Below are 57,671 nucleotides of genomic sequence, written 5' to 3' on the forward strand. Positions count from 1 at the left end.
TCGTGTGGATTGTGGGCGATTCTGAAACGAAACCACATGCAAAACGTGCTCTATGGACACACATTATTCCAAGTATCGCAACATTTATTGGATTAGTTATTTTAGGAATTATGGGCATCGGATCTGATCAACCAGACGTAACACTTGGAATTGGAGCAATCATCGTCTTATGTATTTGCGGGATCATTAGCTTATACTACTTTATTTGGAATATCGTGAAAGGTATTAAGGTACTGAAAGCTTAGTTTTAAACAAACGTTTGATTAAAAAGGAACTGTCCAAAAATTGATGTCGCATGATCGTAAATGAAATTTTATCGGCGATTCGACAAGGAATATCGACTTAACTACAAAATACGACAAGAATAACCTACCTATTAATAACAAAAAAACCGTCCCAAAATACCTTTTGGGACGGTTTTTTTATCTTCTGCGTTTCTTCTTTTTTCTCATCATTTTCTTTCGGCGCGTATTCGCTTTATCCGCTATAATGTGGAGCGTACTCGCCACAACAATCCCCATTACAAACGTTACAATTTCAACCTCGTGTTCCTTCGCAATTTCTATTAAATTTCCACCGAATGCGATTATATTTAATAGGAATAAAAACGGAGAAAACACGATTAACATGTATGCAATACGAATAATATCACCAATTATAATCGTATGTGTGAAGAAGGAACGATGGGGCATTACGCTCCTATATGGATACCAAAAAATGCGGAGGAATCCCCATTTATTATACGCATTACTGTACGTATCTAAATCCGGTGTTAGAAATGAAGTACCTACTAAAAAGCCAATTGCAAAAGTTAATAAAAAATCAAAACTTGTTAATCCATACGAAAAGAGCATAAACAAAACAACCGGAAGGGATATTAAGTTTATTTTCGTATGCGTTCTTCCTGATGGCATAATGCACTTCCTCGCTTACGTTCGCCCTGTCATCCTATGACAGTTCTCACCTATTGATCTAATTTTTGATCGATAAATGATGTGTCTATATCCGAACCAAACCATTCTGCCAACTTCACTCGTGCCTTATCTTTCACATCTTCATTTACGTATATCGATGCTTGTAATAGTGCGGCCATTAACGCACCTAAATCATCCGTATAACCGACTCCAGCAATGAAATCTGGGATTGCATCAATCGGTGCAATGAAATAAGCAAGTGCTCCGATGACAATAATTTTCACTCGTTTTGGAACATCCGGTCTTTGCAAAACGTAAAACAACAATAAACTCGCATAGATTACCGACTGCCCTGCCTGCTTCGCAACATGTTTTATTTTCTTCCAAAACGCTTCAACTGAAAATTTTTGTTTCATTCAAAAGCCTCCCTATTTTCAAAAGAAATAAGCTACAATATGTTATGTTATCAGTAAAAGTTCATCAAAATTACACATAATCTATCAATGAAATTTCATTGTAACAAACAAAACCAAAAAGAACAAGTGTTCGTTAATTTTTTCATATTTTCCTTCATATAATAGTTTTCTAGACAACCACTTAAAGATTTCTATTCCATATTTCTCAACCAAAAAACTTTCAATTCCGCTTAACATTCTTTTCTATTTTTGTTATATTTTCTAGTTGACGGGCATATAAACGAATGTTAAAGTTTTCTCTGGTAGTGACAAATCACATACAAAAAATGTAAAATGTTATAGTGTTTCTCAGAAATGAATTTTGTTGTATAATACAGAAATGACGTTATGCTTATGAGCAGCACAAGAAACCAAAAAGGGTATGCATAGTTAAAGTCGTATATGGGTGAATATAGAAACTCTAATTATGGCCAATAAAACTATGTATTTTTTATTTTAACATTTTTCGCTCCAAAATCGACCAAGCCTGATAGAGAAAGGGTGGAAATGAATGAAAGAAACTATGAAATCACAATTTCAAAATGTGCGTTTTACTTTATTCGTAGCTTTGGCCGTATGGCTAAAATCCTACATCATTACACGCACTAGCTTCGATTTAAAACTTGAATCTTTCATGCAAGAATTCATTTTATTCATTAGTCCATTAGCAGCATCATTACTGTTTGTGGGTCTTGCATTATTTGCAAAAGGGAAAAAACGTAACTATATAGCACTAGGAATTAACTTTATCTTAACGTTCATTCTTGTTGGTAACGTAATGTTCTACGGATTCTACAATGACTTCGTTACTTTACCAGTACTAGGACAAACGTCTAATTTCGGAAGTTTAGGCTCTAGTGTGAAAGAATTATTTAACTACAAAATCATCCTTGCATTTGCGGATATTATCGTATTCTTCGTTCTATTGAAGAAGAAGAAAGATTTTGCACCGACAGAACGTGTAGCGCGTCCGATGCGTTCCCTATACTTCGTGTCAACGGTTGCCATTTTCTGCGTAAACCTAGGGTTTGCAGAAGCTGAACGTCCAGAACTATTAACACGTTCATTCGACCGCGTTATGCTTGTTAAAAACTTAGGATTATATGTACACCAAGCATACGATCTTGGCTTACAAGCAAAATCAAGTTCACAAAAAGCGTTTGCTGATGGTAGTAAATTACAAGAAACAGAAAACTACGTGAAAACAACACAAAGTAAACCAGATCCAAATATGTTTGGTACTGCAAAAGGGAAAAACGTAATTATTGTCTCTCTTGAATCATTACAAACATTCTTAATTGGTGCGCAAGTTAACGGACAAGAAGTTACACCATTCCTAAACCAATTTGCGAAAGAAAGTTATTACTTCGATAACTTCTTCCATCAAACTGGGCAAGGTAAAACGTCTGATGCTGAATTCTTAGTAGATACTTCAATGTATCCACTAGACCGTGGTGCCGTATTCTTCACACACGGTAACAACGAATATACAGCAACTCCAGAAATTTTGCGTCAGCAAGGATATCACACATCAGTATTCCACGCGAATAACGCAACGTTCTGGAACCGTAACATTATGTATCCGGCACTTGGTTATGATCGTTACTACAACGAGCTTGACTACAAAATTACGCCAGAAACAAAATTAAATTGGGGATTAAAAGATATCGAATACTTCGATCAATCTATCGATATGTTAAAACAAGTGAAGCAACCGTTCTATACTCGCTTCCTTACTTTAACAAACCATTACCCATTCACTTATGATGACAGTACGAAATTAATCGATGAATACAATTCTGGTGATGGCGTATTTGACCGTTACATGGTAACTGCTCGCTATTTAGACGAAGCAATGAAACACTTTATTGAGCGTCTAAAAGCAGAGGGTATTTACGACAACTCAGTTATCGTATTCTACGGTGATCACTATGGTATTTCTGAAAACCATAACCGTGCAATGGCACAGTTCTTAGGAAAAGAAGAAATCACTACATTTGACCATATGAACTTACAAAAAACACCGATGTTTATTCACGTTCCAGGTCAAAAAGAAGGTAAAACAATTTCAAAACCAACTGGTGAAATTGACATTAAGCCAACAATTCTAAACTTACTTGGTGTAGATTCTACGAATCAAATTCAATTCGGTCATGATGTATTCTCACCAGAAAATAAAGGATTCGTTGTTCTTCGTGACGGTAGCTTCGTTACAGATAAGTACATGTACACGAACAGTACATTCTACGACCGTACTACTGGCGAAGTTGTGCAATTACCGAAAGAAGAATCTCAACCACTAATTGATCGTGCCCAAAATGAATTGAACATGTCTGACAAAATCATTGAAGGTGACTTACTTCGCTTCTCTGAAAGTAACAAGATCAAAACTGGTGAAGTAAAGACAGCTATTAAAGAAGAAAAGAAGAGCGCTGAGTAATCTCAGCCTCTTTTTTTATTTTCTGCTATCCTTCCTCTCCTATTCATTAACTTTAAAATTACATAACCTTCACCTAATATTTACACCACATTAACGAAACATCTTTATAATAAAATATGTAAACAAGGTTCCACATATTTCTTATCTCTCATCTTCAATAGGATCCCTTAGAGAAATGTGTGCATCATTTGTTTTCAACTTTCTTATAATTGTCTTTCCAAATGTTTCATTTGCATAAATGAAACATTTAAAGACGATGTCCCTATGAATGATAGCTACCCTCCTTGTGCAGCATTCCATACGAATGTTGCTTTTTTTTTTCAAAAAGCAGGATTCTTATTTCTCATTTCCGAATTTGTATATACAAAATGCTATAAAGTGAAACTTTAATCAGTGGGTGTTTTGTTCATCCCCCACTGATTATTAGCCCTCACCAATCGGGCGTTTACGGGCAGTTAATGCAGGATAAATCACCACTACTTCTCTGTGATTTACAAATACATATACGTCATATGTAGAGAATTGCTTACATAAAAATTACTATAGTGATTTTTATTCATGTACTAACGAAAGGATGGGACGAAAATTGGCATACGAAAGATTTGTACTATGGAATGATGCAGTTATTGATACAACAAAACATCGCGCGTACATAGAACTTGAAGAAAGAGGTTTACAATTTGGTGATGGCGTCTATGAAGTTATTCGCCTTTATAACGGAAACTTTCACTTATTAGACCCACATTTAACAAGATTATATCGATCCCTTGAAGAAATAGAATTATCACTTCCTTTCTCAAAAGCCGAACTCATCATCTTACTCTACAAATTAATTGAAAACAATAATTTCCACGAAGACGGAACAATTTACTTACAAGTATCTCGTGGTGTACAAGCTCGAGCACATGCATTTTCATATGACATATCTCCGACAATCTATGCTTATATTTCAAAAAAAGAAAGACCATCTTTATGGATTGAATACGGTGTACGTGCTATATCAGAACCTGATACACGCTGGCTCCGCTGTGATATTAAATCGTTAAATTTATTACCAAATGTATTAGCTTATACGAAAGCTGAACGCAAAGGTTGTAAAGAAGCACTTCTCGTACGAAATGGTATTGTAACTGAAGGTAGCCACTCTAACTTCTTTCTTATAAAAAACGGAACACTGTATACGCATCCAGCCAATCACCTTATTTTAAACGGCATTATTCGTCAGTACGTCCTTTCTTTAGCTAACACTCTTCAACTTCCTGTAAAGGAAGAGCTTTTCAGCGTTCGCGATGTTTATCAAGCAGATGAATGCTTCTTTACGGGAACGACTATTGAAATTTTACCGATGACCCATCTCGATGGAACTGCGATTCAAGATGGTCAAGTTGGCCCTATCACCAAATTACTACAAAGGTCATTTTCTCAAAGCCTTTTAAAATCCAACAGCACATCTTCCTAAATACGAATAATCTTCTCATTTTCCACATCAAATATATGTATTTAAATGGAAATCAAGGTGCAGATTTATACCTTGATTTTTTTTTTGTAACCTTTTTGTCATATTCAGATTACCACATAAGTCTTGACAGTAATCGACATGCTCTTTAGAATTTTTAACAGTTGGTAAATATTTCTTCACTACATTACAGACAGAAAGGAATCGACAAATTATGAAAAAATACCTTGCCGGTCTTGCGGCAGTGTCTGTAGCAGGAGGAGCAGCCCCTACACTTGATAGCGTTCAAGCTGCCCCTGAACAAAATACACAAAAAGCTGCTACACAAACTGTCCAAGCTTCCGCATCAAACAATTCATCATATACGGTGAATGCTAGCGTACTACACGTTCGTGCAGGATCAAGTACTTCTCACGACGTCATCTCTCGCGTTTATAATGGTCAATCATTAAACGTAATTGGAGAAGAAAATGGTTGGTTCAAAATTAACGTTAATGGACAAACTGGTTTTGTTAGTGGCGAGTTTGTATCAAAAAACGGAGCAACGAATAACAATGTAAGTACAGGTGGAAACAATAAAGTTACTGCTGATGTATTACGTGTACGTACAGCTCCTAACACTTCTAGTTCTGTTTCAGGACGTGTATATGAAGGACAAACTTTAAACGTAATTGGAGAAGAAAATGGTTGGGTGAAAATCAACCATAATGGACAAACTGGTTATGTTAGTAGCCAATTTGTATCAGGCGCTTCTTCAAATACTGGCTCTACAAGCAATAACAACAATAGTAACAATGAAGCAACTGTTCAACCAGCAAGTGGAAACTATACAGTAAATGTATCTTCCCTTCGCGTTCGTACAGGTCCTAGCACTTCTCATCCAACTGTAGGTTCTGTTAAACAAGGACAAGTAGTACAAGTTGTAGGCGAAGTTCAAGATTGGTTCAAAATCAATTACGCAGGACAAACAGCTTACTTAAGCAAAGACTACGTAACAAAAGGCGGTTCTAACGAAAACGTCACTCAAGGTAACAACCAAGAGCAAAATAATAAGCCAGAACAAAACAATAATGTAACTGTTCAAACTGGTGGTACTTACGTTGTTAACGCAACATCTCTACGTGTTCGTACAGGCCCTGCTGCTTACCATAGTGTAATTGGCGGCGTGTTAAATGGTACAACATTAAACGTAGTTGGATCTGAAAACGGCTGGTTTAAAGTAAACTACCAAGGAAAAACAGGCTATGTTAGTAGCGAATTTGTAAAATTCGTTAAAGGTGGCACAGCTACTCCTGAACAACCGAAACAGCCTGAACAGCCAAAACAACCTGATCAAGGTGCAATTGGCGACTACTACATTAATGCTTCTGCACTAAATGTACGTAGCGGCGAAGGTACAAATTATAGAATCATAGGCGCACTTCCACAAGGACAGAAGGTTCAAGTAATCTCTGAAAACTCTGGATGGAGCAAAATTAACTACAACGGTCAAACTGGTTACATCGGAACACGTTTCCTATCTAAAACACCAGTTGGTGGCGCAGTAGATAATAAGCCTAACGACAACCAAAATAACAATCAAAATAATAACAACAATAATAATACTAATAATAGCGGTGACAGTTCTTCTCTACTTGCATACGCGAAATCTATGCAAGGCGTACCATACGTTTGGGGCGGTACTTCTGCTAATGGTGTTGACTGCAGTGGTTACATCTACCACGTATTTAAGAAATTTGGTCATAACATTAGCCGCCAAAGTGTTGCTGGATATTGGAGCAGCTTACCACAAACTTCAAGTCCACAACCTGGAGACTTAATTTATTTCAAAGATACTTATAAAGCAGGTCCTTCTCACATGGGTATCTACCTTGGCGGGGGATCATTCATCCAATCCGGAGATAAAGGTGTAGCAATCGCTTCATTAAACAACTCTTATTGGAAAAGCCATTTCTTAGGGTATACGAAAGCACCTTAAGTTATAGTTTCAGAGCCTTCTAGTTTACTAGAAGGCTCTTTTTAAAAGACTCAACATAGTAATCCCCTTTCATTCTCTCTACGAAAAAATTATGCGTTCATTCTCCTATTTCATACACTATATTCTATTGAAATTGCCCAAAACGTTATCATAATGAATATATTTCAACAAAAAACATAACCTATTTCATGTCTATTCATTTTATATGTGTTTTTTCAAAGAATTTTCTTTTTATTTAAACTTTTCGTTAGACGTTTGACCTCCGATGTCCATTATGATAAGTTACTTAAGATGTTATATTCGCAAAAGTATAGACAACTGGTTTATACACTTTTTTACTATGAGGAAGGAGCATACACTGCATGAATGTTTTATGGGGAATTGGCGGCGTGATTGGAGTATTAGCAATTGCTTTCTTACTATCTTCTAACCGCAAAGCTATTAATTGGCGCACAATTTTAATCGCGCTAGCATTACAAATGACATTTTCATTTATCGTATTGCGATGGGATGCTGGAAAAGCAGGCTTAAAAGTTGCTGCTGACGGCGTTCAAGGATTAATTAATTTTTCTTACGAGGGAATTAGGTTCGTTGCTGGGGATTTAGTCAACGCAAAAGGCCCTTGGGGATTTGTTTTCGTTATTCAAGCACTACTTCCAATTGTATTTATTAGTTCATTAGTTGCAATCTTATATTACTTAGGTATTATGCAGAAATTTGTTAGTATCGTTGGTGGTGCATTAAGTAAACTTCTTGGAACTTCTAAGGCAGAAAGCTTAAATGCAGTAACAACTGTATTTTTAGGACAAACAGAAGCACCAATTTTAATTAAACCATACTTAGCACGTTTAACTAACAGTGAATTCTTCACTATTATGGTAAGTGGTATGACAGCTGTTGCCGGATCAGTTCTTGTCGGATATGCAGCAATGGGAATTCCATTAGAACATTTATTAGCAGCAGCAATTATGGCAGCTCCATCAAGTTTATTAATTGCAAAACTAATTATGCCAGAAACAGAAAAAGTAGATAATAATGTTCAACTTTCAACAGAGCGTGAAGACGCAAACGTTATCGATGCAGCTGCACGCGGTGCATCTGAAGGTATACAACTTGTTATTAACGTAGCTGCAATGCTAATGGCCTTCATTGCATTAATCGCTTTATTAAATGGCTTATTAGGATTGGTTGGTTCTTGGTTCGATATTAAACTTAGCCTTGATTTAATCTTCGGTTACTTATTATCACCATTTGCAATCTTAATCGGGGTTTCTCCAGGTGAAGCTATCCAAGCAGCAAGCTTTATCGGTCAAAAACTTGCAATCAACGAATTCGTTGCATACGCAAACTTAGGACCACACATGGCAGAGTTCTCTGCAAAAACAAATATGATTTTAACATTTGCAATCTGTGGTTTTGCAAACTTCTCTTCTATCGCAATTCAATTAGGTGTAACAGGAACGTTAGCTCCTACTCGCCGTAAACAAATTGCACAATTAGGGATTAAAGCAGTTATCGCTGGTACACTAGCGAACTTCTTAAACGCAGCAGTTGCAGGTATGATGTTCCTATAAATTCATGAAAGCCTCCTTTTTAAAAAGGAGGCTTTTTTATATAGTATAAACATAATTTTTATATATATTAAATCCTTTATGTCTAGATATATAGACAATATGTTACAATAATTAGTATGTATGTCTGTTTATTTTTTCTTGTACAAGAAGGATACTACTTGATGTATCTCGCCCCAAAAAACTTCCAGCTACATGGTCCATTTCTTAATAATTGTGCATACTACAAATATCCAGCACGAATTATCTGTAAGGAGGAAAGTTTCGTGAAAGATAAGTCTTATAAAGTCCTCTCTATGTGGATTTTACAAATTTTATTTTATTTTACTACTGTACATGTGACGAAATATGAGCACGCGCTCATTTTTACAATTATATATGTCATCATAAATGTACTATTCCTATTTTTAGCTGATAAAACAGCATTTATTTTCTTCATACTGGGAACAATCATTTCAGTATTCTATTTATTTTATCAAGCGTGGCTTCACTTATGGAGTACATCAGATCAATGGGAATATATTATTACCCACTTCCTGATGGCAGCTAACTTCTTCATTGTTTATATTTCAACCCATCTATTAAAAAAGGTTATCCTTAAAAATAAAGAGTTAACTGAACGAGTGAGAGTGCTTGAGCAATACATTGGAGAATCAAAATTATTAACAAGACAAGAATTCGAAAGACGACAAGCTTTATTAACAACTGCGATGAATCGTCGTAATGAAACAGGCATTATCATTTTCTTTGATTTCACTTCCTTTAGTAAATATACGAAGGAAAGTGTCATGGATCATGTAGCTTCATTATTAGTTGAAACGGTAAGGAATGACTTTGACCTTGCTGCTGAATACGACAGCAATACACTGGTTATTTTACTACAAAACACAAATGAAGCCGGTGCTGATATTGTAATGAACCGCCTAAAGCCAAAAATGGAGCAATGGCTTGCTAATGAGGCAATCCAAGACATGAAAATTTCACGAGAGCAAATTGGAAACAAAGGACCGACATTATTATGATGACACTCGTTATACTCCTTTTATTCCTTCTGTTCTGCGTACTCGTTTTCTGGATCAGCATCACATTTTCAATTAAATATGTATTGATTTTTACCGCCTTTCTATTCTCTGCTTTACTCGTTTATTACTCTTTCTTAACAATTGCGGGCTTAATTCATCGAAATAGTAAACGAAAAGATCGTACGCTAGAACATTATCCAAGTGTAGATATTTTAATACCTGCCCATAATGAAGGGGTTGTTATTAAAGATACATTAGAAGCAATGGCAAAGATTGAATACCCAGGCAAACTAAACGTTTATTTATTAAACGATAACTCTCAAGATGAAACACCTGAAATTGGAGATGATTTCGACAAAGCTTATGCTCATATTCATCACATTCGTGTACCACCTGGCGAACCGAAAGGAAAATCGCGTGTATTAAACTACGGCCTTAGCATTTCGGATGGTGAATATTTCTGTGTTTACGATGCAGATAATCAACCTGAACCACATGCACTGCGAATGCTCGTAGAACATGCTGAAACAACAAAGGATGCCGTTGGAGCAGTTGGACACGTTCGTACAGTAAATGAGAAAAGAAACTGGCTTACACGAATGATTTCATTAGAATTTCAGATTTTCCAGCTCCTTATGCAATCTGGACGCTGGCTATTATTCCAAACAGGTTCACTAACCGGAACAAACATGCTTCTTCGTCGTTCCGCATTAGAAGAACTTGGCGGCTATGATCCTTATGCAATTGCAGAGGATGCTGAATTAACATTAAGAATTACCCAAAAGGGCTATCTCTTACCAATCGTCCCGGAATCGATTACATGGGAACAAGAACCTGAACATTTAAAAATTCTTATAAAACAGCGGACACGTTGGCTTCAAGGAAACTTATACATTTTAGAAAAAATGTTTTCTTCATTAAGCTTTTTTAAAGGGAAACTTCTCGTCCATTCCTTACAACAAGTTTTAGTGTATGTCGTATTTTGGCTATTCCTAATCATTTCAAACGTTTGGTTTATAATTGGACTGCTCGGCATATTCCAAATTCAATATAGCATTCCATTACTATTTATGTGGTATGTCGCATATATTACATATGTTTCTCAATTATTTAGTGCCCAGAGCGTCGAACGAACCTTTACACCGACCAATATTTTCATAAGCGTCATTATGTACTTTACGTACGCACAGCTCTTTACGTATTTGTTTATTCGCAGTCTCATTCTTTACTTACGTGCAAAGAGCAAGAAACAAGTAATTGGTTGGGATAAAACAGTACGATTTAAAAAAGAAAAATAGATTTCATTAAAAAATAAGCACAGAGCGCCGTATGCTCTGTGCTTATTTTTTACCGTAATACTATATATATCAGACAATACCCCTTAGCTGAAAGTTATTTCACGTCCATCCCCCAACGAACGATCGACCTTCATTTATATACGAAAAAGTGATTGCTATTTTTGTAGAACCAATTGCTTCTCTTGATGCTCTTTACGAGTTTCAGTCTTTGGTTCCGTGCTTTCTTGGGCATTTCGATGTGCCACACGTTTCAAACAAATATGCTTCCACTTTCTTTCGTAACGTTTCATTATTCTAGTTGTCCCCCTTGAATGCGCTTTAAAACTATTTGAAATCGCTTACAGGAAATAATATAGCACATATACATAAAAGTAACAACACATTTCCGACATATTTTTGTCAAAAATATGAATATAATGTGTAAAATATCGGATATTGTCGAACTATATCGATTTTTCTTTTTAAATTTCTGATATCTATAGTATTCCGCAACAAAGTAATGCTTTTCCTACAATAGTATAGAACAGTGAAAAAGGACTGCCGACATTCGACAGTCCTAATACTATTTATATATACAGAATTTTTTTCTTCCATTATTAATGTTGTTTCATACGTCCTTCTTTTTGCAACTCTTTAAATAGTGCTGCAATCATAAAGAAAATAACAAATACGAACGGGAAGGCCGCAATAATCGACGCAGTTTGCAGCGCCTCTAATCCTCCGACATACAATAAGATCGAGGCTAACGCCGCTAGAACAATACCCCAAACCATTTTAATACGATTTGGTGGGTTTAAGCTACCATGTGTCGTTAACATCGCTAGAACAAACGTAGCAGAGTCTGCCGATGTAATAAAGAATGTTGAAATAAGTAAAATGGCTAACACACATAAAGCCGGTCCCATACTACCCATTTGGTCTAACATCGCAAACAATCCTACTTCTGTGCCCATTTCTTTAATTTGTCCATATATATTTGCATCATCAAATAGCTCCATGTGAATACCTGTTCCTCCGAAAACAGAGAACCAAAGCGCACCAATTACTGTTGGTACGAGTAACACACCAACAACAAATTCACGAATTGTACGCCCGCGTGACACACGAGCAATAAACGTACCTACGAATGGTGACCATGCAATCCACCATGCCCAGTAGAAAATTGTCCATGACTGAATCCATTGATTTCCGCCTTCATTTAATGGACTTAAACGGAAACTCATACTTGGCAATTCTTGAATGTATGAACCGATTGTTGAAGTGAAATAATTCATAATAAAGTTTGTTGGACCTGCAAATAATACAATTATCATAAGTGCAAACGCTAAAATAATATTCGCATTACTTAAATATTTAATTCCTTTATCGAGTCCCGTTTGCGCAGATAGCATATAAAGAACAGTTACAATTCCGATGATTACTAGCTGTGTCGGTAATGAGTTTGGAATGGATGTTAAATAACTAACACCACCCGCAATTTGCTTTGCCCCAAGTCCTAATGATGTCGCCACACCAAATACTGTTGCAAATACAGCTAGAACATCAAACATATGGGCAATACGGCCATGTTCACCGCCTTTAAATAGCGGACCCACTGTCGCACTAATTGTACTTGCTCTTCCTTTTCTAAATGTAAAATACGCAATACATAATGCTACAAGTGCATATAATCCCCATGGATGTAATCCCCAATGGAAAAATGAGAAGCGAAGTGCAAGACGTGCACTCTCTTCAGTCGCACCCTCTCCAAACGGAGGTGTGTATAAATGATTCAACGGTTCTGCAACGCCCCAGAAAACCAAACCGATTCCCATACCGGCACTAAATAACATAGCAAACCATGTCATATAACTATAATCAGGTTCATCATCATCTTTACCTAAACGAATCGAACCGTACTTAGAAACAATTAAGAAAATAGCAATTCCTAAGAAAATAGAAACGGAAATAATATAGAACCATCCAAACTTACTAACTAACGCAGCCTGAATTACAGTCGTTACATTTCCTAAGCTACCTTTTCCAATAATAGATTCGGGAATAATCCCCCAAAGTGTAAATGTAATACATAATGTTAATGAGACAATAAATGTTTTCGTCAGTTTCCTCATCAAATCCCCCTTCGTATGTTTCATTTCTTGTAAATATCATAAATTCCGATGTGTTAAATCGGATAGAAAACCATAGTTTTTTGTGGTGATTTTCTTTCGGCTCTCTCAAGTTTGCCTTCACCAATTAGAGTTCTTATGGACAGCCTTACCTTCCGTACAACCTTTTCACTCTGCAAGAGCTACAAGATTGGAATACTACTGTCAAATTGTGTGAGAAAAATGCGGATGGGAAGAGATTTTCCCAAAAAAGGATGTGTTACAGTTTTAAAAAAGGGCAGATTTATTCTTTACAACCCTTTCTTCTTGTAACAATTATGCGGTTTTTTGCTAGTATATAGCGCGTGTTTATAACTTCACAAACGAGATGTTTATGTTTATATAACTATATTACCCATAAAACGGTAAAATACTCAAGGAATGTAACTGTATAGTAATCATTATGTAACACACCTGTAATATTTTTATTTACGCCGAAAAAAATATGTTGTATTAAATATTTTGAATATAACTAGAAACCTACTAATTATATGGAATGAAAAACGCTTTCCTCTCATTCTAGCTATATTACAAAGTGTTAACGACTTATTACGAATGGTTTGTAATTGTGTGTTTTCCCAAAATCCGAAAAAATCTGTTGCTATAATGAGGACACGAAAACAAACGCAATGGAGGCTATCATGAAAAAATTAATTGGAATAGCAACAGCAGCAGTTTTTGGTCTTGGGATTTTCACCGCATCTGCTAACGCAGAAACTGTTGTAAAAACAGACGTACTAAACGTACGAGAAAACCCTACTACTGAATCAAAAGTTGTCGGTAAATTACAGAATGGTCATAAATTAGATGTTCTAAATACAGAAAACGGATGGTCACAAATCAAATTAGATGGTAAAGACGCATTCGTAAGTACAGAGTTTACAAAGAACTCTTACTATGTAACAGCTAACGTATTAAATGTACGTGCTGAAGCGAACACAAACTCAGAAATTCTTGGAACGCTTAAGAAAGACGATATGATCGAAACAACGAACCAAGTACAAAATGAGTGGTTACAATTTGAATATAACGGGAAAACGGCTTATGTTCATGTTCCTTTCTTAACAGGTACAGCACCTGTTATTGAGAAACAAGAAACGCCTGCTCCTGCTAAAGCTCAAGCACCAGCTAAGGCTCAAGCACCTGCACCAGTAAAAACAGCTGCTAAGCCTGCTGTGAAAGCTGCTGAAACTAGCGAACCTTCTAATGGTCGTGAGTTAACAGTTGTAGCTACAGCATATACAGCTCATCCGAGCGAAAACGGTGGCACATACGGCGGCCGTGTATTAACTGCAATGGGTCATGACCTAACAGCGAACCCAAACATGAAAATGATCGCTGTTGACCCAAAAGTAATCCCATTAGGATCTAAAGTATGGGTAGAAGGTTATGGAGAAGCAATCGCTGGTGATACTGGCGGTGCAATTAAAGGTAACCGTATCGACATTCTACTTGGATCAGATAGCGCTGCTAACAAATGGGGACGCAAAACTGTCAAAGTGAAAATTTTAAAATAACCAATGACTGCTAAATTACAGCCGGTTCTCTTTATTGAGAGCTGGCTTTTATTTTTTTATAATAGCTATAAGGAGGTTATGTCCATGAATGTACAAGCGAAAGTAGACTGGGTCGGTACACCAAAACCGTACATATATAAAGATGATGTAACATATGATGCAATCGCAATTGACTTCTCACTAACAAACGATGACAATCGCTATAAATTAATTGTGCTCAAGTCTGAAGAAAATACACATTACAAACTCGTACGATACGGAATAAAACCAGGCTCTCAAAAGCCATTCCCTATTGATATTCCATTCGAGCAAGAAATGCTACCACTCATAAAGCAAATATTAAATGATCCATATGTAGAAGCGATATTAAAGGAAGCCCGCTTCTAATTGCAAAAAAGGATATCACCTAGTAGGATTTTCCAACTAGGTGATATCCTTTTTACTTTCCCTTCATGAACACGAGTAGAGAAAATTATATCAACGGTTCAACATGGAATATCGATTTACCGACAAAGATTGACAATAACGGCAAGCTACCTAAAGAAAGAGGCTGTTCAAAATTGAACAGCCTCTTTCTTATATTAACGAGTCGGACCAGATACTTCCTCTGATTTCAGCGTATTATTCGCTCCAAGAGAATGGTACAATATCTTTCCATTTCCATTAACAGTAACGATATGGTCATTATTAAAGCTCTTGAATTTTACAGAGCCGTCACCGTAACGAATATGATATTCTTCATATGTCGTTACTTTATATTTCGTCGCACTTTGACGTTCTACATTGCGAATATTCATTGTCAATAAATCTTCTGTCATTCCTTTTTTGTGTAGATATTGTAAGTAATCACGGTCTTCCTTATACGATTTCCCGCTCTTATCATAATCATTTTCAATTAAACTAAAATCGTTTAATGCAATTGCACGTACGTTATTATAAATATGATTTTGTACAAAATCTCCAACCGCTGAACTAGAAGCTTCTTTTGGGAACTTTAAGTAATATGTACTTTGATCTCCAACTTTAATACTTTCAGATTTCATCACACCAAATTCAGCGTTTTTCTCCAAATGTACTTCTACCGTTTCATCCGTCGGTACAGGACCAAGTTTATAACTTCCGTAATTTAACTTTCCGCGTTTCTTGCCATTAACAAATACAGTTGCATCGTTTTCATCAGACGAAATGGTTACATAATTTCCTTCAAGTGATAAATTCACTTCTACTGTCCCATTCTTTTCATCTGCTAAATCCACTTCTTTTTCTGTCTCTAATTCAGCAAGCTCCGTCTTCGCCTTTGCCTTTACAACATAAGCACCCGGGAAGTATGGACCTAATTCTTTCGAAGTTTTATCACTAGAAAGCTCTGTTTCTTTTTTATCATTCACATATATTTCAGCATTCTTTGCAGTTGTGCTAACATTCATGTAATACGACTTCATGCTGAACTTATACTTCGGATACAAGAACCATTCTTTCCCATCTTCTATAATTTTCCCATCTTTAAAAGATGCTTTATCACTTGCTAACTTTTGATTTACTGTCTCTCTTTGCAAATATGATAACAGTTCTTTATTATAAGAAGGATTCTCTTTTAAATAACGGATATACGCCTTAATATCTTCTGTCTTAACCTTTAAGGTTGGATCGTCTACTTTCAAAATCTCATCGATTGCATTCACATCTTTATTTTGGAATGCTTCAATCATTGCATTTACTTGCTTTTCCTTCGAAAACTTGCTAGCACCGAATTTATATGCGCCAAACAAAATAGCAAAAACAATGACAAAACCTATAAGTAAAAACATGTTCTTCTTACTTTTCACTGACTTTGTTTCTCTCCGCATTTCTGAGTGAGAAGAAGCTGTTTGATCAGCAATTTCTTCTACTTTACTTCCGCAATCAGGACAAAAGTTCAAATGATCCGCAACTTGTTTATTGCATGTTCCACAAAACTTCAAGTATTTCTCCCCCTTATTTTTTTACTAATTTCATACCCGCGAATGTTAATACGTAAGAAATAAGAAAACTACCTACTATTAAATATAGCGTGTTACTTTGAATAGATAATACCGGTCCAGAAATTCCAGCGAACTCCTTCATAATTTCCTTACTTCCTGAAGCTGTAATATGAATTTTTGCTAATCCATTTACACAAAGCATCATCACAGTATAAACAGCGCTAAACACTGCTATAGTTACGTACATATTTCGCATACGATATTGAGCCAATTTCATTCCAGCCCTAACTAGTAGAATACATGGTAGAAGAATTAATAATCCCCACCAATGTAAATATGAATTAAAATCATCAATATCTTTTATACGATCAGCACTAGCACCATTAGCGATTTCCAGGTCTTTTAAAGACGTACCCTGTATTGATATGCCTGACATATACGATACATGCAGTGGCCCTTTTTCGACTGAATATCTATGCATTTCTCTCTCCATATTTCCCCACTCAATTTCAGTTGGAGAAAGGTGGGCCATATTCCACATGAAAGGTGTTGCTTCTAAAGAAAGTAATACTTTATACGCCTTCTCTGGAAAATCAATTGGACCCATTGATTTTGAACTACTAAATAAAATCGTAATAAGTATAATACCAAATGTAATAAGTAGTCCTTTCAAAACAGTCACTATACTATAATAAATAGACGTTACATACGGGACAAACTGACTAGTAGAAGAAAGCATACGATGTGGTCCTGCTTCAATACTCATACCAATAAAGCTGAATAATAGGCCAAATATAATACCAAACAATAAACTAACAACATGAGAATATACAACATCAATAGTCATCGTTTGATAGAAATAAGAAATAGATGTAGAAGAACTTGCCATAAAGCTTACAATACATAAGAAAATACCGTATATCATGCCAATTACACATGATGTCATGAACTTCTCTCGCCAACTAATTGAAGGTTTTTTTCTTTCAACAAAAAATCCACTTCCACCTAATATAAGTGCCGGAATAGTTAACAAGATGAATAGTGGGATATGAAGAAGGAATGACATCGTGTATGCCCCGCTCCCGCTAATTTCAATACCTATTAAATGACACATTAAAATTAATGGTGCTATACCAATAAATGATTGATTAATGGTAGTCATATTCAACATACCATCCGTATTTCTAACCGCTGTCTCCACTACATCATTTATAGCAGAATCTATTATTAAACTGCCAATGAAGCCTGCAATGAACATACATACAATTGCAAAAGCACCACCGAATAATCCTTTTTTCAGCATACTTCCTGATGCATTTACATGTAATTGCGCTCCTGCATTTGGTAATTTCATGTTCGATTCCTTTTGGACGACTCCTAATAAAGAATCACCGCATTTCTCACAATATGTAGCATATTCTTTACTTTCCTGTCCACATGTTCGGCAATACTTCGAAGATTGCGGGACTAACATAACATGGCTATCTATACTATCCGTACTTGAGCCGTCATGTGTACAATAGTTTACTGCCTCAGGCTGTTCTAAACCGCAAATTTTACAATACATGTTCCTCACTCCTTACTTTGCTTCATACCACATGCTGGACAGAATGTAGCTTCCGTTGCAATTTGTTCACCACATGAAGAACATGCTTCTTTTTCAATATTTTTTGATTGAAGGAGTAACTCATTTTCTTTACCGCACTGCCCGCAAAATTTATCATTTAATGATAATGGACCACCGCAACTACACTGTCCTTTTTGTTCTTGTCTCTGTAAATTAGAAATTTGTCTGCGCGTGTTATAAATAGCAACATCAAGCTCTTGCACTGGTGCTACAATAGCTTTCAACAAATCTACTCGAACTTCATCATCACGAAGTTGCATATATACCGTTTGACCAAGTTCAAGTAAAATTTCAGTTTTTTCTTGTAACTTCTCTTGTGTAATCTTCTTTAATTGCGCCATTTCCTGTGCTACTTGCAACTTCATCTTGCCTTGCTCAATTCCCTCTTGCAACTTATTCATGCCATTACCAAACTTCGATTGTAAATCTGACAAACAAATTCTCTCCTTTTAATTACATAGTAATATACAAAATTAACATTATATATATTACCATGATTTTCTAATTGTGTAATTAGAATTTCATTTTTTCTGTTTTGAGCATTTTTTGTTTATAATGGTAAAGGAAAGAAATCTGTGTACGGAGGAATATTATGCTGCAAGACTCAATTACGAAAGATGAAATTATGATGATTGCGAATGAGTTCGTTCAAGGGCTTGATCCACAGCAAGTTGCTGATCAAGAGCATGTCGCTACAGCTCGGCAACTATATCGTAGTGGTGTTGTCTATAACGTTGACTTTGATGGCTATACGCTATCCGGAACTGTAAATGCTGAAGGCAGTGTATATAGCGTTCACATCCCGATTCGTAATGTCACTGAAAGCTATTGCGATTGCTTCGCGCCAACGCAATGTCAGCATATGCTTGCTGTGTTACTATCTGCAGCTTCTAGTTTTGGGCAAGTAGGAGATGTATTAACTTTATTCAAAAATAATACAAAACCTTCTCTTCCTCCTATTCGAACTGCACGACAAGTATTGCAATCATCAGCTTTTGAAGAAATGGATTATAAAAGTTGGCAAACATACTTTGAAAATGAATATGAATCATTTAAAAAAGAACAAGCGCGGCTCACTTATAAACAAATGTATTTTCTTATGAGTCTTTTTACAGACTTCTATACAAAATTAGAACGGAAAGCTCCGCGCATCGTTGCTATTCATGAATTATTTAAGTTGCACGCGGCACTTTATTGCTTTCAAAAATTATTAGAAGAAATTCAAGAATTTGAAGCAAACAAACTATATTCTTATCACCAACCAGTTAACGTCGTTCGCCTATTCGTTGATAAAGTTGAATCTACCGTTAGGGACCTAAAAACAGAGGCGATTCCAGAAGAATCCAAACCGATTTTAGAAGAAACAGCGCGGCTCATACATGAAGCATTCTTCTCTACCGATGCCTATACACAAGAGCGATTCTTCATTTATCGTCACGTATGGGGTGAACTGTTAAGAACAGAAGAGCAGCTACAAGAAGAAAAAAAACGAATCGATACTAAAATCAATCCACTTTCCAAAGCATTAGCATCTTCTCACCTGCTCTTTTTAAACGGTGAAGATGTATCGGCAATGGAATTACTGGAAAAACAGCCTTCTTCTGTTGTGAGCCTTTACTTCTATTGGTTAGAAGAGTTATTAAGTGCGATGGAGTGGGACCGCGCTAAAGATTGGCTTTCCTTTACTTATAAGCAAGTAAAAGAAACGATAACGGAACAAGAGAATACCGTCTTCATACAAGATATCGTTCGATTATTTGTGATGATGTATGAGACATATGCAACGCATACGAATGAACAAGCGGGATTAGAAATGATTTTACAAGAACTATTACCGTATAGTTTCACAAATTATGAACAATATGTACTTGCGAAGAAACAATACCATGCATGGACGGAACTTCAGCTCTTATATGGATTCGAAGTAATCGAACTTTTGAAAGAACCATTGAAAGATATTGAAAAAGAAGCGCCCGAAGCAGCACTTCCTCTTTATCACCATGCCGCAATGGAAGCAATTGAAGAGCGAAATCGCAAATCATATAAACGTGCCGTTCGTTACTTAAAGAAATTACGTATGCTTTATAAACGACTGAAGCGAACTGATGAATGGGATGCTTTCATTATTCATATCGCTAACTTACATTCACGTCTGCGTGCACTACAAGAGGAATTACGGAGAGGAAAATTAATCGATGATCATACAAACTGAAGTAACAATTAGGCTCCAGCACGTTAGTCAAGGTTGGTTCCTTTGGGGAGAAGATGATAGCGGTACGCTCTTATCCGTAGCAACTTGGAAAAAAAATGCATTCGCATGGCACTCTACTTCTTTCTACGGAACGTTTTTAAAAGAAGCAACGTATGAGGGAAAACAAGGCGTTATGTTAACGAATGCACAGGCATTTGAATACATCGCAAATAAACCGATGAATTCATTTGCAAATATGCAAATGAACGGTCCTATTACGGCACTTACAAAGGACGCAAGTGAATTATGGGACGCTTTCGTCAGCGGCAGCTTCGCACCTGACATGAAGCATTGGTCTCAGCAGCCATCTTGGAAAGTTCAGAATACTTCAATTGAAGATGACATGTTAGCATCTCTTTTCTCTGCCGCTGTGAACGAAAGTATTTTGCAAGATGCTCGCTCAAATGACGGATGGGAAGATGCAAAGAGACTATACGAACATTACGACTTTACGAAAAGGCAATTGGAAGCAGCACTACATGAAGAAGATTGGCTTCGAAAAATTGGTTACATTGAAGATGATCTTCCATTTACAGTCGGCTTAAGACTACAAGAACCGCAAGAAGAACTTGAAATGTGGAAGCTTGAAACAATCGTTACACCAAAACGTGGTGCACATCGCATATATGTATATGAAAGTATCGATTCCTTACCAAAACGATGGCACGATTACGAAGAACGTATCCTTGAAACACAAGAAGGATTCAGTAAGCTCGTACCGTGGCTAAAAGAGGACGACAAGTTCCGAGAAGAACTCTTTGAAACGGAAGCTTGGAATTTCTTAACCGAAGCAAGTAATGAATTACTGGCAGCAGGTATTACAATTTTACTACCATCATGGTGGCAAAATTTAAAAGCAACAAAACCGAGGTTGCGTGTACAGCTGAAGCAAAGTACAGCACAAACACAGTCTTTCTTCGGCATGAATACGCTCGTTAATTTCGACTGGCGCATTTCAACGGACGGAATTGATTTATCAGAAAGCGAATTTTTCGAACTCGTTGAACAAAACAAACGTCTTTTCAATTTAAATGGTCAATGGATGAGACTTGATCCTGCCTTTATTGAAGAAGTAAAAAAACTAATGCACCGTGCCGATAAATATGGACTTGAAATGAAAGATGTGTTGCAGCAACATTTATCTAATACGGCAGAAACAGAAATTGTAGAAGACGATAGTCCGTTTACCGATATTGAAATCGAGCTAGATGGATATTACGAAGAGCTTTTCCAAAAACTTCTACACATTGGAGATATTCCAAAAGTAGATGTACCATCTTCGCTACAAGCAACACTCCGCCCGTATCAACAACACGGTGTTGAGTGGTTGCTATACTTACGAAAGCTTGGATTTGGAGCATTATTAGCCGATGATATGGGACTCGGAAAAAGTATTCAAACGATAACTTACTTACTATACGCTAAAGAAAACAATCTCCAAACAGGTCCTGCATTAATTGTGGCACCAACATCAGTCCTTGGAAATTGGCAAAAAGAATTTGAGCGTTTCGCACCAAGCTTACGTGTTCAGTTACACTATGGAAGTAACCGATCTAAGGATGAGTCATTTAAAGATTTTCTTCAATCAGCAGATGTTATATTAACTTCTTATGCATTAGCTCAGCTTGATGAAGAAGAACTTAGTACGTTATGCTGGGACGCTGTTATTTTAGACGAAGCACAAAATATAAAAAACCCACATACGAAACAATCGAAAGCAGTAAGAAACCTACAAGCAAATCACAAAATTGCTTTGACCGGTACACCGATGGAAAACCGACTTGCTGAGCTTTGGTCTATTTTCGACTTTATCAATCATGGGTATCTCGGAAGCTTAGGACAATTCCAGCGCCGCTTCGTCACACCGATTGAAAAGGACCGCGATGAAGGAAAAATCCAGCAAGTTCAGCGGTTTATCTCGCCATTTTTACTGCGTCGTACGAAGAAAGATCAAACGGTCGCATTAAACTTACCAGATAAACAAGAACAGAAAGCTTATTGTCCACTAACTGGCGAACAAGCTTCCTTATATGAACAACTTGTTCAAGATACATTACAAAATGTAGAAGGATTAAGCGGAATTGAAAGACGCGGATTTATATTACTTATGCTGAACAAGCTAAAACAAATTTGTAATCACCCAGCCCTTTATTTGAAAGAAGAAGAACCACAAAATATCGTCGAGCGCTCTATGAAAACAAAAACGGTAATGGAGCTCATCGAAAATATAAAAGACCAAAATGAAAGTTGCTTAATCTTCACTCAGTACATTGGCATGGGGAACATGCTAAAAAGTATGTTAGAAGAAACATTTGGTCAGCGCGTCCTCTTCTTAAACGGGAGCGTACCGAAGAAAGAGCGTGACAAGATGATTGAGCAGTTCCAAAACGGAACGTATGACATCTTCATCTTATCGTTAAAGGCTGGCGGAACAGGATTAAACTTAACTGCCGCCAACCATGTCATTCACTATGACCGTTGGTGGAATCCAGCTGTAGAAAACCAAGCAACAGACCGTGCTTATCGCATCGGTCAAAAACGCTTCGTTCACGTTCATAAGCTTATTACAACGGGAACACTTGAAGAGAAGATTGATGAAATGTTAGAACGAAAACAATCATTAAACAACGCCGTCATTACAAGCGATAGTTGGATGACCGAACTATCAACCGACGAACTAAAAGAATTACTTGGCGTATAAAGTGAAACTTTAATCAATGGGGTTTTGTTCATCCCCCACTGATTATTAACCTTCACCAATCGAGCTTTTACGGGCAGTTAATGCGGGATAAGGTGGATGTTTCTATTCCCACAAATAGCGGGATAAATGAAAAAGGAGCAAATCTCTAACTGAGATTAGCTCCTTTTTCTATGCCAAAACCAATTGCTTATTATAATTCCTGTTAACCCGCCGCACGTATCAAGCAATGAATCTTGCCACATCGGTGTACGGTCTCCTGTAAACCATTGATGAATTTCATCAAATGTTGCATACCCCGCAACGAAAAGGAGGGCGTATGCAAAGCACCTTTTTCTCGAATAACCCGATCGATGAAAAGCATAATACGTCAATGAACCGAGCATAAAGAACACCATAAAATGAGCACCTTTACGAAGGAAAAACTCAACAAATCCACCTACACCTTTATTTGCGATACTAACAGGTGTACCTCCCCCATAATCGATAGATACCCATGAAAAATGCTCTTTCACAAACTCAACATTTATATATTGCTCAATATCCGAGCGCATATCCTGTTTTTTATATGGCTGTGCTGAAGAATAGAAAATAATCCCCATCCATAGTAATACAGGAATCCAAAATAACCATTTACGATTCATTCTCCCGAAAACCCCTCTCTTAGTCTTTTAAGAGTACCAAAAAAAAGAAAAAATTTCACGCCAAAACATGACATTTACACCTTATTTATAAAGTGAAAGGGGGTGATAAACATGGCAGTTGAAACAATCGTAATGGATTTAACTTTACGCCTTGTATTAAACGGAGGATTAGACAAAAACGGTAAAACAGTTTTTAAGAACAAGCAATTCAAACGTGTAAAAACAAATGCAGATTTAGGAAAAGTACATGAAGTAGCACGTGCTCTTGCTTCACTACAACAATCATCACTTCACGCTGTACAACTTGTAAGCACGTCAGATCTTTCTAATCTATAATTAAAAGGAGGGAATAAAACATGCAAGTACTAGAGTTAGTTTTCGTGAAAGAAGATGGAAAAACAGTTGCCTTTTCTATCGAAAATCCCATCACACCAGTAAATGAACTAGTCGTAAATCAAGTAATGGATACCATTCTTGCTTCATCTGTATTTTCATCAATTAGTGAAAATACTCGTAAAAAAGGGGCACGCCTCGTAGAAAAAACTGTATCTGAAGTTCAGATTACTCCGTAAATCAAAAAGACGAATCTGCATTATTTTGCAGATTCGTCTTTTTTCTTCGGCATTTCAATTGGGATAAAGATGTTTGAAAAACCAACACAAACATACTTATAATTTTCCCCACCTAAATCAAATTCTGTCGTATATGTTGAGAAGAAAATATAATCATTTCGCTTTGTATAATGTTCGATTAATAATCCAACTTGTGGTTCCACATACTTATTTGCCAATTTCTTTCCCGCCGATGCTAAGTCGCCAAGTATACCCTCTTTGTTTTCTTTCTCAACCTCTTCTAGCTTCTTACTCACATCATTACGCTTCATAAATTGTTTTGCTGCCCAATCCGTATATTCTCCCTTACCCGGATTACTGTTTGCTAAATAAACTAAGAGAACAACAGCTAGAGCCATAATAATATACTTTTTCTTCATGCTATATCACCGCCTACTCTTTTCTATTTTCATATATATGTACAAGCGATGCAAATTAGAAAGACTATCATCTATTGATTGTAAACGAACCGTAAAAATTTACAATACGAAACAAAAGATTAATAATAACTTTACATAATTCGTATATAATTATATTCAGAATAACAATTTTTATAAGGGAGGATTTTAGAATCATGGATCATGAAAATGATATTTTTATTTCTAGTTCTACAATGATGCTCGAACCTTGCAAACACCCTTATTACCGGACAAAAATTATCGACAGTAGCGGAAACCCTCTGTACTCTTGCCAAACAGCTATCCAACTCATAAAGAAATCTTGTCTAACACATGTTCATTCTACTTATCAAGGTAGACGTCATGCAGTCCAAATAAACTTTAAGCTCAAACAAAATGTTCCAATTCCGATTAATCACAAAGAATATATTTGCGTTTTCCCAACAGAATCTCCTTCTTCTCCAAGCTGCATTTGGTTGTTCTATAACCATATAGATGAGATAGAGTTTCCCAAAAAAACTAACAAAGCTAACATTCATTTTTTTAACGGAACTACCATAACAATACAAATAGGTTCTCATAAGTTACAGCAACAATTTTTGAAAGCTGGACATGTATTATCCCGAATGAACATAAAAGATTCACTACACTCAAAAAACCTCTTGCCACATTTACTGCCTTAAAATAAGTATAATGGAACGCAATATTTCCCTTGCCTTCCATTCTACTTATTATCCTTATCCCCTTACACTATCCCTCATTTTCTCAAGCGCTTGTCGATATACCCATCTCACTTGATAGTACGTCATCCCCATTTCAGAAGCTATCTCTCCCATATTTTTCCCTGTAAAGAATCGCTCTGAAATGATGTGCCTCTCCCTCTCATCTAACACACTCATAAAGTCCTTCGCTCTCGTTCCCGCATCTTCACACTCAAATCGTTCCTCATACTCGTCCGTGCATACATAGCGCTCTTGCACTACGCATTCTTTCTTCAATCTTTCCAATATATAACCACGTACCGTTACAACCGCATAAGCAGGAAAACTACCTTTCTCCTCCTCATACCTTTCATAAGCATGCCAAAGACCAATTAAACCACATTGATAATACTCTTCATAATCCTGGTAAATATTTAACCTCTTTATTTGATTTACAATCATACCTTCATACAAAACAACCGTATCTGCAAAAGTCGCTGGCTTCACACAGTGCCCGTTTCTAAAAGGTATACCTCTTAAGTATTCCGCGGTATCTCTACAATATAAAATGAGAAAGGAAATTTCATTGTGGGTAATTTCAAATACTGCTAACGGAACTTGAAATTACACTAGGCAGTATTTGAAATTCTGATGGGGGTATTTGAAATAGGGGTAAAAATAAAAAAGATGGCTCTAGGATGAGCCATCTTTTCAAAATAGCATGTTACGCACCAAAGCCAGAGAACATACCGCCTAAAATACTGAATCCAATTGAAAGGATAAAGAATATGGAGATTAAAATTGTTGCTTGTTTTTTACTTAAACCAGCAACGATCTGCAAGCCTAAACCAGTTAAGATCAAGCTCCAAATGTTAAACACTTCAAACGCAGAACCAATACCGTAAGCAACCGTTCCTTGATCAAATAAAGGTGCTAAACTTGTATATTTATCAGTACCATTTCCACCAAGAATAAAACCTAGCACTGCATTCAGAATACCACCAAAATAATAAACAATATTTGCATATAAGTAAATAGATAATATCTTCATATACGGTGTATCATTACTCATGAACATCATAATAACTTTATAAAATCCAGCTACAATAAACAAACCAACAATTGTTCCAAGGAAACCAAAAATCGCTCCCCCTCCAAGAGTAAACCCTTTAACCACACCTGCTGAATCGCCCTTAAGCTCCTTTGCCAACTCCGGAGTATTAACTAGCGCTAAATAAGCCACTACCGCTGCCGTGATTGTCCCAAGTATAACAAACAGGAAAAATGCCCCCCAAACCGGACTTTTCGTTTTCATTCTCTCAAACTGCACACCTGGAGATGTAATCATTCCAAATAATGATGGCTTTTTCGAACCTACATCTTGCGTATTAATATTCGCTTCCATTATAACGCCTCCTTCTATTTATATAACCCGTTCTAACGGGCGGTTCACATCCTCATTTTGAGGCTACGAACCGCCCACTAGAACGGTAATGTGTATTAGAGAGTTTTCTCTCTAATACACTAGTAAATTACTCATAACGAAGTGCTTCAATTGGATCTAATTTCGCAGCTTTGTTTGCTGGAATTAATCCGAAAATAATACCAAGTGTCATAGAGAATAGTACGCCGCCAACGACAACTTCCCAAGAAACGAGTGGTGGCCATTTCGCAAATGTGGAAACAATATATGCCCCGCCATACCCAAGACCAATTCCGATTAAACCACCTAGAAGCGTTAACATAACGGCTTCAATTAAAAACTGTAATAAAATTTTACTACGTGTTGCTCCAAGTGCCTTACGCACCCCAATTTCACGTGTACGCTCTGTTACAGATACGAGCATGATGTTCATTACACCGATACCACCAACGACTAATGAAATACCAGCGATACCACCGATGATCATCGTCATGATATTAGTAACTTTAGAAACATTTTCTTGGAACTCTTTTAAATTCACCAGTTCATATTTACCTGGAATTTCACTTGGCTTACGACTATTTAATACATCAACAGCTTGTTTCCCTGCTGATTCTAAATTGTCTACATTTTTAGATTGAATTGCTATACTTTGAATCTCATCTGTTCCGTATAAAACAGGCCATAAAGTAAGGGGAATTAACGCTTCTTCCATTTCAAAGCCCATAAACTCATTATCAGATGTATACACACCAATAATTTGCATTGGCTGCCCCTTCATCTCAATAATTTGTCCAACTGGGTTTACGTCCTTAAATAACGTCTCTTCTGTTTTTGTACTAATCATCACAACGTTATTTGCATGAGAAATATCTGATTCATTTAAAGTACGTCCCTTTACGACCTTTACTTTATTAACTGCAAAATATTCATTATCAAGACCAATAACATTCAGATTTGCTTTTTTATCATTTACATCAAGCACCTCTGAATTCTGGTTTGTCGTAATAACGTGTGAAACATCTTTCACTTGTTTTACTTCCAAAATATCCTCTTCAGTTAACTTCGGCATTTGAAATCCACCTATAGCAAACTCATCATTAATATCTGGTTTAAATTGAATTGGCATAAGGTTATTACCACCAGAACCTGCGAATTTTGACTTCAGCATCGCTTCTCCGCCTTGCCCAATTGCAACGACGGTAATAATAGAACCAACACCGATAATAATACCGAGCATCGTAAGAGCTGAACGCAGTTTATGAGCTAGGATAGAAGATAGGGCAATTTTTATACTATCTAGTAAACTCATACTGCACACCTTCTATCTTCTGTAATTTTCCCATCTCGCAATACGATGCGACGAGAAGAATAAGCTGCTACCTCTTCTTCATGCGTAACCATAACGATTGTCGTACCTTCTGCATTTAGCTTCGTGAAAATGTCCATAACTTGTGCACCAGACTTCGTATCAAGAGCACCTGTCGGCTCATCGGCCATAATGAACGTTGGATTATTTGCAATCGATCTTGCGATAGCTACACGTTGCTTCTGTCCACCTGATAATTCACTAGGTAAATGGTCTACTCTATCTGATAATCCAACTTTTCCAAGCGCTTCAAGAGCTCTTTGACGACGCTCTGCTTTCTTCACTCCACCGTAGATGAGCGGAAGTTCAACGTTTTCCACTGCGGAAAGACGCGGCAGTAAATTAAAGTGCTGGAACACAAAGCCGATATATTCATTACGAATTAAAGCTAGTTTTGACTCGTCTGCTGTTAAGATATTCACATCATTCAACATATATTCACCTTCTGTTGGACGATCCAAACAACCGATAATATTCATAAGTGTTGATTTACCAGAACCAGACGGTCCCATAATAGAAATGAACTCACCGCTTTGAATTGTTAAACTAATACCATGTAAAATCGGCACTGCCAATTTTCCTTGATAATATGTTTTAGCAATATTATTTAACGTAATCATTTCTCTTTCACTTCCATTCCGTCATACACGTTGTCGGAAGGATTTTTAACCACCTTTTGCCCCACTGTTGCGCCTTCAGTAATCTCTGTCCAATCTCCATCAGTAGAACCTTTTTTCACATTTTGTTTACGAAGCTTTCCTTTGTCTTCGATATAAACAAATGCATCTTCGCCTTTTTCTACAATGCTCTTACTTGGAACAGCAATCATCGTCTTATTCTCTAAATTTACTTGTAGAGAAACGTGATAACCTGGAGATAAACCATCTTGGCTATCAAGACTTGCTTTATATGTATATTGAGACATATTTTGAGTTCCCTCACCAGCAGCTTGAGCCATCTCTGCACTCGTTGGGAATTCACTTACTTCCGTAATCTTACCTGTCCATTTTTTCTTATTATTTGCTTTCGCAGTTACAGTGAACGTTTGATCTTTTTGAATTTGTGACTTTTGAAGCTCTGTTAAAGTCCCTTGAACTTGGAACGGGTCTTTAGAAGCAACTTGTAAAAATGCTTTCCCTTGACCACCTAACGCTTGAGATGAACTTTGTGCCGCATCTTTGTCTAACTTCTGTACAACACCAGTGAAATTACTATAAATCGTAAGTTCTTTCTGTTTTTTACTTAACTCTTCTTTTTGTAACTTCCCTTTTTCTTTCTCAAGATCAGTTGTTTTCTGAGCCATTTCTAACTCACTCACTTGCTCTTCCATTGGGTCTGTTACTTCTTTCCCAGCCCCACTATCTTTTACCTTCTTAATTTCTTTCTTCAATGAATCAATCTTCTTTTTCCCTTGATCGTAACGCATATCAGCCATCTTCTGATCAAGATCAGCTTGCTTCATTTGAAGATTAATTTCTTCATTATCATAAGAGAATAATTTCGTTCCCTTTTCTACCTCTTGTCCTTCTTTCACCGCAATATCTTTCACTTTTCCTTTAGTCGGATCCGCATAAAAACTTTCAATATTCCCTGGCTTCACCTGACCAGAAATTAACTTCGTATTATTAAGCTTACGCTCTGTCACTTTCTCAAAACTTACAGCATCTGTATTAGCCGTACCTTTCTTCTTACCTTGCATAACAAAAATATTAACTGCTGCAACAATAACAATTAGTGCAATAACTCCGATGATAATCCATTTCTTCTTCTTGTTTGGAGTACGAACCGTATTTGGTAACATATTCTCTCTCCTTTTATATCTTAATAGTTTAATAGATATTCAATTGTATAAAACTTTCAGAAAATTGTAACCCCACTTACATTGTTACACTCATTTTACAAAGTTTTACACAATCATTTATATTGTAACAAAAATACCAATGATTAGAAATATGACATTCTATCTTTTAAAATAGTTTTAAGGAAAAGAAAAATCCAATTTAAATTAGTTTTTTTGTATTTAGATGATACATTTTCATCTTACACAACATCAATTTCATTCTCCCTCCTTTACTAAAGAACTTCCTACTAATTTGAATTATTAAACTAAATCCCCCAATTGTATCGCCCTCATTTTTGTCATATATATTTGACATTTTATTTATCCAAGTGTAGAGTGTCATATATATGTGACACTTCGGTACACGAAGCCTACAACTATTAATAGGAGGTTTATATTTGAATAACGTTAAAAACTATCGGAAATCTGAAGGCCTGTCTCAGTTAGAATTAGCTAAAAAAGTTAATGTGGCTAGACAGACAATAAACTTAATTGAAAACAATAAATATAATCCTTCTTTAGCTTTATGTATCGAATTAGCAAAAGCGTTAAAAACAGATTTAAACAGCCTATTTTGGGAGGGAGATTAAATGATGAAAATTGAATGGAAAGAAAAAGTATATAATAATTTTATTGGAACAATTAGTGAAAGAGATGAGTATCAAAAACAAGAAATCAATAAAGAATTAGCTATAGCTGGAATTGGTTTATGGTGGTTAAATATGTTGGTAATGCTTATTATGCTACTCGTCGATACTATGAACCATACAATATCTATAGGTACTATATTTATTTTTCTTATTAATATGATTTATGCTAATTATTTAATCTTTAAATTGAAAAAAAGGGCCTAAATGATACTGAGTGTGCAACAGAAGAAGAGTATTTACAACATAAAAAAAAATTAAGAAAAGCTGGCTTAAAAGCAGGTGTACTTTGGGGCTTCCAAATGTTTGTTTTTATGAATTATATCCTTCCCTATTTAGGTTCAGAAGAAATCTCGGTTTCTTTATTTAATGTTGTGCTTTACTGCTGTGGTGGCGGATTTTTTGGTCTATCCATGTATATAGTCGGTTTATTAAATCTAAAAAAATTATATTAAATAACTAGCCCCTCAGTAACTGAAAGTGCTATTTATTATATAAGCGATTTACACATAAAACTTTAATTTTACATATGGTCGTCCTTTCGATTATTAAAAAAGCGATCCAAAATAATGATTGGATCGCTTTCCCGAATAAACTATTACGCCACTTTAGGACCTTTTCTCTCATGCCCACGTTGCACGATAAATAAGAATACTGTTGATAAAATACCGCCTGCTAATAGTAAGATGAAGCAGCCATCCCAGCCAGAACGATCAACAATAACACCAATTGCTGCGTTTGCTACAAGACTTCCGCCTACATAACCGAACAGACCACACATACCAACTGTCGTACCTACTGCAAATTTCGGTACTAATTCCATCGCACTTAAACCGATTAAGAACTGTGGTACGTAAATTAAACATCCGATAATAGAAACTGCAATACTTACAACAAGTACGCTAGTTGCTTGCCAATATACAACCGTACCAATAACAACTCCGGCCATACTCATAATACATAATGGCATACGTTTTCCTTTAAATAACTTATCACTTAAAAGACCAACGATTAATGAACTTGGAATTGCCATACCTTCAAAAATCGCGTATGCAGCATGCGCTTCTGCTTTTGAAAAACCTTTAACTGTCGTTAAATAAAGCGGAACCCAGTTAATAACACCGAAACGAATTAAGTAAACAAATGCATTCGCAATACATAAATACCAAACGAACTTATTTGTCACTACATATTTCATTAAAATTTCTTTTGGTGACATCTTATTAGCATTATCTGCTTTTTCAAGATTTTCATAGTCATTACGATATTCATCAATTGGAGGAAGACCTTCAGACTCTGGTGTATCCTTCGCATTAATCCAAACAAGAACTGAAATTACCATTGCGATAATCGCTGGGAAAATAAATACTCCGCCCTGCCAATTATTTTCACCGAAAATACCTACACCAATTCCGACAAGGGGCGGCACTAGCATTCCGCCAACGTTATGTGAAATATTCCAAATACCTGTTTTTGTACCACGTTCTTTCTTCGAGAACCATTTCGTCATAACGATACTACAAGGTGGTGCTCCCATACCTTGTACAATACCGTTCAGAACAAGTAATGTAACAATCATCCCAAATGAAGATGCAAAACCGAAACAAATATTTACAAGCCCTGATAAGAATAATCCGACTGCGATAAAGCGCTGGGCGAAAGCTTTATCTGATAAATTCCCCATAAAGAACTTACTAAATCCATAAACAATTGCCATTACTGAACCTAGTAATCCAATTTCAGCTGTACTAAAACCATATTCTTGTACTAAATACGTACTTGATAACGTAAAGTTACTGCGCACTAAATAATAAGCAGCATATCCAACTGAAATTCCAATTAGTACACGAATACGCAGTAATGTATATACTTTAGCGATCATATCCGCTGGTAATCTCTCAATTGCAGGTGCTGGCTTAAGCCATTTAAACATATACTCTCGTCTCCTTTTCTCACTTTTGAGAGAGACGCTGTCTATTCCATATCTCGATTATCCCACTATTTGATATATTTTTGTTCGTCCTTCTAACTGGCTGACCTTCTATCTCTTTCTGATTCTTCGCAAACATCGTTGGTACGCCAAACGAAACTTTTTCTAAAATGTGCCCCGCTTCTTCTGATAAGCAATAATCAATAAATAAATCCGCAATAATACCACTCGGTGCACGTTTTAGTTTTGAAATCGCATTGACAGACAAACCTGTTTGCTCAGGTTCATTACTTACAATAGGAAAGCCTTGTTTCTGAAGCATTCTCTGATCTCCCGCAAAATTGATGCCTATCATATATTCACCGCTCGCAACCAATTCTGCAGGCATATAACCATTCACCGTTACTTCACCAACTTGCCTTGCCAGATTCTTAACATACTCTTTCGCTTCTTCTTCACCTAAAGTATCAATAAGTGATTGAAACAAAGTATATGCTGTTCCGGAAACATTTGGATCAGGCATTGCAATCTTACCCGTATATACCGGATCTAATAAATCTTGCCATCTTGATGGATACGAGAGACCGAGCGGCGCTATTTCTTCATTCCACCGCTCTTTATTAATCGCGATTGCCAGTTTCTCCACTTCATAACCGTACCAATAACCATCTTTATCTTTAACAGTCTTGGAAATACGATTCGCATGCTGGGTCGTAACAGGAATAGAAAGGTTCTTTTGCTTCATCATTTGATGCGCATCTACTGTACCGCCAATAATAATATCCGCCTTCGGATTTCCAGCTTCCTCTTCTACTCTCCGAAGAAGTTCTTCTGTCGATAGACGAATAAATTCATATGTACACCCGCGTTGTTTACAAAATGACGAAAGCAAAGCTTCACCAACTTCCTCGCGGGCCGCTACATACGCAACGAGATGACGATCATCCAAAATAGGGAGACCACTTTTATTATATTTAATAGAGGTTGTATCTCGAGAGCAACTAGACATCGCTCCTCCGATTACTAGCAAAAAGAAGAAAAAGGCTATCTTTCTCATGACACACTCTCCTTTACAAGGAATTCTGCTAGGGAGCCCTTCATATACATGACATTCCCGTTATTATCACCGAGATATTGCACAACAAAGTACGATGGATACACAGAAATAGTTAGAATATCCTCCCGCTCATTCTTTACACGTTTGCCTGTTTTATAGGCAGTAATATAAGCAATCGGCTCATTCTGTGATTGTAATAATTTCTGAATTTCTCCGTAATCTGTAATTTGCTTTGCGTATCGAATAGAATCAAATATTTGCGTAAGATCTATAGTACGTATTACATCCCCTTGCCTCACTACAACTTCCTTTGCCTCCGCAAAGAAATTACTAATGCGCTCTGGTGTATAATACAGACTTAACAAATACGTTTGAAATGCTGAGATCATCGGATCCGTGCCATTCTTTCCGTATACATTAGCCTCGTACTGGAACAAGTCACCTACTGCAAAAGTACGTTTATGTCCATTCAAGTACGTTACTTCTCCAGTAAATACTTGTTCTTGATTCCTCGCTTCTCTCGGCTCTATTCGAATTCGGTCAAAGAATGAAACAATCGTATGCAAACGAACTTCATCCGTTACAACAATTTCTCCCCACTTCTCATGCCTTACTTTCACTTCAGTAGGAAGGGATTCATTCACTCTTTGTAAAACGGCTTGTTTGTCATCCACAATTGTGATTCGATTATATATTTGCTTCTCAATAACATAAAACAAAATAAGAGAAACGATCATACAAAAGACAAACATAAGAATTTGAAATGATAGCCTTTTCATTTCTGCCTACCTCCAAGATAAAAAAACGTTGTTTCGAAAATACCGCATAATTGTTTCATAAATGTATCATTTAACCGCTTTCAAGTTTTTTATGTCTTCCATCCGTCTCGGAAGTAAAAATGTAATGCATATTGTAGTTCCCATTTCTTCACTACTCTCAATTCGCATACTTCCGCCTTGCTTCCTCATAATCTCCTGACAAATGTATAAACCATAGCCATTCCCGTAACTTGAAGGAAGCACCTTACCTTCCGGAGACTCATTCCATTCTGCAAGCACACCTTCATCCATACCAATACCATCATCATGAACAAAAACTTTCGCTTCCTGCTCATTTATAATTACATTCATACGAACTTGCGTAGCATCACTATATTTAATCGCATTATCAAGCACATTCAAGAAAATTTGCTTCGTCTTATCAAAATCCGCAACGACGTGTACTTCTGTTAACTCATTCATAACTTCAATTTCAAACTGCTGCAACCTAAGTTTCACAATCGAAACCGCTTCTTCTGCCAATTCTATAATATTCACGACTGTAGGTGACACTTCAAACGTACTCTTCCCGTACTTTGAAGACTTAAGTAATTCCTCTACAAGTGATAATAGACGCTCACTTTCCACAGACACATAACGGAGGCTCTCCTGCACATCTTCCTTCGATTGTAACTTCGGAATTAAATCTACATAACCGATAATTGCTGTTAGCGGTGTTTTCAGCTCATGCGTAATGCGGTCCAAGAAATCTTTCTGTTTCTCTTTCTCTTCCTTCAGCTGCTTAATATGCAGTTCAATCCCATCAGCCATCGCATTAAAGGACGCTGAAAGCTGCGCAATTTCCACATACTCATTCAGCTCAATCTTACTTTCATAATCTCCATTCGCAAGCCGATATGCCATTTGCCTTAACTGATCAATTGGTTTATGAAGAGACTTCGCCAAACGAATCGCAAAGAAAATACCAGCAGCTACTAAACAAATCGACGTCATTAAAAATGTCCAACTCACATTTGTTAAAACTTCCTTCTCATCCGTTAACTCATTTATAAAACGAATACTCCCAATGACATCGTTTCCATAATAAACCGGACTTGAAAACAAAAGAATTGGAGCTGGTTCTCCCTCCTCGAAAACATAAGATTTCTTTCCCTTCAAAGAACTCTCAATGTCAATATTCCGATGAAGTAACGCTCCTTTTTGTGTATCTGCAACAACATCCCCATTCTTCCCAATCATCTGTACCCGGACATCCATTCGCTTCGCTAAATACGAAGCAATTAAAAGCGAATTAGGACCTAGCGTCTCCACTTCCGCTTCCTTCTCTAAATAATTCATCGTATAAATTTGCGCTTCCACACTTAGCTTTTCTAAGGAATCTGCCGCATTATGATACACATTCTTCTCCAGTACAATATAAACAACCGCATACAAAAGAACAAGAATTGGAATCAACAACCCAACTATTCCAAACACCATATTTCGTTTTAAAGACATATCATCACCTTTTAGCAATCAAGCTTATACCCCACACCATAAATTGTCTTAATATACTCCCCGCTCGCGCCGAGTTTCTTTCGAAGCCTTTGCACCATAATATCAACCGCTCTCGTATTTCCGATATACTCAAACCCCCACACCTTCTCGAGTAACTCATCCCTCATGAATACACGCTGCGGATTCGAAACAAACAACTGACATAAATTAAACTCTCGGTACGTTAACTGAATCTCCTGCCCACTCACATGAAGCTTTCGTTCCTTTGGACAAATAAGTAAATCACCAGCCCCAATCACCTCATGATTTAAAGGAACCTCCTTCTTCTTCACGCGCCGCGCCATATTCTTCACTCGAAGAATAAGCTCCGCATAATTAAAAGGCTTCGTCACATAATCATCAGCTCCAAGCTGAAGACCAAGTAACTTATCATTCATCTGACTCTTCGCTGTCAACATAAGCACCGGAATATCACGCTCCTTCTCCCGAAATAAACGTAACAACTCATACCCATCCGTATCAGGAAGCATCACATCTAAAATAAGTACATCCGGCTGCTCATTCCATCTCTCTAAAGCTTCTCTCCCATCAGCCGCCGTCAATACTTCATATCCTTCCATCTCTAACTGCATCCGAATCAAATTACGAATACTCGATTCATCATCTACTACAAGTATTTTCATCATTCTCCTCCTTCCACCCTGTATTATAGTACAGTTTAGTATAGCAAAAATAAGACAAAAAAAGAGAGGGTATTGTCGAACATATTTTGTCGACAGTACCCTCTCTTTCACTTATTATATTTATTTAGCATATCCATTCGGTTGCTTTTGATGCCAATCCCAAGCATGCTCGATAATTGTCTTCACATTTACATACTCAGGATTCCATCCTAACTTCGCTTTCGCCTTTTGAGAAAAAGCTACTAAGCGTGCTGGATCTCCCGCACGGCGTGGTGCCATCTCAGCTGGAATCTCATGATTCGTAACTTCACGAACTGCATCAACGATTTCTTTTACACTAAAGCCATTACCATTTCCTAAGTTGTAGAAATCACTCTCTCCACCATTTTGCAGGTCTTTAAGTCCTAAGAAATGAGCTGCCACTAAATCTTCAACATGAATATAATCACGGATACAAGTACCATCTGGTGTATTATAATCATCACCGAACATCATAATCTTCTCACGTTGACCTAACGCCACTTGTAAAACAAGCGGAATTAAATGTGTCTCTGGACGGTGATCTTCCCCAATAATACCACTTGGAGTAGCACCAGCCACGTTAAAGTATCTGAAAATCTTATAACGTAAATTAGAAGCTTGGCTATACCAATGAAGCATCTTCTCGATTGCTAGCTTCGTCTCTCCGTATGTATTCGTCGGATTTGTCTTCGTTTCCTCAGTAATAAGATCTACATCTACCTCACCATAAGTCGCCGCAGTAGAAGAGAAAATAAACTTATCTACTTTAAACTCATCCATTACCTCTAGCAAGCAAAGCGCACCATACACATTGTTATTATAATATTGAAGAGGCTTCTCCATACTAACTCCAACTAAAGAATCAGCTGCAAAATGCATAACCGCCTCGATACTTTCTTGTTTAAAAACATCTCTTAAAAATGCTTTATCACGAAGGTCGCCATTATAAAACTTCGCACCTTCCGTAATTGCATCTTCATGACCAGTTTGTAAGTTATCTACTACTACAACAGATAAACCTTCATCCACTAATTTTTTAACAGCGTGAGAACCGATATAGCCAGCTCCGCCGCAGATTAAGATTGAATTCATTGTTTTCCTCCCACATATTTACTAGGATTTCTTAATTATTTTACTAATATAAAAGGTATACGATTGCTCGTATACCCTTTATTACTTAGCTACAAAATAATCCGTTACGTACTGCGCCCAAACTTCATGCCCTTTAGCACTTGGGAAACCGAACTCTGTTTGTAAGTAAGGTAAAATTGCTTTCGTTGCTGCATCAGGCCATGCTGTCCAATGATCAACATATGTATAACCATTTTGCGTCGCAAATTGTTTTAATGCTTCAATCGCTTTCGGATAATTCTTCGCACCATACACTGGGTTTGATGGTTGAATCATAATTGTAGCGCCTTTTGCACTAGTAGAAAGTGCTTGAACAAACTTCTGTGTACTCGCTACAGAATTTCCATTACCAGTTTTTCCGTTATCAGTAATAAATGGTGGTTCAAATAAAATTACATCTGGATTTTCTTTCGCAATCTCTTTATCACGTTTATTCGCGATTAATTCCTCTGTACTTTCACCCTTATATTCCTTTACCGTCACATTCCATAAACCTTTACCGTAAGAAGCCTCTAAATTAGCAGTGAACTTAGCTACCCAAGCATCTTTTTCAGATGAAGAAGCTTCATCACCAACAATAACAAGGTTTACTGCCTTTTTATCCTGAGCAGCTTTCTTTAACTTCTCTTTCACTGCATCTGGCAAGTTCTTTGCGTATGCTTCATTAAAAGATGACTTTGCATCTTGTTTTTTCTCTTCTTTTTTCTCTTCCTTCTTCGCTCCGCTATCTTTCACTTCAGCCTTTGTTTTCGTTACTTCACTTGTCTGTCCCGTTGCATTCGCAATCTTCTTATTCCAATATAGTTTACCGCTCACAACCGAAGCGATAAACAATACAAAAATAAATAGGACAAGTACTGCTTTCTTATTCATCGATTCACCTCATCTATTAATCTCACAATATATAATACTAATATAAACCTATGCAAAAATAAACCCAACTCCTTCCAAAGGAGTTGGGTTCAATACATATTACTTCGTTAATTCAAGATGTGCTCTTAACTTGTTCGTTATATCTTGTTTTGCTGCATCTGGAACATAGTAGTACCAAATACCGTCGGCTGCTTTGTGGCCGTCACCTGGGATTTGGATTTCTTCACTATTTTGCATGCAATCTTTATAGTTCTTTTGAATATCAAACATTTGATCTTGGGTTAAACTTGTTTTTACGTTTTTCTCAATTGCTTTTAATACATCACCGTAACTTGCTAGAGAAGAAACACTTGCACCTTTTTTAATTACTGCTTGGATAACTTGACGTTGGCGCATTTGACGACCGAAATCACCGCGTGGATCTTCGTAACGCATACGTGTATACTTTAATGCGGTTTCACCGTTTAAATGAATATTTCCTTTAGCAAAATGTGATTCCCTTGATGTAAATTCTAAATCATTATTTACATCAACACCGCCAACAGCATCTACAATATCTTTGAATCCAGCCATATTTACTTCAATATAATGATCGACTGGTACATTAAGAAAATTCTCTACTGTCTTTACAGCCATATCAATGCCACCGAAGGCATAGGCATGATTAATCTTATCTTTTTTACCTTTACCTACAATCTCCGTGTAAGAGTCTCGTGGGATACTTGTAATTTTCATAGATTTTGTTTTCTGGTTTAAGGTAAATAACATAAGTGAATCTGACCTACCTGTTCCATTATCTTCCTGATCAACACCCATCAGTAAAATAGATATAGGTTTATTATCCGAAATATCTACTTTCTTATCTCGTTTGTCAGACTTATCACGATCCAAAGGCTTATGCACTGTATTTAATGTATTAGATACATTAGAGTAAACAGTATATGCATATACACCACCAGCAATAATAAGAACGCCAATGATACCTAGAATCCAAAATAGAATCTTTTTCTTCATCGTTTTTCCTTCTTTCAAATAACAAATTCAATAACCTTATATTTAATAGCTATTATTCCACATAAAACTATACAGATTTACAAATCATTTGTAAACCACTAATCTTTCCACTATCTTACAACTTCTTAAGAAAATCCTTTAAAGCTTTTTTCCAATCTTGAAACGATTCAAATCCATTTTGTTCAATCATCCCTTTATCTAGCACTGAATATTTAGGGCGTGCAGCCGGTCTTGGTAAATCTTCTGTAGTTAGCGGATTAACCTCTATTTCAATATTAGATTGCTCGAATATCTCTTTTGCAAACTCATACCACGAACACACACCTGAATTAGAACCATGATATATCCCATATTTATCAGTTTGTACAAGATTAATAATAAATCTCGCTAAATCAGTTGTATAGGTTGGTGAACCCACTTGGTCATGAACAATCCCTAATTCTTTCTTCTCCTCTGCCAAACGTAGCATCGTCTTCACAAAATTATTACCATATAAACCAAATACCCAAGAAGTCCTAACAATATAGTTTTTTGAACAATACTCTTGTGTATACTGTTCTCCAACTAATTTTGATTTACCGTATACAGTCTGAGGATTAGTTTGATCATCCGCTTTATATGGTTCATTTTTCGTTCCATCAAAAACGTAATCAGTACTTACATAACAAAACTTTGCCCCCACTGCTTCAGCAGCTTGTGCTAAGTACTTCGTTCCTTCAGCATTAACTTTAAAAGCAACTTCTTCATCACTTTCAGCTAGATCTACTTGTGTATATGCTGCCGTATGAATAATAATATCTGGCTGAATTGATGACACTTTCTCGTTTACTTGTTTTTCATCTGTAATATTTAACTCTTCTCTGCCGAATCCAAAGACTTCCCACGTATGCTCTTCTAATAACTTTACAACATCTTGTCCTAACTGTCCTTTAGCTCCTGTTACCATTACTTTCATATTTTATACCTCTAATCTATTAGCATATTGATTCTTGAAGTATTCTTGGTATTCTCCAGAAATAATACTTTTCCACCAATCTTGATTCTCTAAATACCATTTAATAGTTTGTTCGATACCTGTATCAAAGTTATACTTTGGAGACCAACCTAATTCTTCACAGAGTTTTGTTGCATCAATTGCGTAACGACGATCATGACCCGGACGATCTGTAACATACTTAATTAGAGATTCTGGCTTATCCAATGCTTTCAAGATTGTTTTTACGATTTCAATATTTGTACGTTCATTGTTTCCACCAACATTGTACACTTCACCATTTTTTCCATTATGAAGTACTAAATCAATTGCCTGACAATGGTCTTCCACATGTAGCCAATCACGTACATTTAAACCATCTCCATATATAGGCAATTGCTTATCATTCAATGCATTAATAATCATTAGAGGAATTAACTTCTCTGGGAAATGGAAAGGTCCGTAATTATTTGAACAACGCGTAATATTTACAGGCAATCCAAATGTTTCATGATAAGCACGAACTAATAAGTCTGCACCAGCTTTACTTGAACTATACGGGCTATTTGATGCCAAAGGTGTTTCTTCCGTAAAGTAACCTGTTTCACCTAAAGTTCCGTATACCTCATCTGTTGAAACTTGCAAGTATTTTTTTACTTCTGCATTTTTAGCAGCATCCAGTAATACTTGTGTGCCTTGAATATTCGTTTGAATAAAGATATCCGGGTTTGTAATACTTCTATCAACATGCGACTCCGCTGCAAAATTTAATACATAATCAAACTTTTCTTCTTTAAATAATTGATTAATAAACTGACGATCTGCTATATCACCTTTGACAAACTTATAACTAGATAATTCTTCAACATCTTTTAGATTCTCTAAATTCCCTGCATATGTTAGCGCATCTAAATTTACAATATTATATTCAGGATACTTCTTCACCATATATCGAACAAAGTTACTTCCAATAAACCCTGCGCCACCTGTTACTAATACTTTCATGTTATTCCTCCTTATTTCTCGTACACAAAATTAATATTTGCTTCTTCTAATAGTGGATGCTTTGTATCCTTTTCTGAAAGAATTGGTTCACTTACCGGCCAATCTATTCCTAATGCTGGATCATTCCATAGAATACCTGCATCATGGTTAGGAGAATAGTATTCATCTACTTTGTACGCCACTGTTGAATTTGGTACTAACGTACAAAATCCGTGTGCAAATCCTTTTGGAACGACTAATTGACGCTTATTATGTTCACTTAAAATAACACCAACCCACTGACCATACGTAGGTGAACCTTTACGAATATCAACAGCTACATCATAAATAGCACCTGTAATACAGCGTACTATCTTTGTCTGTGCTTTAGGGTTTAACTGGAAATGTAATCCACGTAATGTTCCAGCTGGTACTGATAAAGATTGATTATCCTGAATGAATTCATACTCCAAACCAAGTTTATCAAAAACATCTTTATTATAACTTTCCATAAAATATCCACGATGATCACCAAATACTTTAGGTTCTAAAATAACTACATCAGGAATCTTAGTTTCAACAATCTTCATTATACGTACTCCTTTATTGATAAATTGGTTGTTTTTGTTTACTTTGTTCTGCCAATCGAATTAAATATTGACCGTATTGATTTTTTTTCATTGGCTCTGCTAATTCAAATAGTTGCTCACGTGTAATATATCCTTTTCTAAATGCTATCTCCTCTAAACAAGCTACTTTTAAACTTTGACGTTTTTCAATTGTTTCAATAAATTGAGATGCTTCTAATAATGACTCGTGCGTACCAGAGTCTAACCAAGAGAAGCCACGTCCAAGAATTTCAACATGCAACTCTTGTAATTGTAAATAGACTTTATTTATATCAGTAATTTCCAATTCACCACGAGGTGATGGTTTAATATTCTTTGCAATCTCTATAACACGATTATCATAGAAATATAAACCTGTTACAGCATAATGTGATTTTGGCTCTTGAGGTTTCTCTTCAATAGAAATAGCCTTTCCATCTTCATCAAATTCCACAACTCCAAAGCGTTCTGGATCATTTACATAATATCCAAAGACAGTTGCCCCTTCTTGACGTTCTACGGCGTTTTGTAATAATTTTGTTAAACCGTGCCCATAGAATAAATTATCACCAAGAACAAGAGCTACCGAGTCATTGCCAATGAACTCTTCTCCAATAATGAATGCCTGAGCTAAACCATCCGGTGAAGGTTGCACAGCATATTCAAGCTTTATCCCGAACTGTGAACCATCTCCCAACAACTCTTTAAAACGTGGTGTATCCTGTGGTGTAGAGATAATTAAAATCTCTCGAATACCGGTAAGCATTAATACTGATAATGGATAGTAAATCATTGGTTTATCATATACAGGTAACAATTGTTTTGATACAGCCTGTGTTAGTGGATACAAGCGTGTTCCACTACCCCCAGCTAGAATAATACCTTTCATAAATTACTCGCACTCCTTCTTATAGCATAGAAATAGGGAATAAATCTATTCAGATTCATCCCCTTTCTAACTTATGACTTTAAAAATAAAGATTCATATTCATTTACAATTTTCTCCCATGAGTATTCATGGATAATTCTATCTTTCGCCTTACTACTTAATTCATTAATTTTCTCTTGCGAATACTGCTCAACTTCATGAATTAAGTTAGCTAAAGAGCCGCTTTCTTTAGAGAAATACACAGCGCCTTCTTCCCCAACCTCTTTATTAAACACTACATCTAAAAGCATATTTAATTTTGTAGAAGCCAATGCTTCTAATAATGATGGATTCGTTCCACCTACTTCATGCCCATGGAAATATGCAAATGTATTTTCACGAACTTTCTTCAATAATTCTTGGTCATATACAGTTCCAACAAACTTAACACGAGGATCCTTATCAAAATTCGTCGTTGCTAATAAATCTTGATAAAATTGATTTTGTTCAACGTTAGAAATAATCACAAAGTCTTTCTTAGAATCTGACTTCATAAATTCACGAACCATTAGTCCATAGTTGTTCTCTGGAACAAAACGACCAACTACTAAATAATATTCATTAGCATTTATATCATGTTTCTTATACCATTCATTTAACTTCATATCATCGTCTTTTAAGGATGATGATGCAACATCCGCACCATAAGCAATAAACGTTGTCTTTGGTTCATATTTTTTATAATCAGTTTTAATGTAAGATTCGATACCTTTAGAATCACATACTAATAAATCTGCATGTTTAACCATTAGCTTCTCAGATACTTTCCAATATGTTCTGATAGCAGGACTCCATTTACTTCTCTTCCACTCATGACCATCTGGATTTACAAATACTTTTACACCCATTTTTTCTAGTTTAGTTTTATAGAAAGAAAAGAATGGGCCAATACGACAAGCAAGCACATAGACAATGCATTCTGTAAGATTATTTCTTTTAATATAACGGATGCACTCTTTTAAACTTAAAATATCGTATGCTACTGCTTTAGCACTACCAATTTCAGGTGTTTTCACATTAAAACACCTTGCATTGTTATGCTTGAACTCATCATTATTACTAGCTAGACAAGATACGTGATATTGAATCTCTTCGCTTTGTTTTCGAGCCGTTAAGTATTCTACAAATGTTTCGAATCCACCATATTTTGCGGGAATCCCTTTAGATCCGATGATAAATACATGTTTCATTTATTCTTCTACTCCTGCTCTTACCTCTTGATATAGGTTTATTATTTCATTAGTGTGTTGTTGCATAATGTAAGGAAATTTCATTTTTGATATATTTTCATTTATTTTCTCTAATACCGAAGGATTGTCCAATATTAAAGACAATTTATTTGCAAAGTCATTTCCATCCGCCTTATAAATAAATCCAGTCTCTCCATCTTCTATTAAATCCTTAAATCCTACATGTTCAGAAACCATGATAGGAACACCATAAGATTGAGCTTCTAGCCCAATAAATCCAAATGTTTCTTTCCAAACACTCGGAATAATTAATAAGTCGATTTGATCAAACATTTTCTTCAACTGACTATATTCATATCGACCATGAAAAGTATAATGCTCTGGACTATAGGTTTCTGGATTATTTATAAAATCACCATATACATCTAAGTGCCAATTTTTATATCCATTCCCATTTAAAAAATCCAACGTATCTTTTAAAGCATAAAATCCTTTATATACATCTAAAGGACCCAAATATCCCAATCTTAAAATCGAGCTATTTTTCTTTCTAGAAAAACGCTCCCTACGGTGATCATAAATATTGTTATGGCTAATAGAAATAACTTTTCCTTTTAAGTCTAGAAAACTCTCAAACTGTTCTTTTGCAACAGAACTATTGAAATGAAAGTAGTCTACCAATTTCAATATGTCTAAATAATACTCACGTAATTCTACATATTGAATTGCCAGACTGTCATCTAATTTTCCCACCTCGCCTGTGACATGAGGTGCTTCTATATCATTTTTAGTTTGGGTTTTTTTTAATCTTCTTAGCGCCTTGACAATTCTGCTATCTTTTAAATAGCGATATGGATAAGATTGCATAGCATACATCATTGGAATGCTTAGAGCATTAGCGTTACATGACAGGCAACTACGACCAGAATCAAAATCATTACAAATCTGTCCTTCTGCATCCATTAAGTTTACTTTGGGACAAAGACCAAAATAATCATGTGTAGTAAATACTATTTTTATAGATAACTCTTTTGCTACTTCAAAAAATTCTCTATGTATTCCCATTAACGTATGAACATGAATAACATCCGGATCTATCTTTTTTAAAAAATCTTCATAAGTGCCTTTATCTATTTTTTTCATAAATAAAGGTGGTTGATTAATACCATTTAGTAAAGAAATAGGTAAAGGGTTTACTAATTCGTAAACCCCTATGCCTTCATATGGTTTATTCTTTTTAATAGCTACTTTTTGGGAAATAGTAAATTTTCCAGGATATAAAAGAAATACATTATGTTCATCGGATTGTTCAATCATTAAATCCAATGAATATTTTGTTAAGCCACCTGTACGATATGGTGGTAATCCCAAAGAAATGTGCAAAATATTCATCTTTAAACTTCCTTAATATTTATATTAAATTCTTAGTTTAACGTTTCATTAATATGTTCAATTCTATTCATCCATAAATTATTTTTTTTATATTCTTTTATATTCATCTTAAACTCTGCATGCAACTTATCATTATTAAACATCTCTAAGATACAGCTAGCTAAGCTTTCAGGTGTATCATTAGAAAGTAATCCTAACTTATTATAATTTATAAAATCCGCTGTTTCACCGTGATTCACTGCCACAATTGGTTTTTCTTGTGATATATATTCAAACAATTTTATGGGTAAACATAATTTAGTATATTCATTTCCACTTCTCGGAATTATAGCAACTTTACTTCTCTGATATACTTCTCCAATAGTTGCCTTATTGTGATGAGAAATTTTTAACCAATTAAATTTGTGATTAACCTCCTTTAAAAAAAGATTTTCTTCGTATTCATATTTTCTACAAACTAAATTAAGGTTTATTTCCGTTTTTATATTTATAATTTCAAAAGCTTGAATTAATAATTCTACTCCACTAAATACTGAATCAATTTCTCCAACATAAAATGCATCTTCTTGTGTAAAATCATTACACACCATTTTTTCACAACCTGGAGGCAATAATAAAATATCTGCTTTTTTAACTAATGGTTGCAAAGCCTCCTTAAAAGCCTCACTTTGCACATAGATTACATTGCAAACATTATCTATTAGCTTTAAATATACTTTATTCATTAATGGTACAAAACTTTGCTTTAGTCTACCATTACTTAAATTAATTCCATATTTCCAATACATATCTCTATAGTAAAATCCAATTTTTAAAGGTCTAATCGAGTTCTTCAATAAAATAAGTACTAACGTATCATAAAATCTAGTTACACCAACTCTAGACTCAATATAACAATATTTATATGATTTTTTTTTAGCTATTAGACTTTTAACCTTTTCATATCTTTCCTTAGGATTACTTCCATATACCACATCTACATCTGCATCTAGATTTTCAAATTCCTTTAACATGGAGTATGAACGAACAGATGGCCCAGAATTAATATTATTACTATCTAAATCACTCATAACTACATAAAGGATCTCATTTTTCATTTCTATTGTTCCTCCTTATATTAAGGAATTTTTCTACTGTTTATTTTTTATAAGCTTTATATTTTATACTAATCAAAGAACTGAAAGTAACATAAAATACCATAACCGGTAAAGAATATATCACCTGTGCATTCATATATGCTGTAGCAATTAAGAATGCAGGATGAATAATAAATAATAATAACCATAATTTTCCATTATTTAAGCGATACATTTTATATATATAAAATTGTGTCATTACTAAAATCCAACTGAATATCATGATACCTAATATCCCAAATTTAACACCTATTGTCGCAAATACATTATCAATAAATAAACCTGTATTTGCTATAGATGTATCTATATTGTATAGCAATAGCTCTTTCCCTATACCATAACCCAGTGGATTATCCATTAAACTATCAAAAGCCTTTTCATTACTCACTTTTCGTACACTTAGGTTATCAGTTTCCAGAAAACGTTGTATTATAATATTATCTTGAAAATTAAAATCATTTTTAATAACCATCCCTGTACATGCAACTAACAAAAAGAATAGCAGTGTTGAGAATGCAATCTTTTTACTAAAAACTTTTAAATTTTTATTAGTTAACATATAAATAAGATAACCAATAACAAATATTAGCAGGCTCATCATTATAACTGTCCTATTTTGAGAGAGATAGATAGCACCTATATTTGTTACTATTGCAAGAGAATATATTATTTTTCGTTCTATCCAAAAATACATAGATAATATCAAAGAAATTACCAATAACGATGTATTACCAAAGGTTATCCGGTTTCCCCACCAATTCCCTAGCATTTCACCATAAATCCAATATAATTGATCACTTTTGAATAAATATATATATATAACAACTAGAGAGTATCCTAAGGCACCAATACAAGTTATCTTTAATATATTTAAAAGATCATCACCTTTACTTAATACTATTCTCGAAAGAAAGAATACCATAAAAAGTGTTATATAAATTTTTAAATCCTCTGCAAAAAAATAATTCCCATTATAAAATCCTACTATACTATGGATAATAATTAACAAAAAAAACATAAAAAATCCTATGTCTTTTTTCAGAATGGGAATCCTAATTTTTCCTACAAGGATAGAAATTGACACCACTAAAAATCCTAAAATTAATGGAAAATAAATAAAATCAAAATTAAAAATTATTATCCCTATTGATTTCTTTATATTATAGTTATTTGGTATAGCTATAACTATAAAAATAAATAGATACAATAATTTTTTCATATCATTTTTTAGTAAAATGAAGATACTAGCTAATGCAATTAATAATCCCACAATATTTTCCTTTCCCTCGACATTTTCTAAAAACCTCTGAATTTATTTAAATTTATCTTGCTAATATATGTTGATATATTTTAATAAGCTCTTTATTTTGAACATCAATATTAAAGTTTTCACGTATATGTTTAAGAGCATTATCTCTAATCGTATTATCTGAGTACATTACATTTTCCAACTGTTTTACATAACCATCTACGTCTTTTTCCATAACTAGATATCCAGTTTCTTTATCCTTTATCAATTCTGGTATTCCTGCGTGATATGTACTAACAACAGTAAGCCCACTAGCCATAGCTTCCATAATTACTGTAGGAATCCCTTCTTGATCTCCATTTTCAGCTGTAACACTATGATGTAAAAACACATCTGCTTCTCGCATAAGTGTCACTACTTCCTCTTTAACAACCTTACCCATAAATTTAACTTTTTCTTGCAATTTTAAATCTATACAAAGTTTTTCGATGGATTCACGTAAAGGCCCATCTCCGCCTAATATAAGTTCACTATTAGGGTGTTTTTTAGAAAATTCCGCAAATGCTTTTATTGTATATTTATGTCCTTTTTTTTCAACAAAATTTGATACTTGCAGAAATTTAATAGTCTCTTTACTGTCTACCTTGTCCTTTATTGATTTTTTATCATTAAAGATAAAATCATTTACTGGTACACCTATATAATGTACATGTATTTTGGAAGGATTTGCTCCATATTTTATTAAATCTGTTGCCATTTTTTGAGATACCGTTATAACTTCAGCATAACTAAATAGTTCTTCCAACTGTTTAACATACTCACTATTTTTCAATAGGGTAGATGCATCATAACCATGAAATGTTACCAATAATGGAATATCAAGTTTCTTTACTACTGGTAATACTTCAAGAGCCGAAGGGCCAAAATGTGAATGTACCAATTTTACATCTTCTTTATCTAATACATCTATGTAGTAATTATATTGCACATTAGAAAGTGCTGCGTATTTAGAGGTATATTTTCTATACAATTTATTAACAATTTTTTCAAATACATTTTTTTGATGCGAATATATATGATCACAAGGAAACACATCTATATTTTGTAACCTACTTGCTAAAACAATGGGATTATAACTTTCCTGTATTCCCTGTAACTGACGGTAAATAAAAGTCATTGATATTGTCAAATACTCTTGTTGAAAAATTGCTATTTTAGGTTTATGCATACTTCCCTTTCTCACTCCCGTAATTACATTCAATTTTTTTTAAAAATAAAAAATAAATATATATTATATATGACTGAAGTTAAAGTAATAACAAATACTGTTGTCACAGCTGCTCCCATAGCTGAAAATGTTTTTATTAATATAAAATCCATACAAATATTAATAATCCCAACAAGAATATTTGTAATAAACAAGAATTTTACTTTTCTCATCATAGCTAAAACATTTCCTGCAGGTATCCGAAAACTTCCACCAATAAAATATCCTATACACAAAATTCGAAATAATGTTACACTCTCTAGGTAATTATCTCCGAATAATATCTTAATAACTATTGGCGCCCCTATAATTAATATCATTATGATAAAAGCATTAAATGCAATTAGCAATCTTTGTATTTTGATATAATTTAAACGAATCCAAATCTTATCCTCCCTGTTTTTGGCAAAATAAGGATAAATGAATGTCATTATTGACAGTGGAATAAAATTTAAAGCAAATGGAATTAATGTAGCTGCTTTATAAATTGCTAACACTTCTGTATCTCTAATAAGCAAACCAATTAAGAAGATGTCAATTAGATATACCAATTGAGATACAGCGTTACTAAACATAGAGATTATAGAGTAATTTAAAAATTCTTTCTTATCGTCTTTGGAAATTTTTCCTGTTTGGCTGAAAAACTTCCCCTTCTTATTTATGAAGAAGAAGCCCACGATAATTGAAGCTAAATATGCTATATATACTCCAAAAATTACTCCGTATACACCATTTAAAATAGAACCTATAACAGAAAATCCAAAGATAAGGAATGTATTCAACGTACTTAATCTTGAAAATTCAATATTGTATAAACCCGTCCTTAAATAATTCTGCATATATTCAAAGCTAAACATTGTAAATGGCATTAGTAACATCATAAATAACGCTAACTGAGTTTGATTATTAGGGAAATCAATAAATAATCCATATACCCCCATCGCTAAAACAATAACTACATTAAAAGAAATTCCTACCTTAAAACCAAATTTAAAGTAGGAATTTCTTTTTAAATTAGTATCACTTTCGCTCCCAAATTGCAATAATGCATATAATACTCCCAGCCCATTAAATATCAAAAATATATTAAGAATATTTTGAGCATAACTGTAATTACCAAATTCACTTTGAGTAAGTAATCTTACTAAAAAGATTCCACTGCAAAACTGAATAATCTTATTAAATACATTTGCACTAAAAATATGAAAGAAGCCTTTTTTTCTAACTTTTTTTATTAGTTCATTCATAATTTAACTCCAATAATTAGTTTTACAGTTGCCAAGACAGTTAATACTTGTAGTTTTTCAACAGTAATACCGTTATTATAGAGATTTTCACACATAGCTTTTAATTCCTTTTCATTCAGTGCATCTAATAGATTAATATTTTGTTTATAGTATGAATCTATAAATTTCTTTAACTCGCCATTGGTTCTATACCAGTAATCAAACGGATTCATTCCATTTTTTGTATTATATCCATAAAGAGTTGGTAGATTCAATTTTCTTAATACTTTATTAGTCCCTCGAATAAAAAAGTCTTTTGAACGAATATATGCTTTTGGTGTAGTTATTTTCGCTTTTATACTCTCATATATATATTCTGCTGCCTTCGGATATTTTTTTATTATCCACTTAAAATATAAATTATGACCAACTCTATATTTTAGTGGGATATTCATACAATATTGCAAAAAATCTACATTGCAAAATGGGGACATTGATTCCGTAAATTCCTGAAATGCTAAATTCCCATTTAGCGCGAAGTTAAAGCCACGGTTATACATTTTGAATATTTCGTCATCAGGATACTCTTTTTTATCAATAGTATCTACCCTATCTTTATACTTTGTTGAATATACATATGATGTTAAATCAATTGGCTGATTATAATTTGGGTCTTTTAAGAAGCTACCTATTACCACATCACCAAGCTGTCCGGTATGGACCATCCCATAACTTTTTAAATTTAACTTTTCAAGATTATTCTTTGAATGAGCCACACCATAATAAATACTAGTTCCCCCATTTATTCTCAAAATATCTTCCAAGTCAAATAAAAATTTAGCATCATCTAATGACTTAAAGATAAATTCATGGTTCAAATCACCAGCTATATCCTTTGCAATTTTTTCATCCAGGTAATTAGATTGTGAAAAAGTATAATTTAATATATCTTTATACCCTAAATCATGAGCAACAAAGTTAACCATCCTGGAGTCTAAACCACCACTTAATGATGCAATATGCTTATATCCATATTCGCGATCTTTTTCAAATTGTAAACGTACTGCTTCCTTAAACAAACTATCCATTTCTTCAATTATTGCATCTTCACTTTTATCCTCTCTAGGCTTATTGTTTAAAGTGAAATATTTTTTCACATCTACTATACCCTTATTTATCTTTATGTAGTGTCCGGGTAATAATCGTTTTACGTCTTTTACCATTGTTCTATCATCGACCATGTAACCAAGCGTTAGCATACAAAGACAACTTTCTTGATCTAATTGGTCCCCATTTAAAATATTCATTAATTCATAAATTCTCGATCCAAAAAAGAATCCTTGATGAGAGTTTTTATAATAAACCTTTTTATCACCTAAGTGGTCTGTGTAAATTAACCAATTATCAGCCTTTTTATTGTATAACACACAAGAATAGCTTCCTCTTATCTGTTCAAAAAAGGTCTCTCCACATCGTTCATACATTTCTATAAATAACTCAAACATACTTTCTTTTTGATATTTTTCTTTTAAAAATGTACTATTCAACAATACACCATCTGTTATTACTATATATTTATCATTTTCAAAAAAACCTTATCGTTTAAGAATTTATTGTTAACAAAACGAGATAAATAAAATGACTTCCCATAAATCTCATTAGTTACTAATTCATTATATCGAGTATTCTTTAAGTCAATTAATTTATTATTAGATCTCTTATCACTAATTACTCCTAAAAATCCTGGCATAACATCCTCCAAAAATATATTTAGTTAAAGAACCCTCTAGTATCTATTAAAATTTTCTCTTGAAGTTTATTTTCTCCCAGGATACTAAAAACATCATGGTCTACTAACAATACAATAATATCTGCTTCTTCCACAGCCAACTCTAATGTAATAAGAGAAACGCTTTTTTCTTCTAACATCTTTGGAAGAGCAGAAATATGTGGCTCAACAACTTTTATATTTCCTACTTTAGATTCTGCTAAATGATTCACTATATCTACAGCTGGACTTTCTCTCAAATCATCAATATTAGCTTTAAATGATAAACCTAAACAAGCAATAACTGGATTTTTAAAACGGTCAGCCTTCTCTTGCACCTTCTCAACCACATATTTTGGCTTATAATCGTTTACAGTTCTTGCTGTATGTATAAGCTTAGCTTCTTCAGGTGCAGCATCTACAATAAACCACGGATCTACAGCAATACAATGACCTCCTACACCAGGTCCCGGTTGTAAAATATTTACACGCGGGTGACGATTTGCTAAGCGAATTAATTCCCAAACATTGATATTTAATTTGTCACAAATTAATGATAGTTCATTTGCAAAGGCAATATTTACATCACGGAATGAATTCTCCGTTAATTTTGCCATCTCCGCTGTTCTTGCATTTGTATCCAAAATTTTCCCTTTTACAAATTGCTTATAAAATTCCACCGTACGTTTTGTAGATTCCTTATCCAATCCACCAATAATTCGATCATTTTCTACCAACTCTTTTAAAATATGCCCTGGTAATACACGTTCTGGACAATGCGACACATAAATTCTACCCTTTTCACTATGCATTTCCTCAGAAGTTGTTAAATCTGATCGTTCTTCTAAAATCCATTCTGCAACCTTTTCAGTTGTACCAATTGGACTTGTAGATTCAAGAATAATAATATCCCCATTTTTTATAACAGGAGCAATTGTTTTCGCAGCAGCCTCTACATATGTTAAATCTGGCTTATGGCCATCCTTAAATGGCGTTGGCACTGCCAAAATGAAAATATCAGCTTCTTCAGGCTGTAATGAAGCCTTTAATTTCCCACTTTGTACCGCCGCTTTAACTAAAATGTCTAAATCTGGTTCATAAATATGTACCTTACCACTATTAATCATTTCGACTGCACTTTCATTTACATCAACACCATGTACTTGAAACCCTTTTGTTGCTAGTAAACTAGCAGTAGGTAGACCAATATAACCTAATCCCATTACACAAATCTTTTTATCCATTTTTTTAACCTCTTTCCTATGAATTAGCTACTAAGATGCACCATTAGACTTAATCATAATTTGAATCGTTTTAAAAATGATTTTCAAATCATAGAGTACGCTTCGTTTGTTTATATATTCTAAATCTAGTTCAACCATTTCTTTGAATCCAACACTATTTCTCTCCGTTACTTGCCAAAGCCCCGCACATCCTGGAGTAACAAGTAAACGCTGCTTATCATACGCTGTATATTCCTTTACTTCCCTTGGAAGTGGTGGACGTGGTCCAACTAGACTCATTTCACCTTTTAATACATTTAATAGCTGTGGCAATTCATCAATACTTGTTTTTCTAATAAATTTCCCAATTCTTGTAACTCGTGGATCCTCTTTCATTTTAAACATTGCACCCGACACTTCGTTATGTTTTAATAAGTCCTTTAATTTCTCTTCCGCGTCTATAACCATTGAGCGAAACTTGTACATATAAAACTCTTTTCCATCTTTTCCAATACGAATTTGTTTAAACAGCACAGGCCCTTTCGGATCTTGATATTTAATTAACACTGCTACAATCAAAAAAACAGGAGATAATAAAATCAGTCCACATAACGCTCCAATAAAATCAATACAGCGTTTAGCTACTAAATATCCTTTACGTGCATTTACTTTTTCCCAGTCCAGTTCTATATTATTTTCCTTTTCCAGATCTCCGCTTGATACTTTTACCAAGGTCAATGCTCTCTCACCTCACTTTTATACATGTACATTTTCTTTCTTTACAAGTTCTTTCATATATTTCATCAAATCCACTTTCAATTCCTCATTTTGAAGTGCCATTTCAATCGTTGTCTTAATAAATCCGAATTTCTCTCCAACATCATAACGAGTTCCTTCGAAATCATAAGCAAACACACGCTGAATTTCATTTAAACGTTGAATCGCATCCGTCAATTGAATTTCTCCACCAGCACCTGTTTGTTGGTTCTCAAGAAACATAAAAATTTCTGGTGTTAATATATAACGGCCCATAATTGCTAAATTAGATGGCGCTGTACCTTGAGCTGGCTTTTCTACAAATTGACGGACCTGATATCGACGATCATCTTGTTCAACTGGATCAATAATGCCGTAACGATGTGTCTCATTTTCCGGTACTGTTTGTACACCAATAACTGCAGACTGTGTACTTTCATATTGATCCATTAATTGACGTAAACATGGTGTTTCTGCTTGAACAATATCATCACCAAGTAATACTGCAAATGGCTCATTTCCAATAAACTTACGTGCACACCATACTGCGTGTCCAAGTCCTTGAGGTTCTTTTTGTCTTATGTAATGAATATTAATTTTTGAAGATGCTTGTACTCTTTCAAGCATTTCATATTTTTCTTTTTCCAACAGGTTTTGTTCTAATTCAAAAGAATGATCAAAATGATCTTCAATTGCACGTTTTCCTTTTCCAGTTACAATAATAATATCTTCAATTCCTGATTCTATCGCTTCTTCTACTATGTATTGAATTGTTGGTTTATCAACGATAGGTAACATTTCTTTCGGCATTGCCTTCGTCGCTGGTAAAAATCTTGTCCCAAGACCAGCAGCTGGAATAATCGCTTTTCTTACTTTTTTCAAATCTAGTCCCCCCAAAAAAACATTGTTTTATCTATATGTAACAATAATAAAAACCCTACCTATAGAGTCATTTTTATAACTCCATAGGTAGAGTTTCTAATAGAAATAAATTTATGGGCATCCAACCCATCCTCACGTCATACTCCCGACGACAAGCGTCTAAGGTAGGTTCGAAATAAAAAATTTCTACCCACAGCACAACCGAGTGCCCCCATTGATAACGGTTAGGAGACATCACCAAAGCTCTTCAATTAAAAAATACCAAACAATTTTTTACGACGAATTTGTTCTGGATCTTCTTTATAAATTGCTTTTCCGCTAATTAATAAATACGGATTTTCTTTTAAATCGCTCATAACATTCATTCCGAATTCTTTTTCGATTAATTCATAGCTTTCCGCTAAATGAAATCCTCTTGTTGTTGTGTTATGTGCATCTGATGCGATCATATGAGTTAAATTATGTTCAACGAGTTGTAGTGAGAATTTTTTTATCTTTTTGCCGAATTTCCCTAGTAAACTTCCTGCCGTTACTTGTGTTAATGCACCTTTACTTACAAGATTGTATAACTTATCTGGCCGCTGGATTAACTCGGCATTACGCTCTGGATGAACGATAATTGGGATCATTCCTTTTACACGTAGTTCATATAATAGTTGTTCGGCATAACGAGGTACATGATTAGATGGAAATTCAATGAATATGTATTTGTTTGTTTCGTTTAAGGTAACGATTTTACCAGCTTCATAGTCTTCTAATAAATCACCATATAACCTGACCTCTTGCCCTGGTAAAATTTTCAGTGGAATTTCATTTTGTTGTAGTTCATCATTTAGTTGTTTTACTTGATGAATAATTGAAGTACGTTCATTTGTATATTTCCCGTTTTGATGGTGTGGTGTTGCGACGATTGTATGTATTCCTTCTTGGACAGCCTTTTGTGCCATGGCCAGACTATCTGTTACTGTTTGTGCACCATCATCGATGCCAGGTAAAATGTGACAATGTAAATCAATCATTTGTTTCATCCTCCCTCTCTCATATAAAAATCTTTTTTCCTTTGGATATGAGTTATCTCATATCCAAAGGAAAAAAGGAGATATGTTTTTGCCATATCTCACTTTTTAATTAGTTTGCACCATAATAATAATATAAGCCTTGTTCACGTTCACGATCGTTCAGAACAACGCCTAACAATTTACCTTTTGCAGATTCTAATAATCCTTTTGCTTTTACCGCTGTTTCCTTTTCTGTCGATTCGCTACGAACGACAAGAATAGATGCATCACATACATTCGCCATAATTTGCGCATCTGTTACAGCTAAAATTGGCGGTAAATCAAAGATGACTAAATCGTACATACTATATGCTTGCCCAAGAAGTTCTTTCATCGATTTCGAACCTAACAATTCCGCCGGATTTGGTGGGATTGGACCACACGCTAAAAAGTGTAAATTATCAACTAATGTCGTTTGTACACACTTCTCTAACCGTTCACTATGTGTTAATACATTCGTTAATCCGAAAATATTATCAACTTGGAACATTTGATGCATCGCTGGTTTACGCATATCTGCATCAATTAATAATACTTTCTTTCCTTGTTGAGCAAAAACAACTGCCATATTCGCTGTTGTCGTCGTTTTCCCTTCACTCGGGTTAGCAGACGTTACCATTAACGAATGTAAATTCGTATCAACAGATGCAAATTCGATATTCGTTCGAATATTACGATATTGTTCTGAAATTGGTGATTTCGGTTGTTGATGAGCAATTAATTGACGACGTTGACGATGATTTTGTTTCTTTTTAAATAAACTATTAAGAGCCAATTGTTTGCCCCCTCACTTTTCTTGATGATGAAGCATGTGATTTCACGCTTGCTGTTTCTTCATCCATACGTGCTACAATACCTAACACTGGTAAGCCAAGTAAGCTTTCTACATCTTCTTCTTTTTTCACTGTGTTATCTAAGTATTCTAGTAAGAATGCAAGACCAACTGAAGCCATTAATCCAACAACGAAAGCAATTGCTACATTAAGCATAGGAACTGGCTTAATCGGAGATTGATTTTCCGCAACTTCTGCTTTTGATAATACCGTTACGTTATCGACATTCATAATTTTTGCAACTT

54 protein-coding genes and 2 pseudogenes (2 of these 56 only partly in view) are annotated in these 57,671 nt (G+C 35.1%); 16 read left to right on the forward strand and 40 right to left on the reverse strand.

The window, feature by feature from the left end:
* Window positions 1–245, forward strand: partial view of a magnetosome magnetite crystal formation protein family gene (locus JFT89_RS17245; protein ID WP_002016181.1) — the 3' portion only. It extends 73 nt beyond the left edge of the window; only the last 245 of its 318 coding nucleotides appear in the window; the start codon falls outside the window, past its left edge; it ends in the stop codon at window positions 243–245.
* A gap of 177 nt (window positions 246–422) precedes the next feature.
* Here the strand turns inward: JFT89_RS17245 and JFT89_RS17250 are convergent, their stop codons facing one another.
* Together JFT89_RS17250 and JFT89_RS17255 are read right to left on the reverse strand one after the other, a co-directional pair.
* Window positions 423–914 (reverse strand): metal-binding protein, encoded by a 492-nt coding sequence (locus JFT89_RS17250; RefSeq protein WP_002089644.1) that lies wholly within the window; start codon window positions 912–914, stop codon window positions 423–425.
* Window positions 915–964: 50 nt separating this feature from the next.
* Window positions 965–1,330 carry a YkvA family protein gene (locus JFT89_RS17255; protein WP_002016186.1) on the reverse strand — a complete coding sequence of 122 codons (366 nt, stop codon included), beginning with the start codon at window positions 1,328–1,330 and terminating at the stop codon, window positions 965–967.
* 550 nt (window positions 1,331–1,880) lie between these two features.
* On the opposite strand from JFT89_RS17255, the gene JFT89_RS17260 reads away from it, so the two are divergent.
* From JFT89_RS17260 to JFT89_RS17285, 6 genes are all read left to right on the forward strand, one after another.
* The gene (locus JFT89_RS17260) at window positions 1,881–3,809 is read left to right on the forward strand and encodes an LTA synthase family protein (RefSeq protein ID WP_002068388.1); all 1,929 of its coding nucleotides are present in this window, start codon (window positions 1,881–1,883) and stop codon (window positions 3,807–3,809) included.
* Window positions 3,810–4,383: 574 nt separating this feature from the next.
* Entirely contained in the window at window positions 4,384–5,268 is an 885-nt protein-coding gene (locus JFT89_RS17265; protein WP_002016184.1) for a D-amino-acid transaminase, read from the forward strand.
* Between the two features lie 211 nt (window positions 5,269–5,479).
* On the forward strand, window positions 5,480–7,243 hold the full coding sequence (locus JFT89_RS17270) for a C40 family peptidase (protein WP_002068457.1): 1,764 nt from the start codon (window positions 5,480–5,482) through the stop codon (window positions 7,241–7,243).
* A 362-nt stretch (window positions 7,244–7,605) separates the two neighbouring features.
* On the forward strand, window positions 7,606–8,817 hold the full coding sequence (locus JFT89_RS17275) for a NupC/NupG family nucleoside CNT transporter (RefSeq protein WP_002068456.1): 1,212 nt from the start codon (window positions 7,606–7,608) through the stop codon (window positions 8,815–8,817).
* Between the two features lie 263 nt (window positions 8,818–9,080).
* Window positions 9,081–9,836 (forward strand): diguanylate cyclase domain-containing protein, encoded by a 756-nt coding sequence (locus tag JFT89_RS17280; RefSeq protein ID WP_033707303.1) that lies wholly within the window; start codon window positions 9,081–9,083, stop codon window positions 9,834–9,836.
* Window positions 9,833–11,134, forward strand: coding sequence for a glycosyltransferase family 2 protein (locus JFT89_RS17285; protein WP_002166440.1), 1,302 nt, complete (start codon window positions 9,833–9,835; stop codon window positions 11,132–11,134). The genes JFT89_RS17280 and JFT89_RS17285 overlap by 4 nt, the downstream gene beginning before the upstream one ends.
* A gap of 155 nt (window positions 11,135–11,289) precedes the next feature.
* On the opposite strand, the gene JFT89_RS30510 is transcribed toward JFT89_RS17285, so the two are convergent.
* A complete protein-coding gene (locus tag JFT89_RS30510) occupies window positions 11,290–11,424 on the reverse strand; it encodes a hypothetical protein (RefSeq protein WP_002068447.1) in 135 nt (44 codons plus the stop codon).
* Window positions 11,425–11,730: 306 nt separating this feature from the next.
* Window positions 11,731–13,245 carry a glycine betaine transporter OpuD gene (gene opuD, locus JFT89_RS17290; protein WP_016096519.1) on the reverse strand — a complete coding sequence of 505 codons (1,515 nt, stop codon included), beginning with the start codon at window positions 13,243–13,245 and terminating at the stop codon, window positions 11,731–11,733.
* Window positions 13,246–13,922: 677 nt separating this feature from the next.
* On the opposite strand from opuD, the gene JFT89_RS17295 reads away from it, so the two are divergent.
* Together JFT89_RS17295 and JFT89_RS17300 are read left to right on the forward strand one after the other, a co-directional pair.
* The gene (locus tag JFT89_RS17295) at window positions 13,923–14,798 is read left to right on the forward strand and encodes a cell wall-binding protein EntA (RefSeq protein WP_033707301.1); all 876 of its coding nucleotides are present in this window, start codon (window positions 13,923–13,925) and stop codon (window positions 14,796–14,798) included.
* Between the two features lie 84 nt (window positions 14,799–14,882).
* Complete coding sequence (locus tag JFT89_RS17300) at window positions 14,883–15,185, forward strand: DUF3910 family protein (RefSeq protein ID WP_016096517.1); 303 nt, start codon at window positions 14,883–14,885, stop codon at window positions 15,183–15,185.
* Window positions 15,186–15,379: 194 nt separating this feature from the next.
* Here JFT89_RS17300 and JFT89_RS17305 read toward each other — a convergent pair whose 3' ends face one another.
* From JFT89_RS17305 to JFT89_RS17315, 3 genes are read right to left on the reverse strand one after another with little or no spacing between them, the layout of a single operon-like run.
* Window positions 15,380–16,759 (reverse strand): zinc ribbon domain-containing protein, encoded by a 1,380-nt coding sequence (locus JFT89_RS17305; protein ID WP_201040392.1) that lies wholly within the window; start codon window positions 16,757–16,759, stop codon window positions 15,380–15,382.
* Between the two features lie 13 nt (window positions 16,760–16,772).
* A complete protein-coding gene (locus JFT89_RS17310; protein ID WP_201040393.1) occupies window positions 16,773–18,326 on the reverse strand; it encodes a zinc ribbon domain-containing protein in 1,554 nt (517 codons plus the stop codon).
* A 5-nt stretch (window positions 18,327–18,331) separates the two neighbouring features.
* Window positions 18,332–18,820 (reverse strand): zinc ribbon domain-containing protein, encoded by a 489-nt coding sequence (locus JFT89_RS17315; protein WP_002016260.1) that lies wholly within the window; start codon window positions 18,818–18,820, stop codon window positions 18,332–18,334.
* Window positions 18,821–18,978: 158 nt separating this feature from the next.
* On the opposite strand from JFT89_RS17315, the gene JFT89_RS17320 reads away from it, so the two are divergent.
* Window positions 18,979–20,598, forward strand: a complete 1,620-nt coding sequence (locus JFT89_RS17320) for an SWIM zinc finger family protein (RefSeq protein ID WP_002068435.1) — start codon at window positions 18,979–18,981, stop codon at window positions 20,596–20,598.
* Window positions 20,582–23,338, forward strand: coding sequence for a DEAD/DEAH box helicase (locus JFT89_RS17325; RefSeq protein WP_002129993.1), 2,757 nt, complete (start codon window positions 20,582–20,584; stop codon window positions 23,336–23,338). Before JFT89_RS17320 ends, JFT89_RS17325 begins: the two co-directional genes overlap by 17 nt.
* A gap of 155 nt (window positions 23,339–23,493) precedes the next feature.
* On the opposite strand, the gene JFT89_RS17330 is transcribed toward JFT89_RS17325, so the two are convergent.
* On the reverse strand, window positions 23,494–23,979 hold the full coding sequence (locus tag JFT89_RS17330) for a VanZ family protein (RefSeq protein WP_002068432.1): 486 nt from the start codon (window positions 23,977–23,979) through the stop codon (window positions 23,494–23,496).
* 111 nt (window positions 23,980–24,090) lie between these two features.
* Between JFT89_RS17330 and JFT89_RS17335 the strand changes: the two genes are divergently transcribed.
* Together JFT89_RS17335 and JFT89_RS17340 are read left to right on the forward strand one after the other, a co-directional pair.
* Window positions 24,091–24,315, forward strand: coding sequence for a DUF1659 domain-containing protein (locus JFT89_RS17335; protein WP_002016256.1), 225 nt, complete (start codon window positions 24,091–24,093; stop codon window positions 24,313–24,315).
* A gap of 20 nt (window positions 24,316–24,335) precedes the next feature.
* Window positions 24,336–24,551, forward strand: coding sequence for a DUF2922 domain-containing protein (locus JFT89_RS17340; RefSeq protein WP_002068425.1), 216 nt, complete (start codon window positions 24,336–24,338; stop codon window positions 24,549–24,551).
* Between the two features lie 20 nt (window positions 24,552–24,571).
* Here the strand turns inward: JFT89_RS17340 and JFT89_RS17345 are convergent, their stop codons facing one another.
* Window positions 24,572–24,970, reverse strand: a complete 399-nt coding sequence (locus JFT89_RS17345) for a DUF4359 domain-containing protein (protein ID WP_002034805.1) — start codon at window positions 24,968–24,970, stop codon at window positions 24,572–24,574.
* Between the two features lie 194 nt (window positions 24,971–25,164).
* Between JFT89_RS17345 and JFT89_RS17350 the strand changes: the two genes are divergently transcribed.
* Complete coding sequence (locus JFT89_RS17350) at window positions 25,165–25,671, forward strand: competence protein ComK (protein WP_002068423.1); 507 nt, start codon at window positions 25,165–25,167, stop codon at window positions 25,669–25,671.
* Window positions 25,672–25,725: 54 nt separating this feature from the next.
* On the opposite strand, the gene JFT89_RS17355 is transcribed toward JFT89_RS17350, so the two are convergent.
* From JFT89_RS17355 to JFT89_RS17375, 5 genes are all read right to left on the reverse strand, one after another.
* Complete coding sequence (locus tag JFT89_RS17355; protein ID WP_002068422.1) at window positions 25,726–26,196, reverse strand: sigma-70 family RNA polymerase sigma factor; 471 nt, start codon at window positions 26,194–26,196, stop codon at window positions 25,726–25,728.
* Window positions 26,197–26,413: 217 nt separating this feature from the next.
* Window positions 26,414–27,094: a YknW family membrane protein gene (yknW, locus tag JFT89_RS17360; protein ID WP_002068421.1), complete on the reverse strand. Its 681-nt coding sequence runs from the start codon at window positions 27,092–27,094 to the stop codon at window positions 26,414–26,416.
* A 127-nt stretch (window positions 27,095–27,221) separates the two neighbouring features.
* Window positions 27,222–28,424, reverse strand: a complete 1,203-nt coding sequence (locus tag JFT89_RS17365; protein ID WP_016096513.1) for an ABC transporter permease — start codon at window positions 28,422–28,424, stop codon at window positions 27,222–27,224.
* Complete coding sequence (locus JFT89_RS17370) at window positions 28,421–29,101, reverse strand: ABC transporter ATP-binding protein (RefSeq protein WP_201040394.1); 681 nt, start codon at window positions 29,099–29,101, stop codon at window positions 28,421–28,423. The genes JFT89_RS17365 and JFT89_RS17370 overlap by 4 nt, the downstream gene beginning before the upstream one ends.
* Complete coding sequence (locus JFT89_RS17375) at window positions 29,098–30,282, reverse strand: efflux RND transporter periplasmic adaptor subunit (protein ID WP_098776032.1); 1,185 nt, start codon at window positions 30,280–30,282, stop codon at window positions 29,098–29,100. Before JFT89_RS17375 ends, JFT89_RS17370 begins: the two co-directional genes overlap by 4 nt.
* 437 nt (window positions 30,283–30,719) lie before the next feature.
* Here JFT89_RS17375 and JFT89_RS17380 point away from each other — a divergent pair, with 437 nt between their 5' ends.
* Entirely contained in the window at window positions 30,720–30,911 is a 192-nt protein-coding gene (locus JFT89_RS17380; RefSeq protein WP_002089683.1) for a helix-turn-helix transcriptional regulator, read from the forward strand.
* A pseudogene (locus tag JFT89_RS17385) lies at window positions 30,912–31,423 on the forward strand (DUF3278 domain-containing protein). It abuts the gene before it with no gap.
* Between the two features lie 143 nt (window positions 31,424–31,566).
* Here the strand turns inward: JFT89_RS17385 and pgtP are convergent.
* The 26 genes and pseudogenes from pgtP to JFT89_RS17510 all read right to left on the reverse strand — a co-directional run.
* A complete protein-coding gene (gene pgtP, locus JFT89_RS17390) occupies window positions 31,567–32,901 on the reverse strand; it encodes an MFS transporter (protein ID WP_201040395.1) in 1,335 nt (444 codons plus the stop codon).
* 19 nt (window positions 32,902–32,920) lie between these two features.
* Window positions 32,921–33,955, reverse strand: coding sequence for an ABC transporter substrate-binding protein (locus tag JFT89_RS17395; RefSeq protein WP_201040396.1), 1,035 nt, complete (start codon window positions 33,953–33,955; stop codon window positions 32,921–32,923).
* On the reverse strand, window positions 33,952–34,734 hold the full coding sequence (locus JFT89_RS17400) for a DUF3919 family protein (RefSeq protein WP_002089688.1): 783 nt from the start codon (window positions 34,732–34,734) through the stop codon (window positions 33,952–33,954). Before JFT89_RS17400 ends, JFT89_RS17395 begins: the two co-directional genes overlap by 4 nt.
* A gap of 66 nt (window positions 34,735–34,800) precedes the next feature.
* Window positions 34,801–36,231 (reverse strand): HAMP domain-containing sensor histidine kinase, encoded by a 1,431-nt coding sequence (locus tag JFT89_RS17405; RefSeq protein WP_201040455.1) that lies wholly within the window; start codon window positions 36,229–36,231, stop codon window positions 34,801–34,803.
* An 11-nt stretch (window positions 36,232–36,242) separates the two neighbouring features.
* Window positions 36,243–36,914: a response regulator transcription factor gene (locus tag JFT89_RS17410; protein ID WP_002166430.1), complete on the reverse strand. Its 672-nt coding sequence runs from the start codon at window positions 36,912–36,914 to the stop codon at window positions 36,243–36,245.
* A 120-nt stretch (window positions 36,915–37,034) separates the two neighbouring features.
* Window positions 37,035–38,027, reverse strand: coding sequence for a UDP-glucose 4-epimerase GalE (galE, locus tag JFT89_RS17415; RefSeq protein WP_201040397.1), 993 nt, complete (start codon window positions 38,025–38,027; stop codon window positions 37,035–37,037).
* Between the two features lie 81 nt (window positions 38,028–38,108).
* Window positions 38,109–38,939, reverse strand: a complete 831-nt coding sequence (locus tag JFT89_RS17420; RefSeq protein ID WP_201040398.1) for an SGNH/GDSL hydrolase family protein — start codon at window positions 38,937–38,939, stop codon at window positions 38,109–38,111.
* Window positions 38,940–39,038: 99 nt separating this feature from the next.
* A complete protein-coding gene (gene tagU, locus JFT89_RS17425) occupies window positions 39,039–39,953 on the reverse strand; it encodes a polyisoprenyl-teichoic acid--peptidoglycan teichoic acid transferase TagU (protein WP_201040399.1) in 915 nt (304 codons plus the stop codon).
* A 115-nt stretch (window positions 39,954–40,068) separates the two neighbouring features.
* Complete coding sequence (gene rfbD / locus JFT89_RS17430; protein WP_201040400.1) at window positions 40,069–40,908, reverse strand: dTDP-4-dehydrorhamnose reductase; 840 nt, start codon at window positions 40,906–40,908, stop codon at window positions 40,069–40,071.
* A gap of 3 nt (window positions 40,909–40,911) precedes the next feature.
* Complete coding sequence (gene rfbB, locus JFT89_RS17435; RefSeq protein WP_201040401.1) at window positions 40,912–41,931, reverse strand: dTDP-glucose 4,6-dehydratase; 1,020 nt, start codon at window positions 41,929–41,931, stop codon at window positions 40,912–40,914.
* An 11-nt stretch (window positions 41,932–41,942) separates the two neighbouring features.
* Window positions 41,943–42,500: a dTDP-4-dehydrorhamnose 3,5-epimerase gene (rfbC, locus tag JFT89_RS17440; RefSeq protein WP_201040402.1), complete on the reverse strand. Its 558-nt coding sequence runs from the start codon at window positions 42,498–42,500 to the stop codon at window positions 41,943–41,945.
* A gap of 13 nt (window positions 42,501–42,513) precedes the next feature.
* Window positions 42,514–43,407: a glucose-1-phosphate thymidylyltransferase RfbA gene (gene rfbA, locus JFT89_RS17445; RefSeq protein ID WP_201040403.1), complete on the reverse strand. Its 894-nt coding sequence runs from the start codon at window positions 43,405–43,407 to the stop codon at window positions 42,514–42,516.
* A 71-nt stretch (window positions 43,408–43,478) separates the two neighbouring features.
* The gene (cps2T, locus tag JFT89_RS17450; protein WP_201040404.1) at window positions 43,479–44,636 is read right to left on the reverse strand and encodes a beta 1-4 rhamnosyltransferase Cps2T; all 1,158 of its coding nucleotides are present in this window, start codon (window positions 44,634–44,636) and stop codon (window positions 43,479–43,481) included.
* Window positions 44,637–46,028 carry a glycosyltransferase gene (locus tag JFT89_RS17455; RefSeq protein WP_201040405.1) on the reverse strand — a complete coding sequence of 464 codons (1,392 nt, stop codon included), beginning with the start codon at window positions 46,026–46,028 and terminating at the stop codon, window positions 44,637–44,639.
* Window positions 46,029–46,060: 32 nt separating this feature from the next.
* Window positions 46,061–47,125 carry a glycosyltransferase gene (locus tag JFT89_RS17460; RefSeq protein WP_201040406.1) on the reverse strand — a complete coding sequence of 355 codons (1,065 nt, stop codon included), beginning with the start codon at window positions 47,123–47,125 and terminating at the stop codon, window positions 46,061–46,063.
* 40 nt (window positions 47,126–47,165) lie between these two features.
* The gene (locus JFT89_RS17465; RefSeq protein WP_201040407.1) at window positions 47,166–48,434 is read right to left on the reverse strand and encodes an O-antigen polymerase; all 1,269 of its coding nucleotides are present in this window, start codon (window positions 48,432–48,434) and stop codon (window positions 47,166–47,168) included.
* Window positions 48,435–48,486: 52 nt separating this feature from the next.
* A complete protein-coding gene (locus JFT89_RS17470) occupies window positions 48,487–49,641 on the reverse strand; it encodes a glycosyltransferase (RefSeq protein WP_201040408.1) in 1,155 nt (384 codons plus the stop codon).
* Between the two features lie 29 nt (window positions 49,642–49,670).
* A complete protein-coding gene (locus tag JFT89_RS17475; protein WP_201040409.1) occupies window positions 49,671–50,927 on the reverse strand; it encodes an oligosaccharide flippase family protein in 1,257 nt (418 codons plus the stop codon).
* Window positions 50,924–52,213 (reverse strand): asparagine synthase-related protein, encoded by a 1,290-nt coding sequence (locus tag JFT89_RS17480; protein WP_307838611.1) that lies wholly within the window; start codon window positions 52,211–52,213, stop codon window positions 50,924–50,926. The genes JFT89_RS17475 and JFT89_RS17480 overlap by 4 nt, the downstream gene beginning before the upstream one ends.
* Before the next feature lie 9 nt (window positions 52,214–52,222).
* Window positions 52,223–52,480, reverse strand: a pseudogene (locus tag JFT89_RS30515) (hypothetical protein); the annotation flags it as partial.
* Window positions 52,481–52,676: 196 nt separating this feature from the next.
* On the reverse strand, window positions 52,677–53,918 hold the full coding sequence (wecC, locus tag JFT89_RS17485) for a UDP-N-acetyl-D-mannosamine dehydrogenase (RefSeq protein ID WP_201040411.1): 1,242 nt from the start codon (window positions 53,916–53,918) through the stop codon (window positions 52,677–52,679).
* A 30-nt stretch (window positions 53,919–53,948) separates the two neighbouring features.
* The gene (locus JFT89_RS17490; protein ID WP_201040412.1) at window positions 53,949–54,635 is read right to left on the reverse strand and encodes a sugar transferase; all 687 of its coding nucleotides are present in this window, start codon (window positions 54,633–54,635) and stop codon (window positions 53,949–53,951) included.
* A gap of 18 nt (window positions 54,636–54,653) precedes the next feature.
* Complete coding sequence (gene galU / locus JFT89_RS17495; RefSeq protein WP_201040413.1) at window positions 54,654–55,535, reverse strand: UTP--glucose-1-phosphate uridylyltransferase GalU; 882 nt, start codon at window positions 55,533–55,535, stop codon at window positions 54,654–54,656.
* A gap of 251 nt (window positions 55,536–55,786) precedes the next feature.
* Complete coding sequence (locus JFT89_RS17500) at window positions 55,787–56,554, reverse strand: tyrosine-protein phosphatase (protein ID WP_201040414.1); 768 nt, start codon at window positions 56,552–56,554, stop codon at window positions 55,787–55,789.
* Window positions 56,555–56,663: 109 nt separating this feature from the next.
* Window positions 56,664–57,368 (reverse strand): CpsD/CapB family tyrosine-protein kinase, encoded by a 705-nt coding sequence (locus JFT89_RS17505; RefSeq protein WP_016102294.1) that lies wholly within the window; start codon window positions 57,366–57,368, stop codon window positions 56,664–56,666.
* Window positions 57,358–57,671: the 3' portion of a YveK family protein gene (locus JFT89_RS17510; protein ID WP_201040415.1), read on the reverse strand. The gene runs 430 nt beyond the window's last position; the window shows 314 of its 744 coding nt (coding positions 431–744); its start codon lies beyond the right edge, outside the window — the gene reads right to left on this strand; the stop codon is at window positions 57,358–57,360. The genes JFT89_RS17505 and JFT89_RS17510 overlap by 11 nt, the downstream gene beginning before the upstream one ends.

Source organism: Bacillus sp. TH25 (assembly GCF_016650935.1).
GTDB lineage: Bacteria > Bacillota > Bacilli > Bacillales > Bacillaceae_G > Bacillus_A > Bacillus_A mycoides.

Bases quoted from the DNA above. Each gene is read 5' to 3' on its own strand.
- JFT89_RS17420 (WP_201040398.1), bottom strand. From the start codon at position 38,939: ATGAATAAGAAAGCAGTACTTGTCCTATTTATTTTTGTATTGTTTATC.
- wecC (WP_201040411.1), bottom strand. From the start codon at position 53,918: ATGGATAAAAAGATTTGTGTAATGGGATTAGGTTATATTGGTCTACCT.
- JFT89_RS17285 (WP_002166440.1), top strand. From the start codon at position 9,833: ATGATGACACTCGTTATACTCCTTTTATTCCTTCTGTTCTGCGTACTC.
- rfbC (WP_201040402.1), bottom strand. From the start codon at position 42,500: ATGAAGATTGTTGAAACTAAGATTCCTGATGTAGTTATTTTAGAACCT.
- JFT89_RS17325 (WP_002129993.1), top strand. From the start codon at position 20,582: ATGATCATACAAACTGAAGTAACAATTAGGCTCCAGCACGTTAGTCAA.
- JFT89_RS17405 (WP_201040455.1), bottom strand. From the start codon at position 36,231: ATGTCTTTAAAACGAAATATGGTGTTTGGAATAGTTGGGTTGTTGATT.
- JFT89_RS17480 (WP_307838611.1), bottom strand. From the start codon at position 52,213: ATGAATATTTTAAATGGGGACCAATTAGATCAAGAAAGTTGTCTTTGT.
- JFT89_RS17395 (WP_201040396.1), bottom strand. From the start codon at position 33,955: ATGAGAAAGATAGCCTTTTTCTTCTTTTTGCTAGTAATCGGAGGAGCG.
- cps2T (WP_201040404.1), bottom strand. From the start codon at position 44,636: ATGAAACATGTATTTATCATCGGATCTAAAGGGATTCCCGCAAAATAT.
- JFT89_RS17270 (WP_002068457.1), top strand. From the start codon at position 5,480: ATGAAAAAATACCTTGCCGGTCTTGCGGCAGTGTCTGTAGCAGGAGGA.
- JFT89_RS17330 (WP_002068432.1), bottom strand. From the start codon at position 23,979: ATGAATCGTAAATGGTTATTTTGGATTCCTGTATTACTATGGATGGGG.
- JFT89_RS17310 (WP_201040393.1), bottom strand. From the start codon at position 18,326: ATGTATTGTAAAATTTGCGGTTTAGAACAGCCTGAGGCAGTAAACTAT.
- JFT89_RS17300 (WP_016096517.1), top strand. From the start codon at position 14,883: ATGAATGTACAAGCGAAAGTAGACTGGGTCGGTACACCAAAACCGTAC.
- rfbD (WP_201040400.1), bottom strand. From the start codon at position 40,908: ATGAAAGTAATGGTAACAGGAGCTAAAGGACAGTTAGGACAAGATGTT.
- JFT89_RS17335 (WP_002016256.1), top strand. From the start codon at position 24,091: ATGGCAGTTGAAACAATCGTAATGGATTTAACTTTACGCCTTGTATTA.
- JFT89_RS17400 (WP_002089688.1), bottom strand. From the start codon at position 34,734: ATGAAAAGGCTATCATTTCAAATTCTTATGTTTGTCTTTTGTATGATC.
- rfbA (WP_201040403.1), bottom strand. From the start codon at position 43,407: ATGAAAGGTATTATTCTAGCTGGGGGTAGTGGAACACGCTTGTATCCA.
- JFT89_RS17265 (WP_002016184.1), top strand. From the start codon at position 4,384: ATGGGACGAAAATTGGCATACGAAAGATTTGTACTATGGAATGATGCA.
- rfbB (WP_201040401.1), bottom strand. From the start codon at position 41,931: ATGAAAGTATTAGTAACAGGTGGCGCAGGGTTTATTGGAAGTAACTTT.
- tagU (WP_201040399.1), bottom strand. From the start codon at position 39,953: ATGAAGAAAAAGATTCTATTTTGGATTCTAGGTATCATTGGCGTTCTT.
- JFT89_RS17455 (WP_201040405.1), bottom strand. From the start codon at position 46,028: ATGAATATTTTGCACATTTCTTTGGGATTACCACCATATCGTACAGGT.
- JFT89_RS17255 (WP_002016186.1), bottom strand. From the start codon at position 1,330: ATGAAACAAAAATTTTCAGTTGAAGCGTTTTGGAAGAAAATAAAACAT.
- JFT89_RS17370 (WP_201040394.1), bottom strand. From the start codon at position 29,101: ATGATTACGTTAAATAATATTGCTAAAACATATTATCAAGGAAAATTG.
- JFT89_RS17345 (WP_002034805.1), bottom strand. From the start codon at position 24,970: ATGAAGAAAAAGTATATTATTATGGCTCTAGCTGTTGTTCTCTTAGTT.
- JFT89_RS17340 (WP_002068425.1), top strand. From the start codon at position 24,336: ATGCAAGTACTAGAGTTAGTTTTCGTGAAAGAAGATGGAAAAACAGTT.
- JFT89_RS17365 (WP_016096513.1), bottom strand. From the start codon at position 28,424: ATGAGTTTACTAGATAGTATAAAAATTGCCCTATCTTCTATCCTAGCT.
- pgtP (WP_201040395.1), bottom strand. From the start codon at position 32,901: ATGTTTAAATGGCTTAAGCCAGCACCTGCAATTGAGAGATTACCAGCG.
- JFT89_RS17375 (WP_098776032.1), bottom strand. From the start codon at position 30,282: ATGTTACCAAATACGGTTCGTACTCCAAACAAGAAGAAGAAATGGATT.
- JFT89_RS17475 (WP_201040409.1), bottom strand. From the start codon at position 50,927: ATGAATGAACTAATAAAAAAAGTTAGAAAAAAAGGCTTCTTTCATATT.
- JFT89_RS17295 (WP_033707301.1), top strand. From the start codon at position 13,923: ATGAAAAAATTAATTGGAATAGCAACAGCAGCAGTTTTTGGTCTTGGG.
- opuD (WP_016096519.1), bottom strand. From the start codon at position 13,245: ATGAGGAAACTGACGAAAACATTTATTGTCTCATTAACATTATGTATT.
- JFT89_RS17500 (WP_201040414.1), bottom strand. From the start codon at position 56,554: ATGATTGATTTACATTGTCACATTTTACCTGGCATCGATGATGGTGCA.
- JFT89_RS17470 (WP_201040408.1), bottom strand. From the start codon at position 49,641: ATGCATAAACCTAAAATAGCAATTTTTCAACAAGAGTATTTGACAATA.
- JFT89_RS17260 (WP_002068388.1), top strand. From the start codon at position 1,881: ATGAAAGAAACTATGAAATCACAATTTCAAAATGTGCGTTTTACTTTA.
- JFT89_RS17275 (WP_002068456.1), top strand. From the start codon at position 7,606: ATGAATGTTTTATGGGGAATTGGCGGCGTGATTGGAGTATTAGCAATT.
- JFT89_RS17320 (WP_002068435.1), top strand. From the start codon at position 18,979: ATGCTGCAAGACTCAATTACGAAAGATGAAATTATGATGATTGCGAAT.
- yknW (WP_002068421.1), bottom strand. From the start codon at position 27,094: ATGGAAGCGAATATTAATACGCAAGATGTAGGTTCGAAAAAGCCATCA.
- galE (WP_201040397.1), bottom strand. From the start codon at position 38,027: ATGAATTCAATCTTAATCTGCGGCGGAGCTGGCTATATCGGTTCTCAC.
- JFT89_RS17410 (WP_002166430.1), bottom strand. From the start codon at position 36,914: ATGAAAATACTTGTAGTAGATGATGAATCGAGTATTCGTAATTTGATT.
- JFT89_RS17250 (WP_002089644.1), bottom strand. From the start codon at position 914: ATGCCATCAGGAAGAACGCATACGAAAATAAACTTAATATCCCTTCCG.
- JFT89_RS17460 (WP_201040406.1), bottom strand. From the start codon at position 47,125: ATGAAAAATGAGATCCTTTATGTAGTTATGAGTGATTTAGATAGTAAT.
- JFT89_RS30510 (WP_002068447.1), bottom strand. From the start codon at position 11,424: ATGAAACGTTACGAAAGAAAGTGGAAGCATATTTGTTTGAAACGTGTG.
- JFT89_RS17350 (WP_002068423.1), top strand. From the start codon at position 25,165: ATGGATCATGAAAATGATATTTTTATTTCTAGTTCTACAATGATGCTC.